Genomic DNA, 48333 nt, shown 5'->3' on the forward strand with positions numbered 1-48333 from the left:
AACACCGCTGTCGCCGACTTTGTCGGCGACAGCGGCACCCCACACTCCCGGCAATACCTTCGAACCACCCCACCAATGGCCATGGCAACCAGCATCCCGATGTCCTGGCCGCACGACCAGGGATGTCAAACACTCACTCAGTGTCGAGTACTTCTCCGGCAGGCGGTGCCGTGATGGTGACCGGCTTGTCGTACTCGCTGAACTCGAGCGTGACCGCTCCCTTCCCGGCTCCGACGGTTGCCTTCAGCAGATAGGGCTTGCCCTTTGCCGCCACGTACAGCAGGGCGGCCTTGGTTCCCGCGCCGCCCGTCCTCGTCAGCACCGCGACGGGCTGGCCGTTGACGCTGCTGTCGGCGCTTCTGGTGAGATCCGTGGTTTCCTCGATCTCTCTGAACGCCTGGTCGATGTCACATACCTGCTCGGTACCGTTCGCCATGCCCTTGGGCGTCTTCAGCCAGCGACCCTTGAGCACCTCGGCTGTCGCGTCGGCTTCGGCTGCCGGGGTGCCCTTCTCCTTTCCCATCTGCTTCCAGAAGGCCGCGTCGCCCTTGAGATAGGAGTCCTCACCCACCTTTCGGAGCGTGACATTGGCCCCGTCCCTGGCCATCGTGCCCTTGCAGGCCCGCGCCTTGTCGACCGTGACGTCGACACCAAGGGGGACGCCCTTGTCTGCAATGGTTCCCTTGTACCGCACGGACTTGGCGCTCTTGGAAAGGTCGATGGACTTGTCGGCGATCTGCATGGCAGTCAGGCCGACGAGCGAATTGGCCGGTTTCGACGGTAAGGCGGAAGCGGGGTTCTTCGCCTGACCGGTACTTTGGGACCCTCCCTCGTTCTCGGAACAGCCCGTCAGTGCCAGAGCCGCCGCGGCGCAGAACGTCGCCGTGGTGAGCGTCTTGTTGATCGCCATTTCATCCCCTCGAGAACCGAAAGCTTTCTTGTGCGCCCACGTCTGACCTCTGCAGCGGGGAAAGGGATGCACCCGGCCCGACGTGATCTACAGCACACATACGGGTGCAGGTCGAACGGTTGCCGAGGCAATGGACTGCTTGAGTCGTCGCCCTCCTCGCTGAAGCCCCCCGAAGCCGTGCTGCCCAGACCCTCAACGCGGGGCTGCGTCGGTGCGACGACGAGCATCTACAGCCGGCGGGGGCGCAGGCTCGCGGCCGCGTCATAAGGCGCCCGTCGGCGCGGCGCAGCCCCCGCAGGCGGGGCAAGCGGTGGCAGCGCGCGGACGACCGGCTGACCGTTCTTCTGGCGGCTTGGCTCCGGGCCGTCGTCCTGGTGGTGGCTGAGGTCGACTGGCCCCTGGTGGACCCTGATCGTCATCGCCGTGCTCGCCGCGATGGCCGACGGCGGCGGCTCCACCAGAAGCAGCAGAACGCGCGGTGGGCGGCCCGCTCGCGGGGCCTGCGATACGGGCTGTCCCGGCTGGACGCCCTGCACCATGCCGGTTCGAGGACGCGGTGCGCGAGCGGATGCGTCGTGGCGGCTGCCGGGACACGGTCCGCTCCGAGGGGAGGCGGGGACTTGGATGCCGACGTGAAGGCCACCGACCCCTACGGGCGACGCTGGGTCATCCAGTGCAGACACCGCCGCGACGGTCTCGCCGGCTCCGCTGTGGACACACCGGACCTCCAGGCCGTCAATGGCACCGCCCGCCAGGTCCACGGCGCCGACGTCACGGTCATCGTGACGAACGGCCGGGTCACCGCCCCGGCTGTAGCCCTCGCCGAGCTGCAACGGCTGCACGTCGTCGGCCGCCACACCCTCGCAGTCTGGGCGTCAGGCTCACGCCCCTTGTGGGAACTGCTCCGGCCCCCCGTGAACCGACCCTCGGCCAGCGGCAGAGGAACGGTCGGTGGCAGGCCGCGGCCGTCGGACCGGCGGCGATGTGGTTCGTGTCCCACAGCGTTGCCGAGACCCGCTTGTCGCACTGGGGAGACGGACGGAATCTGATCTCCTGGGTCAGAGGCAGTACGGATGGAGAGCGATCTTCTCGCGCTCGATGAAGAGCTCGACCCAAGTGCCGGCAACACCTTCGGGCAGCGGTTCAGAGAGATCCAGCAGAATCACACTGCCGTCGAAGTCCAGTACGGCGGCACCATCCTCTGTGGGGTTCAGCCGCCCTCGCAGGACAACGCAGTGCCCGCCAGGCCGGACCCCCGGTCCGGAATCGGCAGCGGGTTTCACATTCCGTCCCCAGACGATGCCCTCATCGACTGTCCACTCGACGTGGTATTCGCCCGGCTCCGCGGTCCGGTCACCGCACCAGCGGACCGCCGTCCGTCCGAATGGAGTCCGGATCTGAGCCAGCCAGGGACTCCATGGAAACTTCGCGACCTTCTCCAGCTCGATAAGCATCGTTCGATCATGCAACATCCCAGTTGCTGACGGAACCTGTGCTGCTCAGCCGCCATCCGGCACAGCTTCGCCGGAACATGTGCGCTTTACCGAAGGACTCATCCGAGGTGGACCCCGCGCTGAACAGGGCTCGCCCCACGTCGAGAACCTCACCGCGCGGCCGAACCCAATGTCCTGGCTGACCGGCTACCGCAGACTCACCCACCGCCACGGACACCACCCTCCACCCCCGCAGCTACCCGTCCTTTCTCGCGCCCGCCGCAACCCTCCGCTGCCGTATACGACTCGTTCGAATCATCACATAGGGCCGGCCTTGGGCCCACCGCGTTCGACGGGGGCGGGCGGTGCGATCCCGTACGGGCTGATCAGCTCGCCTTCCACTGCGGCCACTGATTCAGCGCGGTGCCGACCCGGTCCGTCAGGTCTGGTAAAGCATCGCCTGCCTGCGCGTAGGCGTCGAAGAGTTGCTCCAGCATCTTCGTGTTGCGCTGTACGTCGTCCGTCTGCGAGTCGAGCACGGACGTGCACTCGCGGGCCGCGTCCCGACTCTTGGCCAGCAGGGCAGACCACTTGCGGCCCAGTTCCGGGTCGGGTATGCCCAGATGGTCTCGTGCGGTGGCCGTGTCGCGGGCGAGGCCGGTGCAGATGGGCCGCAGGGCGTCTCCGTCGAAGGTGTCGTTCTCAGCGTCCGTCGACTGCTTCAACCACTTTTCGAGCGCGACGTAGTGAGCGGACAGGGCTACGACGTCTGCCTGGCCGCTCGTCTTGAACCAGGCCAGCAACTGGAAGCTGCGTACCCCTTCGGCGGTGTCCGTGGCCGGGGGGCGCTCGGGCATCGCCAGGGCGGCGCCGCCGTCCGTCACCGAACGCACCGCGACCACGGACGAAACGAGGGCCACACCCACCACGGTGCCCACGGTGATCCGGGTCGGCCAGACACGCCGTACGGTTTCGGCGGGTGCCGCAGGTATTGCCGAACGGGGGAGTCGGACCAGCAGCGCGGCGAACAGGGCGGCGCCGAACATGGCCGGCGCGGCCGTCTGAACCAGTAGTTCGGTCAACGGCCACGAGGCATCGGGCAGCCAGTGGCAGGTGTTGCCCATGACCCGTAGCGGGCCCAGGCAGCCGTCGGTGGGCTGGAGCACGAACTGACCGGCCAGTGCGACGATGTGGGCGATACCCGCGGCGGCAAGGGCCCGGGGCAGTCGGTGGGTGCGGGTGGTTACGGCGACGACAGCCGCCGTCGCGACCACCCCGGCCCACAGGGCGACGGTCCGCCACCACATGTAGACGGCTCCGAAGGCGCTGCCCCGCTCTTCGAGCGGAGGGCGCCAGGAATGGACGTACGTCATCACCGCCGCTACGGCGAGGACGCCGAGCAGGCCCCCGGCCAGCCCGGTGAGGACCGTGGACCGCAGCCCCGTAGCCAGCGGCCGCCTGAGCAGCAGCACGGCCGGGTACACCCACAGCACCACCGCGGCCGCAGCGATCAAAGGGGTCGAGCCCGCGACACTCGCGCTCACAAGCGCCGTGGCGATCCAAGGCAGCACCGTCGCGTAGTGCTCGTGCTGGTCCCAGGGGCCGGGAAAGGCCTCGCGGATGTGCTGCTCCAGGCCGCCCGCCTTGTACAGGTTCCCGGTCAGCCAGAACTGGCCTTCGCCCATCCACCAGCCGAGACCGGCCACCGCCACGACGCATCCAGCGGCGCCCGCGACGAGCATCGCCCCGCGGAGAGGGGGCGGCGTGCCAGGCGTGGCCCGCAGGTGCAGCCGGCTGCACTGGGCCAGCCAGCAGACGTAGACCACGGCGCCGAGGAAGGGGAAGAGCAGGGACTCCGCATGCGTCGGCCACCAGTTGGGGCCGATGCCTGCCCCGGACAGCAATTCGCCGCAGATCAGACCGATTCCGAGCGCAGAGCCCGCCCGCATGTACGAGGCGCCGGGGAAGCCCCGATGCGCGGCGTACAAGGCCGCGCGCCAGACCGAGACTGTCAGGAGGGCCGCCGCCAGGCCCCCGACGAGCCAGGCGGCCGCTTGGTCTCCCCACAGGTGGCTCAGCGCGTTCCCGGTGACCAGGGTGACCGCGCCGAGCAGGAACAACGGCATCTTCGTCAGGGCGAAAAGGCCCGCCGGATCCCTGAGCACGCGGCAGCGCTCCTCCCATGAGGGGTGACTGCGCCACAATGCCGTGATGCTTCGTGCCGGACGGTCCAGGGCCAGGGGTCCCTCGGCCCGCGTCCGCCAGACGCCGGGATCGGCACCCAGGGCCACGGCCCCCCGATCGGCGTACAACTCGCGGTGGCGCAGGGTGTCGGCGCGGGCCAGGACGACCAGCAGGAACAGGAACGCGGCGGCCGTGACCTCCCTGACCATGTACGGCCTGGCGGCGGGCCAGAAGACGGCGTCGGCGCCCATGAACCAGCCGAACTGCGCCGCGACGAGGCTCCCGCCGACCGCTAAGGTGAACGGGACGGTGGCCAGGACGAGGAACGCCCACCAGAGCGCCGTCACGGCGTAGGCGATGTCCACGTCGCGGTGGCGCAGATGGGTCAGTTCGTGCAGAACCACGGCGCGGAAGCGGGCCGGGTCGGATCGGCGGGCGTTCAGCAGGCCGTTGTTGAGACAGAGGGTGCGCCTGCCCGCCCGGCCGAACACCACCGCGCCGGCGTCGAGGGCGGTCAGGTCGACCACGAGGTCGGGCAGGGGGTGCACTCCGGCGGCCCCGGCCACCCGGGTGAGCTCGGCCCGGATCTCGCCGTGCGGATCGCGGCCTTGCAACGGCACCAGACCGCGCCGCAGCCGCTTCCACCGCGGCAGCAGGAAGTACACAGCCACAGCCGCCAGCAGGACGACGGCGCTGCCGCCCAGGCCGTACCACTCCGGCGTCACGGGGGCGCCCTTCGCGCACTCCTTGATGGCCTCGGCCTGGGCGTTGCTCCGCACCACGTTGTCGAAAAGGTTGCTGTTCGGGTCGTAGCCCGCTGCGAACTCACAGAGGAACCGGACGTCCCGTGCCGGGTAGGGCCGCAGGACGCCGCTCAGCATCTTGAGCGTGGCCACCGCCATCGCGACGACGAGGATGAGGAAGCGCAGGGTCGTCCCGGCGGGCAGCGTACCCGGCTCGGGGGCCGAAGGCACCGGGGCCTGACGGGGCACAGTCGCCTCCATGTCCCCGTTCACCCGACCGGTCCGCCCCCCTGACGACCACCACCGTCAGCCTGCCCTCCCGACGCGCCGGGCTCGGCGTTCTGCGGGTCCTGTGTGCCCGCCAACGCCAGCCGTGCGACCACGCTGTCCGCGAGGCCGTCGGCGTCGGCGAGGCCTCGCCGGACCGCCTCCTCACGCACTCGCCGCCGTACGGACGCCAACTGCTGCCGGTCGAGGCGGGGCACCTCGGGCGGGGCGGCTGTACGGCGGGCGGACGGGCGCAGCCTTCCGAGTGCGGTCATGGCCCGGTTCAGCATCCGTCCGGTCCCGTCCGCGACGGCGGCGCGGCACGCCTCGTCGACCACCAGCACTAGCAGGGGCGTGAGCATGGTCGCGATGTCGTCGAGGCCGAAGCCCAGCGGGTCGGCCCGTCCGCCGGAGGAAGCCTGCCGCATCCGCCGTATCACCAGGCCGTAGTCCAGGCCCGCGAGATCTTCGACCAAATGACGCTCCTGCGGCGCGTGTTGCCCCACGACGTCCCGCACCACATCCAGCACGGTCGCTCGCATACGCCCGCCCCCTCCCTGCCCGTCCGTTCCCGCACGGCCCCCGCAGTCCAGAGTGCAACAGAGTGAGCGATTCTGGATAGACGTCGCCCCGACCACCCACGCGCACTACCGGCCACGTCCGCGTCCTCCCCGTTCTCAGGGAACTCCCCGACCGGGTGCCCACCGTCCTGCTGGGGACCGGGGGCTCGGCGCTCTCTGCTTGGCTGAGGTGGTCGGAGCAGGTCACGCCCGTCGCAGTCGGACGTTCTCCGCACCGACGTCAGGAGCGAGCGATCGGTCGCAGGACTCCCGCCCCGGAGAAGGGCGTTTGTCGGCGGTTCTCGCTGGCCGGACGGAGGGTGAGGCCGACCTGATTGTGGATCACTATCTCCTGCGCGCGGCGGGAGGTGCCGATCCATGTCGATCGGGCAGCTCGCGACGCTGGCGACGTTCGGTTCACCGTGGGCTGTGCCGGCCGTAGGTCACCACGTCACGGACCATGGCGTCGGCCAGAGCGAACACCAGGCGGCGCGCGAGGGGGGCGTCGACGGCGGAGGGCAGGGCCGCTGGGGCGAGTCGGCGACGGGGAGAGGCTGCGTGCTCGGCCCTCGTGGGCCAGTACCACCATGACCACGTAGTACTGCACCTCGTGGGCCAGTACCACCCGGTCATGGGTACGCTCCTCGGAGTCGTGCGGCCGTTCATCCCGTCGCCGCTGTGGGTGATCGGGATGGCCGTCGGGTTCGCGTGGTCGGCGGCGGCTCATGCTCTTCTGGACCGGCGCCGGCCGCTACTGCATTGCACCATCAGACCGGCTCGTACCCACCCTCCGCCTGTCCAGCGATCAGGGGCGTGTGAGTGACCGCGAACCGCGATCCGTGTGAGTCCGGCCCCCTTTATCAGCGCAGGACAACCGGTCGCGTCGTTATCCGGCGCGGTCAAGGCGGATGGCTTCGTCGTACGACTCCCGGGCGTCAAGCAGTTCGTCCCAGTGTTTCTCCGTCCAAGCGCAGGCGATCGCTAGGGGTTGGAGCATGCTGCGGCCCAGCGGCGTCAGTCCGTACTCGACATGCGGGGTGGCCTCGGCATAGACGGTGCGCCTGACCAGACCATCTCGTTCGAGGGACCGCAGCGACTGGGTCAGGACCTTGGGTGTGACGCGGCTCAGCGGCACGCGCAACTCGGAGAATCGGCGCGGCCCGCGCTCGAGACAGCGAATGATGAGCGCTGCCCATTTGTCGCCGAATCGGATCGGATTGAGCGAGGACGGGCACAGTTCGTCGAACATGTCGGCGGGCAGCGGTTCCCTCATGGCCTCACCCTAGCCGGTATCCCCGTGGTAACCGGGGTCCTCGATAGCGTCCGGGAACTGGCCGGGGCACGGGCTCCGGATGTGGTGAGAGGCGGTTCGTCATGAACATCGTGGTCTTCGGCGCCGGCGGCCGGGCCGGTCGGCAGGCTGTTGCGGAGGCGCGCCGACGCGGGCACCAGGTCACCGCCGTGGTGCGCGACCCGGCGGGCCACGACGATCTGACCGACGCGCGGGTCGTGGCGGGCGACGTCACGGACACGGCGAGCGTCGAGCGTGTGGCCGCCGCGCATGACGCCGCCATCAGTGCCGCCGCGGACCTGTCCGTGCCACCACACGAGTTCTTCACCGCGTCCTCAAGGGCCCTGACCACCGGCCTGGCCAAGGCGGGCGTGCACCGCCTCGTGGTGGTCGGGCTCGCATCGATCCTTCCTGGTGCCTCCGGCGTGCCCCTGATGGACGAGCCCGGCTACCCGAACGAGTACCGCTCCTTCTATCTCGGCCACGCGGCGGGCCTCGGTGAGCTGCGGAAGGGGGACCTGGACTGGGCGTACGTGGCCCCGGCAGGCGACTTCGATCATGAGGGCACACGAAAGGGCCGGTACCGGATCGCTGAGCACGGCGACCCGGCCAGCCGGATCACATACGCGGACCTGGCCATCGCACTGATCGACGAGATCGAGATGCCCCGCCATCACCGGGCCGCCGTCAGCGTACTGGAGGCGTGACACCCGAGGTCCACGACGGCCCGGGCGTGAGGCACCCGGACCACCGCCACCTGGACGATCAGCCCGGCCCCCGCTCGGACCCAGGGGCCACCAGGCATACGACCGAACGGCCCCTCACCAAGATTTTGATCAGCCTTCCGGCCGAACCTGGTGGCGCAAACGTCTTGGACTTCTCCCGAGCGGCGGTGGACGGCTTCCGCATGCTGCCGTAGAGGGGAGCCGACACGGGCGAAGCCCAATGGACCGGAGCAGGAAGGCCGGCGAGCTTGGACTGATCACCGGCGCACGGGCATCCCTCCCGCCGTCCTCCTGACCGGTGGTCACCGTAACGACATCACCCAGCCCATCCCACTGCTCCACGCTGTGACGCCCGTGTGGGGCAAACGCGGCCGACGGTTTTCCAGGTCATCTCCAAGCGCTACGAGAAGGGCTCGATCATCCTGACCTCGAACAAGACCTGAAGCGGATGGGGCCAGGTCTTCGGCGGCGAGGTCCTCGCCACCGCCATCCTCGACCGACTCCTCCACCACTCCGAAGTGATCTGCATCAACGTCCCCAGATGCCGGCACCGGCTCAAGAACCGCTTCAAGGCAATCGAGCGGGACAGAGACGTGGCCTGACGCCCCGCGTCGCTTCCGGCGGCCGAGCACTGGATCAGTTGTTGATTACCCGCTGAGAGATTTCGGAGAACTTGCCGTTCTCGATCAGTCCGGCGATCACGCCGGTCATGTTGTCGATGCCGGGATCCCTGACGATCAGGCCGTCCGAAACCCAGAAGTACCGGCCCCCGAGAGACTCGTCGGTCCCTGCCCAGAGTTTCCACAGGCGCTCGACTTCCGCGACGGTGAACACCCGCACCTGGGACCCGACCCACCGGCGCCGCGCCCCGGAGACCTCCGCACGGTCGCGGTCCAACGATATCCATCCTTCAGAGTCACGAAGACTTCGATGTTGCAGACCTCGTCCAAGTTCTCGCCGTCCCTGGGCAGGAACGACGCCTGGGATTCCTCCATTCGGACCCGATACCAGGGCCCGTCCCACCCTCGCTCGATCGGTTCAGACGATGTGCTGTGGCTCATCGCGCGAGTGTCCCTGGTCGGGGCATCGATCGCAGCCCGGATCCTCTGCCGTGTTGCCGCTGCCCGCGGTCAGAGCTGGGGACTTTCGTCCGTACGCAACTGGGGAGAAAAGTCCGTACGCCGACATCGTCGGCCGCCGCTTCGTCAAGAACAACCGACTCATGCACGCGGGCTTCCTCTGGGCCTTCTCAGCCCTCCATGCCTCACCCGGCGCCAACACTCACTAGCGCTGCCGACGCGAGCACGGCGACTGGCACAACGCCGCCCAACACCACCTGCGCAACCGCTCCCTCGGACGCCTCCATCACTGCCTGCAGACCCAACAGCACTTCGACGAACAACGCGCCTTCGCGCCATTTTCCAGCCGCCTGCATGACTTGCGACCCCGCGCGGCTCCGTCAACACCACATCGCCAGACCCAAGCCGTCGGGCTCAATCGCAAGGAAGTACCGGCGACCGCAGACCGAGCCACTGATCGGCGTCCCAAGCCCGGAACCGCTCCACTTCCATGAATCCCAGCTTCGCCGCGAGGCGCATCGAGCCGGCGTTGGCGGTCTGGGTGGTGAGCACCACCGGCTCGCCGGGAAGGACGGCTTCGAGCCAGTCGAGTGCCGCCGTGCACGCTTCGGCGGCATACCCGTACCCCCAGGCCCGCGGCAGGAACAGGTAGCCGAGATCGACCTTCCCCACGGCCGCCGGGCGGCTGTGCTCCGTTGCTCTCCTGAGCAGGATCTGGCCGATCATCGACCCGTTGAGATCAACGACGAAACTCCCGGGCCGCCGCCCGGGCACCTCGGGAATTTCACACTCAAGCTCGTCACGCGGCCGGGGGCCGCCGAGATAGGTGTGCACCTCCGGCGAGGCGTGCAGCTCGACGAACGTCGCACGGTCCCGGGGCTCGGACTCACGCAACACAAGCCTTTCGGTCCTCATCGGTGCAGGCGGCCAGGCAACCGGCCCGAGATCCATCATGTCGGCCAGCCAAACAGCAGGCTCAGCAGCGATCAAGACTCGCGAACCTTCTTGACTTCTTATCCCCCTGAGATGTCTTGACACAGACTTGAGACTCTGTTGTCCAGTTCCGCTGGGTGGCTGTTGGAAACCGTGCCTGGGTAAGGGGAAACGTGGTGCGCCAAGGGGAGACACAGTCCGAGATGGCTAACCGGAGCTCCATGGTCAAGGGGCCGGTGCCGGTCGCAGGATGCGGAGCACTTGGAGTTGCTCACGGTTTCCGGAGGTCAGGCTTCTGCCGATTCCACCGGTGCCGCGCGTGCACTGGCACCGGACGGGCCAGGGCCCGCAGTCCTCGTTGGAGAACCAGACCCTGGTGACGGCGACTCCGGCCTGGCCGGTGTGGACGGGCCCCTGCTGCGCTTGCTGTTGGGGCAGCAGCTCACTGCCTCGGCCTGCCGGTCGATGGTCAAGTTCTCCAGCGTGCATCCGCCTTCTCCCGTGGCCTGCCAGGCCACGGTGCCCTGCGTCGGTGAGCACGTGAGGAACACGGAGGTGATGGCGGCCGGGGGGCCGGGCGCTGCCCCGGCTGGAGTCGGATTCATGGGATGCCCCCTCTATCGGGCGCCGTTGCTCGGTGTCGGCGGCCACGCTGACCGTGACGCCAGCAGCGACAGGAACGGCCGCACCGTGTTGTACCGGGTCGCCAGCGGCGCCCGCATCGCAGCCGCCGCCGAGTCTTCGTCCACCGGCACCAGCGAGACCACCAGCGCCGCCGCGTTCACCACCACCGCCCGGGGAGCGTCACGGCAAGCGAGAGGGTCCGCGGCACTTCTCTGCCTTCGCCCGCAGGCGTCGCATCTGGTGCGAAACGCCGGAGAAGCTGACGGTGTTCGGGTTCCACAATGGTGGCGAGCCGTTCGGTCGGCCACCGCTGGTCGAAGAGGAGTTGCCGGTCGACTCGCGGGAGGACACCGCTGTCCATCAGCAGGTGCAGGTGAGTAACGGTTCGCCAGGGGGTTTCTTGGTGCAGTGCGTCGTGGGCGAGCGGGATGCTGCCGGTGGCCAGGCCCTGGAGGAGACGGACGACGCTGGGGCAGCTTCAGTGATCGAAGACGTTGGCCAGCCGTCCTTCGATAGGAGCCTTGCCTCGGGAAACGGCACGCTCTGCGAGAACGCAAAGCTGTGCTGGCGTGAGTCCGGCCAGGTCACGGAAGTCACGGTTCATGTGCGCCTGGTCGTAGTAGCCACACAGAGCCGCCCGGTCAGCCAGCGACCGGGAGGCTTCGGGCGGCAAGGTAAGCGCCTGCTGAAAGCGCAGGATCCGGCTGACGGATTGCGGCGGTAGTCCGATCTGCTCGCGGAAGAGCACTTGCAGGCGTCGGATGCCACGGCCGGTGGCGGCAGCCAGATCTTTGGCGGATAGCTGCCCATGGCAGGCGCGCAGCCGACTCCATGCTTCGGTAACGACTGGCGAGGGCGGCGGAGCGTCCACCAGCCGCCGTGCCAGGGCGTTCTCGATCACCGCCCAGCGCTTTCCCCAATCGGGTACCGAAATCAGCTGCTCGGTGAGCCTGGCTGACCAGCCTGCGCCCAGCACCTCATCCGGGTGCGTGTGGCCGTTGGCCAGGTGATGCAAGGGCAACCCCAGGCACTGGTACGCGCCGAGCGGAGTGAACTCCACCTCGACCGCCTCCGCGACACCCCCGAAGCCGCCCCATATCGACGACGTCCGCAGACCGGCGAGCATCGCATGCCACGTCGTCCGCGCCGTCGGTGCGCTCCGGGCCTCATGGAACAACTGCAGGGGATCCCCCCAGCCCAGGATCAACGTCACGGTGGCCGAGGGAAGAGTGAGCCTGACCGGTCCGCGCCCTGCAGTGCGATGACCTCTGTACGTCACGACTTGAGCGCGTAATCGCTCGGAGGGGCGACGCTCCACATACTCGCCCCTGTTCCTCGACTCCATGGACGTTTCAACCTCCGTCCGCGACCCGTGCCGGTGCACGCGTCAGTCAACCCTCCTGCATGAGTGCGCCTTTATACAAGGCAACCACTCAGGCTCCACGGCAATCTGGACACACGCCGCGCGGCGTCCGTCATTTCAACGCGGCACCCGCGCCGTATGGACTACTCAACGGCAGCAGCAGCATCGCAAGCACAGTCCTGTCGCCGGCGAGGCGACGAGCCCGAACGAGACCAGGGAGAACTGTGAACATCCGACGCATCCTCACCGGCAGTGCCGTGATCGCCGTACTGGCGGCGCAGCCCATAGCCGCGAGCGCCGCCCCAGCCGTATCGGCGGACGCATCCGCGAACGTGGCGAACGAAGCGCCGAACTGGACACCGTCGAATATCGGCGTCGACGCCATGGCCTGCTACGACGACGATGTCGTGAATGGTCCTGGGGGCACCAGCGTGAAGAACGCCATCTGGCTCAGGAACGGGCCCGGCCAGGGCTGTGACAACGCGAGTAACTACACGCTCCAGCCGGGCACGCGACTCGGCGGCTGGTGCTACACGTACAACGAGTCGGGAAACAAGTGGTACTACGTCAGCGTCGGAGGCGAAGCCCCATACGGCTGGATCTACGCGGGCAACGTCACGTCAGACGCGAGTTCGATCAACACGCCTTGCCGTTGACGTGAGCCGAGCGGTTGCGTGACTTGATCAGCCCGCATGGACGCTACTTCCATATCCCCGCTGAGCGTCCCCGGTCGGGAACAGCCTCAGCAGACCTCGGAAAAGGGAGAAACTGTGCGCACCACAGCGAAACGAGCCTTCACCACACTCACCGCCAGCGCGGCCCTCGTCGTGATCGCTATCGCAGGAGCCTCGGCCGCCACGGCTTCGGGTACCACCGGTGCCTCGGCCGCCACCTCGGCATCCGCAGGGGTCCCGCGCTGGGAATCCCTGGGCGAATTCCCCCGAGCGCAGTGCATAGATCTGCGGGACTCCTATGCTGGTACGGCCAAGTGCGTCAAGAACGCCGGTGGCCTGTATGACCTCCTTGTCTGGGTGTGATCCGCTGCGAGATAGCCGCCCAAGGGTGACCACGCGGCGACCAACTGGTAGGTGAGTGTGAAACACTGACTGTACGAATGGGCCTGGCCCCCGCGATCCATCGCGGGGGCCGAGCTGCGATCTCTCGGTTTGGCCTCAGGGGGCGGTTCGTGGTTGATGTCCATTTCCGGTTGAGGCTGGGGGAGGGCTGTTGGTAGCGGCTCGGTCGACTACTGCTTCCTGGTGAAACTGTCGGCGTCGGTCTCGATGAGGGCATCGAGCTTGACCAGGTGTTTCAGCTTGGACCGGGTGCTCTCGATGTTCTTCAACAGCAGTTCTGGTTGCGGGCTTCACAGACGCCGCGGGCCCGGAGGGGACCGGCGGCCTCGTTGAAGACGGCGAGGAGGCGGCCCCGGTCTCGGCCGCCGATCAGATCGCGGTCAAGGGGTGTGTGATTGGGGTCCGCCGCCGCGAGATGTGTACCGGGCGCAGTGCAGTGGGGTGTATTCGGTGCACGCGATGCGGTGCGCCGGATACACCCGTTGATGGTGCATATGTGAGCGGGTGGTGTGCCGTTGATCAAACATGAGCCTGTACCCGCTGCCTGTCCCATCGCCCGCGTCTTCACCCGGGCCGGACTCGCCCGCCGCTTCTCCCCAGTGGCCCGGCCCATGCGCAGATCCGCGTGCGGGCCGGAGAAGGGCCGACCCGCCCAGCTGGCCGGAGGAACCCGAGGACACCGGGACCGGCCACGTCTCACCCGACCCCGCCCGCGAACCGCACGACACCGCCGACTAGACCGAGCAGCCCGGTCAACTGCCAGAACGCGTACAGGGCGGCCGCGGCGACGGACAGGTGCGCGACCTGGTCGGCGAGGCCAGGGCCTCCGATCGTTCGTCCCGCGGCGGCAGCCCCGTGGCGACGACGAGGACGTCGCGGATGTAGCGGGCGGGGAGGCATGGAAGTTCATGCGCTACGTGTCCGGCGTGATGAGCCTCCAATCGGGTGGGGAGGGTTTGGGGTGAGTTACGTATTGCAGGCGGCCATCGCGGGCGACGAGGTGCTGCGGATCGCGTCACGGGAGGTTCGCGAGCGTTTTCGGGACGATCAGACCGACGGAGGGGCCAGGGTGTCGTCGCTGACCGCGTGGAGAACTGATAATGCCGGGCGACATTGCGGGGGCAGGTCGTTCTCGCGGACGGTGCAGCACGGGCCGGTGGCGCAGAACTGGGAGATCTCGGCTGGGGGGAGATCTTGGGCCTGCTGCCGATAAGCGGCCTGCGGCAGCAGTGGGCCCGCCTTGAGGCATCACCCGAGTTTGTGGCGCACGCCGTAGCGGTGATGTTGCCAGTCGGCCCCGGTGAGCCGCTCCTGATGGCTGACCGGGGCCTGTCGTGGGCCGCCGACGATGGGCGCTTCAGCTACGGGAGCGCGAGAGCGGTCCGGTGCTTTGGCTGCTTACTGCGGTGGCCGCTGCCGCAAGGAGCAGGACGAGTGTGACCGTGGCGGCGGTGGTGGATCGTGCGGGGTGAAGTACCCAGGCCCAGGGTTCGGGATCGCCGGCCGGTGTCCATCCGGTGGCCGCCATGGCGAGGGGGATGACCGTGGTGACGACTGCGGAGTTGCGCGGCCCGAGGAGAAAGGCACCGATCACCGCGAGGGCGATATAGGCGACGATGTTTCGGCCCGTGACCAGGGTGATGTCGTTGTGCCATGCCAGATACGCGAGGACGGAGGCCACCGCGGCGCCTGCGGATGCGGCCAGGGCGAGGGCGACGTTCCACAGCCGCATCGGCCGTGAGGCGACATGCTCCATTCTCGTATCGGTGCGGCCGTAACCGTGGAGGAGGAACGCGGCGGGGAGCACGGGGATCAGGTGGGCGACCAGGAACGTGCCGGACGCCCCGGCGAGTACGGGGACGGGGAGTGCGGCCTCACCGGCCAGCAGTCCGAGCAGGGTGGTGGCGAGGATGACTGGGGCCAGTCCGGACCACGCCCGGCTCTTCAACCACCAGTTCACTTCGCTCCCGTCACCGGGATGAGCTGCGGGCGCATTGAGCACGAACGCATGGCTTCCGCGTTGCGCTTGTACCAGTCCAGTTGTACGGATTGCGGCAGCTGCCTCACCTTCTCGGCCATGCCGGCGGCCTCGGACCCGGCCATGGCTCTCGCCGTCTCGACAGCGGAACCCGAAGTGAGCAGCAGCCACGCGGCGAGCGGCGCCTCGGCTTCTCCTCCCGGATATCTGCCCTCCGCCACACACGCCGGCGGCGAAGGCAGTACGCCGGTCACGACACCGGCAGATACCTCATCAGGTCGCGCATCAGGTGCGATGCCGAGCTTGGCCTCCGACGCTTCGGGCCGGAGCGACATGGTGAACGTTTCATGCATCGGGACACCGGCGGCGGAGAGCCGGCCTGCGATGCCGGCTGCTTCGCTGCGGATCATCGCCTGGTTCCGCACCTCCGGCCACAGGCACACCCGGAACCGTCCACTGGCTTGGCAGCTCAGTTCCTCGTCGGGCCTGCCCTGGACCGGGCTCGCGCCCAGGTCGCGGGCGAAGTGGGCACCCATCACGGTGCCCGCGACGATCAGCGCGAGGCTCCCGGCGACAGCGGCCTTCGACGTACGGAAGACGATGACGAGGACGCAGGCCAACACCAGGCCCGTGGCGAACGCGGCCGCGCTCCACAGTGTGCGCGGATCGATGACCTGGTCGATGGAGCAGCATTCGGCCATCCCGCTGCCGACGAGGTTCCTGATCCACATGATGCTCCAGGACCTCGGATAGGCACTGACGAAGAACGCCCCCACGAGCACCAAAGGTACGGAGAACGCCGCCGGCCACCGCCGCCCCACCAGGTATCCGGCCAGGATGTTCGCGAGCAACAGCAGCAGTTCGACACCCAGCATGCGGAAGTCGGGCAGCCCCAGGCCGGCACCCGCGCCGCTGGCAGAGAGGAACAGGGCAGCCAGCATCGCGATCACACCAGCGACCAGCACAGGCAGGAGAATGTACCCGGTGATCACCAACGGCGAGCGCACGGCCGGCTGGGTGAAAACCCTGCCCCGCGTCAGGCGGGCGCCCTCCCAGGCGGCCAGACCGGCACATCCGGTCAACAGGAAGGGCAGGGAGTACGTGGAGTTACCGGTGACGGAGGGCCAGTAGCCGCGTGTCGTCCAGTGGGCGACATCGCTCATGCCGACCAGGATGAAGACGACCAGGACCGGCGTCAGGTAAGCCGCCGCCGATGATCTCAGCAGGGTGCGCAGCCGCATCGTTACGCCTCCCCGTGGACAAGGTGCGCGTACGCTGCCTCGGCCCGCTCGCGGGACCGGTCAGGGCCGGTGCCGGCCAGGGCGTAGAAGTCGTCGGGCGGTCCCTGGAACCGTACGGTCCCACGGTCCAGGACGATGACGTGGGAGTAGGAGTCGGCCAGGTCTTCGGTCTGGTGGGTGGAGACGATCACCTGGACATCGCCGTGCAGGGTTTCCAGCAGGTCCCGGAAGACCCGGCGCTGCGTGGGGTCGAGCCCGGCGGTCGGCTCATCCATCAGAATGACCTCGCTGCGGTGCGCGAGCGCACCAGCCAGCCCCATCCGCCGCTTCTGCCCCCCGGACAGCTGATGACTGCGCCGGCCGGCGAGCTCACTCATCCTCACCCGCGCCAGTGCCCCGGCGGACGCCTCCCAGGCGGCCGAGCGCGACATCCCCTTCAGCCATCCCGCATAGGCGACTTGCTCGCGGACGGTGAGCCCCGGGATGGCCACCACCTCCTGCGGCAACCAGGCCACAGCCCGTACATAAGCCGACCTGGCACGCCGACTTGCCGGCGCGCTGCCCCTCCAGGTGATGCTGCCCCTTTCAGGACGTAAATGGGTCGCCGCCAGAGCCATCAGCGTCGACTTGCCCGCCCCGTTGGGCCCGAGGAGGACAGTCGCGGCATCGTCGATGGCCAGGTCGAGGCCCGAGAACACGGGCGCCTTACGGTTGTAGCGGAAAGCTACCTTGCTGAAGTGCAGTGTCATGGAGGAGAACTCAATCCGCCTGGTATTTCGGACGCATTTCGGTCTGACAGTTGACGTGGCAGGGCGCCCAGGCAAGGTACACCTGGGCGCCCCTAGGCGGTGTCTGCCTACCACTTGATCCTTATGCTCTTGACTGTCATGACGCTGCCGCTGAGGAAGCCGTCAAGCTCGAAGTAGTAGTCACCCTGGGCTTCTTTTCCCCAGAGAGAGGTGCCGCAGTAGTTGGTTCGAGTTCCCCGGTCCACGTCCGGGGACAGGGGAACATCCCTCCACACCTTGAGAGTCGCGTAGCTGAAGCCCGCGTCGGTGTAGCAGTCCGCAAATGTGAGGGCGGTCGTGGTGTTGTCCCGATCATTGTCGTGCCACCGGCTGGACTCCGTACCCCGCGTCCAGCCGGAGAAATTAGTGTCCCGGTAGTTTTCGGCATGAGCCGGTAGGGCCCCGAGACCCAGCAGAACGGTTGCCCCGACCGCGATAGCTGTGGCCCGGCGAGCATTGCTCATGCTATGAGTGGCGGGCTTATGTGCAGTGCGCATGTTTCCCCTGTATCGAATCTCTCATTGCACGACAGGTCAGTGCGAAGCCCGCCCCCTGAGCCACATCTGATGAACCATTGATTCTACACAGCAAGATGATGCGCTAGTGCCAATTCAGCCAACACGCGCCGATGGCTGATAGCAGGCGAATGCGCAAGCGGCAGAATGGCAGGATCGGGCCCTCCTGGTCCTGAAATCCGATGGAAGATGAGTCAACCGAGCAGAGCCCCTGCCGGAGGCCACCGCATCACCTAACGCTGCGTCAGCGGCGACATGGCGGAATCCCTCCCCTGAGGCTCGTTGCCTCCGGATGCCCAGGCGACGACCTGGGCGGGCAGGTCCCCGGCCTGTTCGGTGAGGTAAAAGGTGATCTCGCATCCGCGGTCCTGGAGTTCCTCGGCGATCTCCCGGATTGTGCGGGCCAGAGGTGTGCGGCCCCCGGACGTGGTGTTCATGGTCATCGGATGGCCTCCTCCGTGGTCATGACACGTTATCGGACCATCTGCCGTGGGCGGCAGCAAGAATGAATTCGGGCCCGAAACCGATGAAGATGCCTTCGACGTCACCGGAAGGCAGAGCGTCGAAAGTCCGGGCGAGGACGTCGAGGATGGCAGATCCCCCCAAATTCCCGCATTCGCGCAAACTGTCCCAGGAATGGCGCAGGTCGCCGGTTCCGGGTCGAGCCCGAGTGCGACGGCAGCGTCGGAGAGGACACGCGGCCCGCCGGGGTGGACGACGGCGAACCGCACGAGCCTGCCGTCGAGCCATTTGGTGACTTCGGGAAGGCATGCGTTGAGGGCCCGCGATGCCGCGGCCGTGGAGTCGAAGGCAAGGCGGCCACGCTCGTCAATAACTCGACTGTGACTCAATTCAGTTGTCCGTTCTCAAGGCGATTGAAGGTGCCTGGGGGCCCGCCCCATCAGCAGATCCATCTGCTTCTGACTCAGGCCCGGGGCCCGTCGGCCAGGCCCGCGGTCACGCCTGGAAAATCCGACAGCGGATTCTGGATCGGTGGCCGCGCGCCGCTCCTGGAACAGGGCTTTGAGGGGCATGTTGTGGTCACCGGGGCGCCAGATGCATGGACTGAACCTTGGAGGTTGTGTCACGTACCAAGTTCCGCGAGCTTCCTGGAGCAGGTCAGGGCGGCGGCCATGGCCAGGCCCCGGCTCTACCAGTCGTTGCGGGCCACGTACGGGATCTTGAGACCATGAGCGGCCCATGGCAGGCTCATACCGCATGATCGACGAATTCGCCAAAGACAACCTGCACGGGAGACTGCGGCGGGACCGCAAGGCGCTGCTCTGGAAAATCGACGGCTTGTCCGAATATGACGCCCGCCGACCTTTGACGGCGACCGGGCCCAACCCCCTCGGCCTGGTCAAACACCTGGCCACCGTCGAGGCCAGGTATTTCGGCGAGGACTTCGACCGCCCTTCCCCGGAACCGCTGCCCCGGTGGCAGGACTCCAAGGGCAGCGATCTGTGGGCGACCGAGGACGAGACCCGCGATCAGATCATCGGGTTGTACCGGCGCACCTGGGAACACTCGGACGCGACGATCAACGAGCTTCCTCTCGACGCCCCCGGCCACGTGCCGTGGTGGCCGGAGCCTTGTCCCAACACGAACCTGTTCGCCGTCATGGTCCATGTCCTCGGCGAGTCCATCCGGCATGCCGGGCACGTCGATATCCTGCGCGAGGGCCTCGACGGCCGGACCGGGGTGCGCGCCGAACACGAGAATCAGATCGACGAGGAAGCCCGTGCAGCCTACTGCGCGAAGATCGAGCAGGCCGCCAGGTCGGCCGCACCAGTCAAGGCTTAGCGGTTGTCTCACGTGACGTGATGTTCGTGCGGCATGCGGCCGGTCGTAAGTGCTGATCCATCGAAGCGTCTGGTCACTGATGAACTCCACGTGCTGGCCGCCCGTTGCTGCCGTCGTCGTCCGCTGTTCGTGCGCAAGGTGGTGGGACCGCTCCGTGTGACGAGCGGGCCGTGTTCACGGCAGTGGTGTACGCACCGACCAGCGACTGTGCCCGGCGGCATCTGCCCCGCCGGCGTTCGGCACGTCGCCCGTGACCGTGCATTGCCGCTCACGGTACGGACCGAGGCCGGCCTGTGGCGTCGGCTGTACCGGGCAGTGCTGGACGAAACCGGGCCCGGGGCGGGGTGGACTGGACCTCGTTGATCGTCGAGCGGGCCTCCGTTCGCGCCGAAAGCGGGGATTGCCGACTGGGTCGACCCCGGCCGGTCGCGGCAAGAAGGGCAGCGAGCTGCAGGTGCTGTCCGATGCCCAGGACATCGCTCGCCGTCGCCGTGTCCGGCGCGAACGTGCACGACAACCTCGCCCTCAAACCGCTCATCCACCGGCATACCCGCCGTCCGGTCCCGCCCGGGGACCACGGCGGCGTCGACCCGTCAAACTCCACGGGACAAGGCGCACTTCCCCGCCGAACACCTGGCCTGGCTGCGCGAGCGCGGGCCCGTCGCGCGCATCGCGCGGCCCGGCACCGAGTCCGGCGAACGCCTCGGTCGGCGCCGCTGGAAGATCGAACGATCGATCGCACGGCTCTTCGGCTCCCCCCGCCTCACCGTCCGATACGAACGAAAGGGATCGCACTTCCTCGCCGTCCTCGGCCTGGCCGCCGCACTGACCTGCTACAAAAAGCTCGCGAAACGTGCCACGTGAGACACCCTCTTCACCCTGACCGGTCAAAGGCAGGCTGGGCGAGGCCCCCACTATTACCTGCAACACCGGTACCTGGAAAGCTCTGATCGCTATGCGTAGCGTGAGGCTCACTGAGTCACACGGCCCCCTCGTGCTGGCTTTCGGGAAAGCAGTGTCCTGGTATCCGTTCACCTCCGCCTGGGGGTGTCCGCGGATCGCCAGCCCTCTGCCGGACAGCAACTGTGGTGCCTGCCCCTTCTCTGTGGGCAGGCACCATCCGGCATCGGCAGACCAATACTTCATCCATTGGGCGTGCGGGTTCACTGCAGCACTAAAGAATCAACCGCCACTAGGTCAATGTGCCCTACTGCCCTCGATGGTGTGGAGGAGCTTTGGGGTTTTGAGCCCTGCCCGAGTGAGGACTCTCGTGCACGACGTGACCGGTTTGAGCGTAGCTCTCCGCTCGGGCTACGGCGTGACCGCACTGGATTGGTCGTCCTACGGTGAGTGGATATCACACACTGCCAGCCGGAAGGCGTACGTCCGGTCGGGCGTGCAACAGCTCAGTACCGGCTCGCTCAAGCTCCTCGTCGAAGACCTGCTACTTCTTGATCACTCAGTGCTGTCCGATGCGGAGATCGGCTCGCTGTGGCAGTCGATTGACCCCTACGTCAGTGAAAGCCCCGCGCCTGAGGGTCGCGACGATTCATGGCTCGCGTACTATTTGGACACCACTTTGCCTGTGATCGGCGCACGCGGAATCCCGGAGTCCGAGTGGGCGGCGATAATTGCGTGTGCGCAGGAACGGGACGACGAAACTCAAAGCGGCCGGCATCGGTCCGCAGTGACGGCGCACCGTATGCTCACGGGGGACGTATTGAACCTCATAGTGCGCCTGGATTGGTATGGACGCTCGGCGATCCATCCGCATGCTGTGAAGACGGCGTTGGTGAGGTGCACACAGGCAGTCTGCAGTGAGCTGGCTTTCCGTTTCGTTCTGCGTGCGTACCCAGCCTCCGGCGGTGTTGTCTCCCGCAAGCTGTTTCAGCGTATGCGTAGGCCAGCAGGTGCTTCGGGCACGGCCCCCAGCTGGTCGAAGCAGCCGGGTTGGCAGTGATATAGCTCAGCCCGCCGGCTCAGTGGCGGCGAGCCCGGGCATGGCTACCTTCGGTGCGGGCATACTGCGGCCCACCAAGAGGGCCAGGGATTGCACCGCCGATGCTGCATATCCGGCTGGTCGGTACCCATTCCACGGACAGGCCGAGGCCGGTGCGGGGCACGGCTCGCCTCATCGAGCGGTCCGTTCTTCCAGTCCTCCTTGCCGACCGCCCAGCCGAGCAGGGCGGTCAGGACCTTCTCCTGGGAGATGGTTCGCGTCTGACAGCGCTGGACCGCTACGCTGTCGCGAAATTCGAGGTGGTAGGTGTTGTCGTCACGAAGCAGCACCTGGACGTACCGGCCGCCCTCCATGTCCTCCTCCACGCGCTCCAGGACCAGATGCGCGTCGCAGCGTCGGAGTGAGCTGGCCAGCATCCTGCCTATCGCCGGCTTCGAGGGCTTCTTCACCACGCGCCCCGCCTCACCCGTTGCGATCAACATGGCGTCATCCTCCAACACGGCTCTGAGACACCCCCCGTGAGCACGTAGAGGACTTCGTCATCATGGACTGGTGACGACATGGATGCGCTGCCACTGGGACGAAGAAGACATCTGGTTCTACTTCGAGGTCGACACCGAAGGCTGGGTGACCCGGCAGATCGAGCTACAGGGGCCTGCGCTGACGCCGATCGCAGCAGCCTCTCCCGACGAATGGCAGCAAGCCCACGACGCAGGCCGCCTCGACGAGTACGACAACAGGTTCGGGATCACAGCAGAACTACCCGCCTCAGAGTGGGCAGGCCACGACCCCCAGGAGCTGACCTCCGAGGAATTCGAGGAGGTCTGGGCCTCCGCCCGTCGGCGGATCGCAGCCCGGCCGTCATGACTTCTGAACCGGGCGGAAGAGAAGCCACCCGTCCTGAGAGCTGTTCGCCGCGATCGCCTATGTCCTGGTCGGCGGGTACGCCTGGCGGGCGTCGCCACCGTGCTTGAGGATCTCGCAGTCGACGGCCCACCACCGGCTCCTGATCCGGTGAAGAGTTAGTGGGTTTCGTTTGAATCATCGGGCGGACCAGAGAGGATGCCGGCGAGGTGAAGTCCTGTCGGGTAGATGGTTGCGGTCTTTCCGTAGCCGGGTGGCGATGTCTCGCTTCTGCTTCAGGCGGTTGATGCGCCGTTCGACGGTGTTGCGCTGTTTGTAGGTCTCGTGGTCGAAGGCTGATGGCCCGGCCCGGCTGCCCTGTCGCGGCCGGTGGCTGCGCTGGTCCGCCGGGACGGGGATCACGGTGCGGATGCCGCGTCTGCGCAGGTGCTCGCGGATCACGCGGGACGAATACGCCTTGTCGGCCAGGACCACATCCAATCTGGTGCGCGGCCGGCCACGTCGTCGGGGAACGCGCAGGCGGGCCATGACGGCGGTGAAGGCAGGAGCATCACCGGCCTGTCCGGCGGTGAGTACGAACGCCAGAGGCCGGCAGCGGGCATCGGCAGCGAGGTGGATCTTGGTGGTCGGTCCGCCGCGCGACCGGCCGATGGCGTGGTCGGCCGGTCCGTCGGCCGGGGCCCCCTTGTGCGGGCCCCGGCCGCGTGCTGGTGAGCCCGCACGACCGTGGAGTCCACCGACACGGCCCAGGTCAGGTCCTCGCCGGCGCCGGCCTGGGCCACCAGCACGGTGAAAACCCGTCCCCAAGTGCCGTCGATCGCCCACATCCGCAGCCGGTTGCAGACGCCTCGCCAGCTGCCGTACTTCCCGGGCAGATGGACCCACTGTGTCCCGGTCTGGAACTCGAAGGCAACCGCGTCGATCACCTCCCGGTGATCCCTCCAGCGACCACCCCGCTTCGGCGACCGGTCCAGGAGCAAGGACTCGATCCACGCCCACCGCACATCTGCCAACGGCACACCCGGACCAACGACCGGCTGATCCAAACCAAACTGCCTAGGAGCACGGTATTGGGCCAGAGAGCGCGCGCTGTTGCGCGCCAGTGGGCCGTCCAGGTGATCACGTGGTTTCGCCGTGGTCGGCCCGCTGACGTCCCCGTTGCGGCCGCTCTGTCCATGCCCTGTGGCTGGAGTGAAGGAGTAAGGGCGGGCGGGGTGGGCGGTACGGCCGCAGCCGGGGAATGGGGCGCCGGAACCGATTGCGCGTCGGGCGGTGCCCGCCGCGGCTGGGCCGAGGATCTGCACCACTACCAGACCGCATGGACCGCCTCCTGGCCGCCTTCGCAACGGATTGCGAGTCAGAGTGACGATGGGGCCAGCCGTCCGCTTCGTTTTCGAGCCGGTCGGCGTGGTCTGAACCGGGGTGGTCGACGCCGGCCACCACAGGGTTGTCGTAGTCGAACTCCGCCTTGCCGAAGGATTCGCTGGTGATGGTTGGGAGTCGTTGTCGGCGATGATGCAACGTTCCGAGGCTGTTTCCGGGCCGCGCACCCTTCTTGGCTGAGTGCTGGGGGCTCACCGGTCCAGGGCGGTGATCTGCACGATGTACACGCGCTCGCGACGGACGACGATCTGGTAGGAGATCATGCCGCCGGGAAGCGTGAGGGTGGCACCTTTAGGGTCGAGACCTTGGTGGTCCCTCGCGTGGAGGTAGGCGACCTCACACATGCGTACCAGCTCGTTCGCCTTCTTCTCGACCTCCCGCAGGAAAGCGGCCGGTGCCGTCCTGGCTGCTTGTTTGGTGACCGGCCACCATCGGCTTCAGCTCTTCGCTGTCGTGGACGTTCGCGGTGGAGACGCCGACGACCAGGGGCAGTCCGTTCGCGTCCGACAGGATGTGCATTTTGGTGCCCGGCTTGCCCCGATCCACGGGGCTCGGGCCGGTATAATCACCCCTTTTCGCCCTAACGTGGGCGGAATCGAGGAGGACGCCGGAGACATCGATCAGGCCCGCCTTGTCGAGCCGGTGCAGGACGGCCTCGTGCAGACGGCCCCACACGCCGGCTCTGGACCAGATCAGAAACCGACGATGGGCAGTGGACTTGGATATCCCGAAACAGGGTGGCAGGGAACGCCAGGAGCAGCCGCTGACCAGCACGTAGATGATCGCCGCGAACAGCGGCTCATCAGGCGTGTCCTGCGTGCCGCCGCCCTGCGGCCGCACTTTCGACTGTGGGATCAGCAGCTTGGCGATCTCCCACAGCCCGTCCGGAACAATCCAACTCCACGTATCCCGCCCCGTACATGGCTCAACGAGCCCTCACCACATAGGACACCGTCTAAGCCCGGGCGCCAAGGACGTGTGACATTCGGCCCGAGCAGCGCGTGAGCCGATGCCGATGCCACGATCAGTCACGCGCGCTGTTGTGTTGAGCGTGGACCTCAGCACGCTTTGTCGGCTGGCTCCAGCATCAAGGCAGTCGCGCTGAAGCGCTTTCCAGGAAGGACGGCGCCCGTCCAGCGGGTATCGCTTTCGTGCGAACGCTGGTCCAGCGTGACCGATGCTCCGGTGCGGCTAACGCTTTCGGCGAGCCTCGCGCTTCTCGCGTCGAGGTTGCAGGGATGGGATTTCCAGGGCGTGAGGCTACTGCCGATCTAGTCGTCATGTCCTTGTCGCAAGCGTCGCGATGCGTCTGTTGTGCTCGGCGTTCGGGGTTTCTTTTCGCCATCTCCAGTTTTGCCGACGTGTGCGTGTGCGCGCACGGGGGGGAGAGAGAGCAGCGTCTCGAATGCTGAGAGTCGCACGCGACGGGAATCTCCCGCCTGACTGGGATGACTGGGCGTCCGCAGGGATTCTGCATCACTTCATCAGCGTTTGGCTCAGGGTTTTCGCAAGTCAGGCCGCCGGAACCATCGCCGGTGGCGGCCGGACGACCGGTACTGTCCTCCGGGGTGCCGATGGCGCTTGGACACTGTCGCCCGAGGGACACTTGGGAGCCAATACATCCGGCCTCCATTCAGGGCTGATGAGCCGGTTCCTGCCTGATGGCCAAAAACATGAAACGCGGGATCCATTTCCCTGCCCCTGGCCGATCGCCGGTTGCTGTGGATCGTATGATTGTGGGCGGGGAGCAGCCAATTCTCACGGTGTTCTAGGGAACCGGAGATAGGTGCGGGGGTGACGTGTGCCTTTGCCATGAGGAGTTGAGGCGCCGCGTCGCGGTTGGTGTTCTCTACGCGGGGCGAGTCGACTGCATTTGCCGACCAGGGGGACGGGGCGTGTGTGCTGACAGGCTGGACAGGTGGTTCTGGGGGGCGCAGGTTCTGCGTTCACGCGCGTGGCGGGGCGTGGCTGAGCGGGGTGGCGTGATGGAAGGCATCGTCTGTTCCGTACCGGGGGGACTTTCCTCGACTTTGGGGGCTGCTGCGTTGCAGTGGTCCGTCGGCGACGAGGGTCAGTGGCTTGAGGTGGAGCGTGGCTGGGAGGCGAGCTTGGCGTTGTTGATCGCGGAGCGCGATGCTTCCTCCTTGCAGCTGCTTATCGATGATGTGCTGTTGTTGCGCGGGTCGGTGCTGAGCGATGGGGAGCTTGATGTCCTGTGGCGTGTGATCAGTGCGGGCTCGTTGCATGTCCCGGAGGCCTGGGGCCGTGGGCAGGGTTGGTTGGATGCTGTGCTGACGGGCGCGGTGACGCTGGTCGCGGGGCCGGGTGCGGATGCAGGGACGTGGTCGGTGAGGCGGTGCGCGCAGGCCAGGGGTAGCGCACATGCCTCCGCCCACGGGAACAGGGCGATCAGACGCCATCGCTTGCTGACGGGTGAGGTATTAAACCTGGTCGGGGGTCTTGAGGACCCGCTCGATGAGGTGGTTCCGCTGGCTGTGGTGCGGTCGGTGCTCGTCCGGATGGCCCAGGCGGTCTGTAGTGAGCTGGCGTTCCGCTTTCTCCTCCGCTGTCATCTGCTGCTCAGCGCGCCGCTGTCTCGTGGCACGTACCAGCGGGCGCGCAGGGTCAGCCAGGGCTTCGGCCACTGTGTCGGCGTGGTGGAGTCCATGAGGCTGATCGTGGTCTGAAACGGTTTGCGGGGACCGCCCCTTCGGGCGGTCCCCCCGTGCGTTGCCATCCACGATGCTGGGCGGCGGCGCCGTATCTGCCCTTACTGCGCGGAGTGCCAGTTCTTGTCGCTCAGCAGGCGCCCGTACTCCTGCCAGTTCCCGTTGTCATAGAGCTGCGCCGTGGTGGCGCCCTCTGCGGTGGTGAGGTGGTCGGCGTGGAAGTCGCCGCTGATATCGGCGAGGTCCACCTGAGCACCGTCTGTGGTGGGGGCCGCAGAAGCGATGTCGGCGCCTTTCCAGCCCCCGTGACCGTCGCCGCCCTGGTTGAGGAAGACACGGACGGCACCGTTGCCGGTGAGCAGGATGTAGTCGGCGCGGCCGTCCGCGTCGACATCGCTAAGCCGTACCTGGTCGCGGTCCTTGGTCAGGCCGGATGCGACCTGCCCGCGGGTGGACCAGCCCCCACGGCCGTCACCGCCGCGGTTGAGGAAGACCCGGACGGCGCCGTTGTCGGCGATGACGGTGTAGTCGGTGCGGCCGTCACCGTCGAAGTCGGTGAACCGTACCTGCTCCGGCTTGTCCGTCACGCCGAGGGCCACCTGCCCGATACTGCGCCAGCCGCCGTGGTTGTCGCCGCCCTGGTTCAGGTAGACCGTCACCGCGCCGGAGGCGGAGAGGGTGATGTAGTCGGCCCTTCCGTCGCCGTCGAAGTCCGCAAGACGCGCCCGGGCACGGTCCTTCACGACACCGAGCGCGATCTGGCCGAGATCGTGCCAGCCCCCACGCCCTTCCCCGCCTCGGTTGGCCAAGGCCCGGACGGAGCCGTTGTCGCCGATGGCCGCGTAGTCGGCACGGCCGTCGCCGTCAAGGTCGGCCCAGCGCACCCGGTGGGTCCCCCCCGCCTCGAAGCCGGCCCGGCGGGCACCGAGAGACACGGCGAGACCGTCGGCAGCTGCGGCGTCGAGAGCCTGGTGGAACCGCTCCCCGATCAGCTGGTAGCCCTGGTCGTTCGGGTGCAGGTCATCGGCCATCTCCGCCGCCCCCAGAGGGGGTGCCTCAACGAAGACGGCCTTGCCACCCTGCTCACGCGTCGCAACCACTGCCGCCTTGACCCGCTGGTTGAACGCCGCCACCGGTTCGGCCAGGTGCGGGGTGGTGGCGATGAGGCCCTGGACGATGACGGTGACACCCGGCCGCAGGGTCTGCAACTGGCCGATGAGGACCGTCATACGGTCGGCGGCGTGTTCTTTGTCGCCGCTGCGCTCGAGGTCGTTGATCCCGAGGTGGAGCAGAATGACGTCGGGCTGGGCGGCGGTGACCCAGGTGTCGGCCTTGAGGCTGATGTCGTCGATGAAGGCGCCGTTGTGGCCTTCGTGGTCGGGGTCGGGGATGGTGCCGCTGGTGGTCGTGCCGACCAGGTCGATGCGGTAGCGGTCCTGCCCGGCCGCGGCCTGTATGAGCGGAAGCCGGTAGCCGGCTCCTGTGGTGCTCTTGTACCCGGCAGTGATCGAGTCGCCGAGCGGCATGACGCGCAGCACGGGCGGTGGGGTATCGGCGGGGGTGGGGGCGGCGGTCGCGTGGGGGGCGGCGGCTAAGACGCCGGCCAGCCCCAGCAGGGCTGCAAGGCCGAGGAGGCCATGCAGCCTTGGGAGTGCATTCATCGAGAACGTCGTGTGCTTTCTGATCAGGCGCCGTTGGCGATCTGTCCGTAGTTGACCCAGCCGGGCTGGGCCTTGTCGTCGCCGCCGTTGTTGAGGTAGGCGCTGACGGGGCCGTTGACGGTCAGGTAGTCGGCGCGGCCGTCAGCGCTGAGGTCGGTGAAGTGCACGAGGTTCTGGCTGGATGTCACACCGCCGGTGACCTTGGCCCGCTTGACCCAACCGTCCCCGGTGTCACCGCCGTGGTTGGTGTACACGGTGACCGACCCGTCGGCGTTGATGATGGTGTAGTCCACCCGCTGGTCGCCGTCGAAGTCGGCCCAGCGGATACGGCTGCGGTCGGCGGTCACACCGGCCGCGACCCTGCCCATATCGCTCCAGCCGCCGGCTGCGTTGGTGTTGCGGTACACCTCCACCGCGCCCGTGGTCTGGGTGACGATGTAGTCGGTCTTCAGGTCCCCGTCGAAATCGGCGAACCGCACCTGGTCAGGATTGGCGATCACGCCGGTCGCCACCTGGCCCAGAGTGCTCCAGCCGCCGCGGCCGTCACCGCCCTTGTTGAGATACACGCTCACCGCACCGGTGGCGGACAGGGTGATGTAGTCGGCCCGGCCGTCGCCGTCGAAGTCGGCGAACCGTACCCGCGTACGGTCACTTGCCACGCCTGCGGCCACCTGCCCGAGGTCCTGCCAGCCGCCGTGGCCGTCACCCCCCTTGTTCAGATGGACGCGGAGGGCGCCGCTGTCGGCCACAGTGAGGTAATCCGCTTTGCCGTCGCCGTCGAAGTCCGCGAACCGCACCCGCCCGCTGCCACCGGCCTCGTTCGCCGCCGAACGACGCGAACCGACCTGCTGCACCCAGCCGGTCAGATCGTCCACACGCACGCTGTACGCGCCGCTCCGCTCGGCTTCGCCGCTGTCCAGGCAGCCCTTCTGCCAGGCGCGACTGGTCACGGCGACCAGCGCGGCCTTGCCGTCCGCTTCCCGCAGCGCGGGCCCGCCGGAATCGCCCTTGCAGACGGTCGCCTGCGTGGGATCCTTCGGGACGATGTCGAATCCGGTCGCGGCCGTGGCACCGACGGTAGCCGCGGCAGCGTGAACACTGCTCGGCGCCCAGGCAGTCGCCGTGCGGCCGAAGCCCGCGACCGTCAGTGCTTCCCCCGCCAGCGGCGCTTGCGCGGCAACAGCGGCCGGGGCGAGGGTGAAGACCGGCTGCTCCAGGCGGGCCAGCACCAGGTCCCGGTCCTCACGCGGCACAAGCTCCACCACCTTCGCGGTGTGCACGCCCGCGCTCTGCAGATCGGCGCGCCCGACCGTGAACGTGGTCTTGCTCTTCGGCGCACCTGCGGCCACCGCGTTGCTCTGCGCCGGGTCGTCGGCGAAGCAGCTCTTGGCCGTGGCCACCCACCGCGCCTCGACGAGCGTGGCCGTGCACGAACGGGTACTGCCGATGTTCAGCTTGCCGATGAAGGCACGCGCGGGATCAGCGGCCTCACCTCCAGGCACCTGAGCCGAACTGCCGGTCACTGCAAGATCGAGAAGGACTGCAGGCTTGGGGTCGGACGCGTGGGCCTCTCCGAAAACCTGGGCGCTGTCCTTGACGACCTGGAGCGTCTGGGTCTTGCCGTCGATGGAGATCTCGGCACGAACGTCACGGCCGACCGTCTCAATGCGGTACGCCTCCGGGATTCTCACCGACAAAAAGCCAGTGTTACCGGCTTCAAAGCAGATTCTGTTGCCCTCGGACTTGACAGTTCTTGCCCACACCGCGATCTGGTGCTCCGCGTAGCACGAGGTGTGAACAATGTTGCCGTCGCCAGCGATGAGCTCGGCGCCGGTCGCTTCGGAGACCACACTCTTGTACGGATAGGCGCCGTCCTCGATCGCGTAGGGAGCGCCAGCGATCGCGGGGGCTTCTTCCGCCGCCGTTGCCACGGGCACAGGCGTGCTCACGGCGGCAGCGGTCAGTACGGTGGCCACGGGCAGCCATTTACGTATGCGCACAGGTTTCGCTTTCACGAATGAGCCTCCCCCTTGGTCACAGCAGGGGAGGCAGAGGTACCGGAATGACACCTCCGCCACGCTGCGGAAGGTCTTGGGTGCCTGGGGGCCGCCGAGCAGGATAGCCCCCTTACCTGAGGTGGCAGCGAGTCAAATAAGTCAAATATCAGGCCAGTTCGCGATCACATAAAGAATGCGTAACGTCGTCGGCGAACCGCACAACCATGCGCCCATTGCCAGTATCTGATTGCGCGTACAAGCAGCGCCGTACAGGGCCTGGCCCGAAGGCAATGCCTCCCTCCGGCTTGGGGATGCCGTGACAAAGGAGGGGAGCAAACCTTGACGCGTGTGTGCGGGGAGGCAATGGCGCCACCCCAGCCACCTACTTGCGAGGCCGGCCCTGCCGCACAGAGCGCTGCGCACGAAGACCAATGAGGGGACAACTCCGTGCTTCGCACACGAAGCCGGCAGGACCAGGCATGGCGAAGGAACGGCTCGGCAGCCCGTAGGGCCGGCCGCTGCCTGCTTCCGTTGACCTTGGTCGCCGGACTGGTATCCGCGGCGCCCGCCGCGGCCGACGATCCAGGCACGCAACCGCCACTGTCCGCCCGTGAACGCGTTCTTGAGCAGTGGAAGACCGGCGGGCCAGCCGTGAAGTCCGCCGCGGGTTCGGCCCTGACCGGCAACGACGAACAGGTCCGCCAGTATCTGGCCGACGGCCAGGCCATCGCTGAGGATCTCGACCGCCGGGAGGCCGCGCTCAAGCTGGTCGCCGACGCAGGCCCCGCGCTCAGGGAAGCCGCCCAGAAGGCCATGAACGGCACGGCGCAGGACCTTGCCGCCTTCATGAAGGACGGCTGGAAGGAGCCTCTCGCAGAGGACCAGCGAGTAGAAGCCGCCCGGATCAGCGGCTCAGGGGGCAGCGGCCTGCGCGGAGCGGGCGACGTGGCCATGCGCGGCTCGATCGACGACATCCGTGCTTTCCTCGCCGAAGGCCAGTATGTGAAGCGTGACGAAGACGCCCGCGTCCGCGTCGCCCAGATCGAGGGTGCTGGAGGCCCCGCCACCAAGCGTGCCGCGGCCGATGCCCTGAAGGGGTCCATCGAAGACGTCCGTGAGTTCCTCACCTTCGGCCAGCACATCGCTCGCGCCCAGGATCAGGAGCACGCCACCGTCGCCCAGTTGGCGCAGCAGACCAAAGACGCCGGCATCGCGGCGGAGAAGGCGAAGAAGAGCGCGCAGGAAGAGGCCAAGAAGGCCCAGACCGCCGCTGGTCTGGCCAAACAGGAAACCGCGAAGGCGGCCGAGGCAACCAAGGCCGCCCAGAACGATGCGACCGTGGCCGCCGACGCGGCTCGCCGAGCGGCTGAATCCAGCCGTCGCGCAGCCGACGCCGCCCTCTCCGCCATCTCCTCCGCACGCGCCGCCAACGCCGCCGCGCAGACCGCCGCGATCTCCGCGCACAACGCCTCCACCGCGGCCCTGTACGCCTCCCAGGCAGCGACTCAGGCATGGAGGGCAGCCGCCTCCGGCAGAGTCAATGAGAAGGCTGCTGCCGACGCCGTCAAGGCGGCCGAGCACGCCGAGCAGATCGCCGACTCCGCGGACGCGATGCTGCGCACGCTCAACGAGGCCAACACTGCCCTGAAGGACGCGCTCGAGGCGATCAACGACATGAACGAGGCCGCCGACAGCGCAGAGGCGGCCGGAAGCTGGGCCAATAAGGCGGGTGTGCACGCCTCCGACGCCCAAGCGGCAGCCGACTCAGCCCGTCGGCACGCCGCTGAGGCCAAGCGCGCCTCCAGCGCCGCCCAAGCCCACGCGAACGCAGCCGCCACCGCTGCCCGCCAGGCGCGAGATGCCGCACGCTCCTCCGCGGCGAATGCCCGCAAGGCGGCCGAAGCCGCCCGCAAGGCGGCCGACCACGCGGGTGATGCCCAACAGGCAGCCGACCGGGCCAAGACCAACGCCGACGAGGCGCTCAAGTCCGCTCAGACGGCGAGCAACGCAGTCACGCAGGCACAAGGCATAGAAGCCACTGCCCGTAAGCGTGAGGACGAGGAGCGCACCGCCCGCACCAAGACCCTCACCAATCAGGCCAGAGACGCCAAGGACGCTCACCACGCGGCTCATGCCGAAGTAACGCGTCTTCTCCAGGAAGCGGGCAAGCTGGACGCCGAATTCACCAAGCTCGCCGAACAGGCCGCACAGCCTGGCGCGGATCCGGCACAGCTCGCCGCCACCGGCCGCAAGATGGCCTTGACCGCCATGAAGGTCCGCGGCCCCTGGAGCCGCACCGCCGCCGAAACCGCCCTCATCGGCGACGACGCCGCCGTCATCGACTACGCCCGCACCGGCTGGAAGACGGCCGAGGAACAGGACGAGCGGGAGAAGGTCAACCGCCTCGCACAGGACTCGCCCATCGAGGAGGTACGCACCGCGGCGACCGAGGCCCTGAAGGGCGAGGTCACACAAGTCCACACCTTCCTCACCACCGGCCAGTACGCCGCAGCAGCGCCGGACAACCGCGTCCAGGTCGCCCGCATTTCCGGCGTTGGTGGGGCCGGTGTCAAGGAGGCCGCACGCAAGGCGCTCCATGACCCCGACCCGAAGGCCCTCGACGACTTCCTGACCACCACCCAGCACGAGGCCCGCCTCGCGGACTACCGTGTCCAAGCAGCCGCCCTCTCTCACTGCCCCGACCCCGCCCCGGAAGACCCCGAAAAGGAATGCACAAGGACTGAACTCAACCACGCAGCAGACGTAGCACTGGCCAGCCCCGACACACACCTGCGCACCTTCATCGAATCCGGCCAGTACCGCGCCAAACGCCGGGACGAACTGAACGCGGCCCATATCACTCAGGTCAAGGGCATCGTCGCGGCTGCTAGCGAAACCGCAGCACGCGCCCACCAGGATGCCTACGAAGCAGCCAGAACAGCAGCCATCGCTCAAGGCCACGCCGACGACGCCGACGGCCACGCAACCAAAGCGGCGACGTATGCCAAGCAGGCAGACGACTGGGCCCGGCAAGCCATCGCATCAGCCGATGATGCCCGCAAATCATCCGACGCCGCAGCGGCCTCAGCCACCCGAGCACGCGACGCCGAAGCCGCAGCGACTCGCAGCGCACGGCGCGCCGACAACTCGGCTGTCTCCGCTCAGGCCAGCGCCGACGCGGCTGCCGGCTACGCCCAGAGCGCGTACGAAGCCGCCCGTGCAGCCCGTCAGTCAGCCATCAACGCCGGCATGAGTGCCCACGAGGCCCAGGGCGCATACCACGCAGCAGTCAAGCGCTACATGTACGACCAGTACGTCAAGGAAACGCAGGAACGCCTCCGTGAGGAGGCGGCTCAGAACAAGCTGAAGATCGTCAAGGGCTATCTCGGCTTGATCGGCGTACCCGGCCTCGGGGAGGACCTCCCCATAGGTACACAGCTCGATATCGTGCATGTCGGCCTCGACATCGCCGGCATGTTCCCCGTTGCGGGAGAAGCCTTCGACGGAGCCAACTGTGTTCTGTACGCCGGCGAAGGCGTCTGGGACTTCTTCTCCCCCACGGGCCGCGAGGGCATGTGGATGGACGCGGGATTCGCCTGCCTGTCCATGGCACCGATCGCCGGCTGGGCCACCACTCCAGTCAAGTGGGAGAGGTACGCGCAGAAGTTCGGGCCTCAGGCCAAGGAGCTCTTCGAGAAGCTGAACAACTTGTACAGGAGGAAGCCGTCCTGCCCGACGAAGGACAGCTTCCCTGCTGGGACGCGTGTCCTGATGGGGGGTGGCACTAGCCAGCCCATCGAGCAGGTGAAGATCGGTGACTTCGTACAGGCGACCGATCCACTCACTGGCACCTCCGGCCCAAGGCGTGTGGAGAGGACGATCTACACACCGGACGACCGGGAATTCACCAGCCTTACTCTGGACCGGGCTGCCGGTGGCGGTGTGGTGACAGCCACTGACCACCACCCCTTCTGGTCGGTAAGGGCACAGAGGTGGACGTATGCGGCGGACCTGAAGGAGGGTGACCTCCTGCGCTCACCTTCCGGCCACAACGCCAGTGTTGCCCAGGTACGACGCTGGAAGACACTGCAGCCTGCGTTCAACCTGACCATCGACAGCCTGCACACGTACTATGTGCTGGCAGGCGAGACACCGTTACTCGTTCACAATGCAAACTGTGTTGATGCGATGCTCGATGATGCCTCTGAGGCGTACGTGCGGGATAGGCATATGCCCGGAGGGCGTCAGGTCGCTTCTGACAAGAGCGTCTTCAATGCAGACGTGGACCTGGACGACCTGGTGGATAAGGCAAATCGATGCAGGTGTCACGGTCCGAATGTGAACGGGAACTTTGAGCGCGACGTCAATGCGGGTACCGTGATCGGTCGTCTATCGGACGATGCTGGCGGGCTGCCCACGACGTGGTATCGAGTCGTCCAAGACAAGTACGGCGGCGTGATCACAATGCACCCTATTCCGAAGCCGGCAGTGCCTAGGTGATTGTTCGTTGGTCGACACGATCTTCGCGGGTCGACCCCACGAAACAGAGTGGGAGTTCTAATGGGCCTTGCGGTCTATATCGAAGATCAGAATCATCAGCGGGTGCATGCAGGCAGGGATGCTGGGACTCACCTCGAAGCGATCTTGCCGCACCTTGACGCTGATGCCCTTCTGGCGGGAGTTCATCTTCATGGTGACACAATGTTCAACTCCCCTCAGTTAATGCGAGTAATGAGTGAGCTCGACCTCTTGATTGAGCGAAATTTCGACGCAAAGAGTGATGCGGTGGAATTCAAGTCACTTCTAGACGGAGTGGTCAGGCGTAGAGGATACCTATGGATCTCCGGTGATTGACTTGACTCGATTCCTGCAAGCCATCCCGTTCGCCAGTGCCACACTCGCAAAGGGTGAGTGGTCAGGTGCGTGCAGGACCACTATTCCCCGTCGACAGGGACTTAAAGGTGATCAAATCCGAGGTGGTGTCTTCAAATGATCATTGCTGGTGAATCATGGTGTCGTGATACGCCGCCATGAACTGTCCGATGCCGAGCGGGAGTTCGTCCGGCCGTTGCTGCCCGTGTCGTTGCGGGGGCGGAAGCGGCTGGACGACCGCAGGGTCCTGAACGGGATCGTGTGGAAGTTCCGGACCGGTGTCGCTTGGCGGGACGTGCTCGAGCGTTATGGTCCGTGGGCCACGCTGCATACGCGCTTTTGCAGGTGGGTGGCGGACGGGACGTTCGACCGGATGCTGCGGGCCGCCCAGGGGAAAGCGGACGCGGCGGGCGACATCGAGTGGCTGGTGTCCGTCGACTCCACGGTGGTACGGGCCCATCAGCATGCGGCGGGGGCCCGCAGGGCGGCCGCGATGATCCGGTCCGCGTCCAAGGCCGCGTCCAGCCACGGCACCAACGCCACGTCGCCGCCGAGCGCCGGCAGTCGCCGCCGCAGCTCCAGCAGCGCCCCGGCCCGCATGTTTGCCAGCGGACGCCGCCCGGACTCCCAGCCCTGAAGCGTCTCGACGTCCACGCCCAGGGCCTCCGCCAGGGCGGCCTGCGTGGACGGGATCGATTCGCGGACCAGGCGCAGCACGAACCCACTCACCGCGCCTGCTGATGTTCGCCTGGGCCTGCCCATACCGGCCTGCTCCCCGGTCGCCCTGCGCACCGAAACCCGTACTCACGGTCAGTCCCACCGCATCCCGCCCGCCCCTACCGTCGGGATGCGGTCGACGTCCGACGAACGAGACCGCTCCGCCCGCGACCACACGACCCGGCGAGGCACCGATGAGCAGCACCCACCTGGTCCTCCACGACCCCGAAGGACGCCTCGACGCGGAACTCCCCCTCGACCGGGAGCTTCACAAGGCTCTGGTCAAAGCCGTCCTCGGATGGACCAGCAACCCCGCCCTGCCGCCTGCGGACCTGGAGCAGATCGCCCTGCTGCTCACTGGCACCGCCCGCACCGTCGCCGCCGACGTCCGCCGCGCCGCCGACCTGCTGCTCGAAGACCACGCCGCCAGCGCCCTGGCCGACGTCGTCCTCGAGGAAGCCGACCGCCGCCTGTCCGTCCCGCTGGAGGGCACCGCGCGCTGCGCGCAGGGCCGCGCCCGCCTCGTACGTGCTCTGTACGAGCGCCTGGACCGCCTCGCCGGCGTCGCACCCCAGGCCGTCAGGGTCCTCTGAGGCCGCCGCGCACCCGGGCGCGACCACCGATCCCCGGGTGCGCGGTGCCGTACAGCACCACGGCCGACCCGCCGGGCCGGCCGCGCACCACTCGATACCGAGAGGGGCACCACCGTGAGCACGCTCATCCAGCCCGAGGCCGTCGCGGCCCGGGCCTGAGAAATCCTGACCACCTGGCAGGCCGACGAGGAGTGGGACCGCCTCTGGGACAGCTGCGCGAAGTACTCCAGCGACTGGGACGACTTCTACGGCTACCCGATCATCCTCGACTACGACGCGCTCGCCGACGCGCCCGCGCTGTTCACCGAGACCACCCGCGTCATGGCCCTCAAGGCCGCGATGTACGAGCTGACCGGCGGCGACGAGAAGGCCGCCGAACTCGCCCAACCCGTTCCGGTCGACGTCATGTCCCACGCGCTCACCGCCCAGTTCACCGTCATGTCCCGGATCCAGGAACGCACTGGCATCCGCTTCGTCCACGCCACGGACATGGAAGACGGGTTCGCCGGCGGCACCTGGAACCCCGGCGACTTCACCCACCAGGCGTACCGCGCCGCCTTCGGTCCGGTGAACGACCGGTTCTGGCTCGACGCCGACGAGACCGAACGGCGCCGGAAGGTCCTCGACGAGGTATACGCGCAGATCGGCGTCACCGAGCGAGGAAGGAAGGCAGCCATCCTCTCCGCCGCCGCGGCGTAGCCTCCGGCTGAACGGCCGGGGCCTCCTTCGGCGGAGGGGCGATCCGGTCCGGCTCCAGCCCGACCTTGTGCGGGTGTACGCATGCAGGGGTCCGGTCGGCGGTGTAGCGGTAGCCGTCGGCCGGATCGAACGGGCACTCCCACGACGGGCGGTCGTAGACGACGAACGCCTCGCGCGGCAGCCGCTTCGACGGGCAGATCCCGCACGCGGGGTGGTCCTCGCCCTGGGCGAACGGCTCATTCATGACGGCACGGTAGCGGAGTCGGGACACCAGCCACGGCCAGAACCACACGAACGAGAACGGCGCTCACCCCACGGCGGTGCGGGGTGAGCACCGTTGCATGTACCGCCAGGCAGGGGCGTTGGCACCAAGAGGGGCAGTCACTGGCTGCTGCTCGGATCCGGAGGGAACACGTAGACGTACGGATACGGGTAGCCCGGCTCGTTGAACTCCGTGCGGACCCGGTGCCCGAAGTTGGTCAGAATGCTGACGACGGCCGACGTCAGGGTGGCGGCCGCGCCGAAGACCACTTCCTTCTCTCGCTTCTCGGACTTCAAGAGAACCAGCTCGTCCGGCACGTGCCAGGGAGTGACACCCCGGCGGAGGCAGGCCCCACCAGGCTGAGCGTGATCCCGCCGTTCACATGGGAGTCGTCGTCCGAGTCGTCGATGACGTGGACGACGACGCCGACCTTGGTGAGGTCGGCCATCACCTTCGCAGCCAGTTCGGCGAGCGGGTGACCGTCATAGGAGTGCAGTTCAGGCGGCAGTAAGACCATCACGGCAACGTAGTGGGCCAACCCATCAGCCGGTGGCTTCCCGGGAAAGACGACGCCTCCTTCCCCGCGAGACAGCCGAGGGGGGAAGAGGTCGATGTGGTCGGCTGGCTGGGGTGCCCGCGGTGGGCGAGCCTGGGGGCGTGGGCAGTGCGCCGGTCTTCGTGCACCGGCCGTCGCGGTCTGGCGGTCGCCGGGTCACCGTGCATCGTCACGGCCGGGACGAGATCCTGGGCCTGGCGCACTCCGACCACGACCTGGTCGTTTTCCTGGAAGCGGCGGGAGTGATCGACCCGGAGAGGGTGCTGGACGATCCGCGCTGGGTGGAGTGGCGCGGGGGCCGGCCCCATCAGTGGAGCGTTGCTTGACGCAGCTTCGCAGCGCTGTGTGGGGTGGTGAGGGCCCTGGCCGGCAGGCAGGGCCCTCGAGCGCGCTGCCGTGGGGCGGATCATGCACGCGTCGCCCAGCACAACGACCCGGGCGGCGGCAGGGCACCAGCTGCGCCGGAGGGGTGCATGTACCGGTATGGCGGGTGAGCGGGTGCGGTGGCCGGCCGTGGTGGACCGGGCCCGGCAGATCGTGGAGAGCTACGAGGGCGACGTCGCGCTGCGCCAGGTCATGTATCGGCTCGTCTCCGCAGGGGTCCTGCCGCACACGCCGTCGATGTACCGGCGACTGTCCTCCCGGCTCGCCCAGGCCCGCCGCGAGGTCCACGTCCCGTCGGCCTGGCCGGACGCGGGCGCCTTCCTGGGCGAGGCCGTCGACTGGTTCGCCCTGGACCGCACCCGCGGCCAGAAACACGCGCTGTACGTCGCGACGGACGCTCACCGGCTGGCTTGCCGAGTACGGCATCCCGGTCCTGGTATGGTCCGTGGCTTCGACTCCCAGTCGTACGTCGACATCGTCCGCGAGCGCACCGCCCGTGATCCGCGCGCAGCTCACCTGTTGTACGTGGGGGATTTCGACTGCTCGGGCGAGGACATCGAACGCGACTGGGTGCAGCGCACCGGATGCTGGAGCCGGGTCGAACGGATGCTGCTCACCCGCGGCCAGGTCCTCGAGTACGAGCTGCCTGCCACCGAGGGCAAGAGCGGCGATTCCCGCTGGCCCGGTTTCGCCCGCCGCTACGACCTCGACCCCGCCCGCCCGGTGCGGTGGGAGGTCGAAGCCCTGAAGCCGGACGAACTGCAGCGCCTGCTCCTCGCCGCCGTCGACCCGTACATCGACCGTCCCGTGCTCGCGCGGCAGATCGCCCGCGAGGAAGCTGCCCGCCTCGAGGCTGCCGCTCCGCCGGAGCCGCAGGACGGCCCCGAGCCGGACCAGGGCCGCGGATGGTTCCGCCGGCGGACCTGACCGCGTGCCCGCTGTGCGGGCGGCAGCCGCCAGGCCGCACAGCGGGACCGGCCATGACTAATTCCGGTCGCACCCCTGCCAAATGGCCAGAACCGGTGCCATGCTGGCGGCGCGTACCACTTCGCCACCCCCGGCGGAGGAGGCGCACCCGGCCGCGCCCTGCAATCCCCCGGCAGAGCGCGGCCGCGCCGCCCTCCCGGTCCTCCCCGCGGGAGGCCAGGCGCGCGGCCGGATGGGTCTGGCGCTGATGCTCCTATTGATCGTCAAGCCTTGAGGCTTGGGTGAGCCGTATTGTGGCCGGGTGCGGTACTTGGCGGAGTCGTTCATTCTTGGGGCCTTGCGGCGGGGCCGGTCGGTCGAGCAGTTCCTTGGGCCGTGTGGCTCGGCAGAGCGCCCTGGTGTGCGCTATGTCGAGGTTCGTGCGACGAAGGGGCCGTTTGAGGTCTATCTCCACGCGGTCGAGGACGCCGGCAGCGAGAGCTTCTTGGACCTGGGCGAGTTCCCGCCGTTCGATCCAGACGACGAGGCCGGCGAGTTCGGTCGGCTTTTGGGCATGGCTGGGGACCCGCTGGCCGCGGTGGACGTTGCCGAGCAGCACGCTGGAGCCGAGCGGGACCGGTGGGTCAACGAAGGCGTCGTCCAGGACGAGTACGGCGACTTCGTTCGTGCCGGTCGGCCGGTGGGTGTCTCCGCCGACGGCCGGCGATGGCCGAACGTGCCGGACGCTGTATGACCTCGCGTGTGATCAAGCGGCGTTGAGCCAGTTCCGGTAGGCGCTGGCGAGCTCGTCGTCGCGGCGAAGGCCGCGTTCGAGGCTGGAGATGGCGGTCAGCCAGAGCCCGGAGTGGCGGGCGGCAGCGGTGAGCGTGATGTTCTTGGACTGCCGCAGGGGCCGCAGGTCCCCGATGGCGGGGACGGTGACCGTGGTGGTCAGGCAGCGGAACATCGCCCGGACGATGGCCCGCTTCAGAAGCCGGATGATCTCCTTCTTCGTCCGGCGGCGGCGGTCTGGGGGCTGCCGCCCTCTCGCGCTCTCCCGCACCATCCCTCCGTGGTCGAGAGGTGGACCTACGCCGTCGTCGTGCGAGGGCGGAAATGAACGGCGGTGGCGGAGCTTCAGACGGGGGTGGTCGTCGCTTCTTTGTGGGCTGGGGTGTGGTGGCGGGCGGGGGTGGTGGTGTGGTGGTGCGGGTTGTTTCGGGGTGTTGCGGGTGTGGGTGGCTGGGGGTGGGTGCGGGGTCGCTGGTGGGGGTGATGTCGACGAGCTCGATGAGCACGGTGCGCGCCAGTGCCTCTACACCCCCGCGGGCGACCATGACGACGGCGACCGGTCCTGGGGGTACTTGCCGTCTCAGCCGGTGGCCGAGCAGGAGATCACCGAGTGACGGCAATCCGTTCGGGTGACGGGGACTTGACGGCACGGCCCGCACGGGACGGCCGGCCGACCCCGCGCCCGGTGGTCGGCGTGCCGGGGGCGTACGTCGTCGATGACGACCAGCTCGTAGGAGGCGGGCGAGCGCCTCGGCCGGCGGCCGGCCCCGATCTTTACGCGGACACCACGCGACGCGGCTGTGGGCCGACCGTGCCCCCGCGCAGCGCCGGACCGGAGCTCGTACGGCGGCTCCGATCCGGGCAACCCGCTGCCGGGCAGACCGGGACCTGGGCCTGCGCATCGCGACTGACGCGCTGAACAACCCCGGCCGAATGGCCAGTGGGCGCCCACGGCCGGGCGTGGGCGGCGGCGGTGCCGTTCGCGGGCACATTTCGAAAGCCTTCGAAAGGCTGTCGGGCCGGCGGGCCGCCCCGCGAGACTCCTCGGTACCGGGCAGGCCGCGACCGGTTCGCGGCCGGAAGGCATCGGGCCCTGGTGACCCACGTATGTCAGGAGCACATCAGTGACGAGGAGAGCGTTCTCCCGACGGCCGGGCCGGATCGGCCGGCACCGGCTGACGACCACGGCGCTGGCGGGGACGGCCCTCCTCCTCGCCGTCACCGGCTGCGTAAGCGCCGGAGCACCGGCAGGCGAGGGCGGAGCCCCGGCACCAGCAGGGACCGTCGCCGCCACCACCACCCCTGAGCGGAGCCTGCTGCACGACGCGGAACAGGAGCTCCAGCGCCGGTGCATGACGGGGGCCGGGTTTCGGTACTGGGCCAAGCCCGAGAACCCACTGCCCGAGGCACGCGACTTCCCGTACGTCGTCGACGACGCACAGTGGGCCGGGCGGTACGGCTACGGCAGCGTCCTCGAACCGCGGGTCGAGGTGCTCCGCCGCCAGGACCCGAACCGGGTGCACTTCGGCGGCCTGTCCCCGGAACGCCGCCACGCCGCCGTGACCGCCCTCAACGGCACCACCGACGGGCAGGGGCTGCGCGCCGAACTGCCCGGCGGCGCGGTCGTGGGACACAGCGGCAACGGCTGCCGGGTGACGGCCTGGCGCGCCCTGTACGGAGACGTCGCCGGCTGGTACGCGGCGAACACCCTCGTCGGCAACCTGGGCGGCATCAGGCGGCAGCGGGTCGCCGCCGAACCCGAGTTCGCCGCAGCCGTACGGGCCTGGTCGGCGTGCATGCGCGAGCACGGCTCCCCGTACCGGACCCCGCGCGAGGCCAGGGACGCCTTCCTCGGCGGGAAGGGCGCCCCCGACAGGGCCCGTGAGGTGCGCGTGGCCGTCCGGGAGGCGCGGTGCGCACACGACAGCGGCCTGGCGGCCGTCGCCCAGCGCCTCGACCACCACCACGACCGGGAACTCCGTCGTGAGCACCGCACCGCCGTGGAGCGGGTGGAGCGGCTCCGGGCCGCCGCCCTGCCGCGGGCGCGTGCCGTACTGGGCCGCTGACCGGCGGTCCGCCACCCCAAGGCCCCCGTGCGCACCAGCACGGGTCGCTCCCCCCTGCACCGACAGCCGACATCACACGAGGAGAGTCCATGTCCAAGAACCGCATCACCCACCTCATGGCCACCGCGCTGGCCGCGGCCACGATCGGCCTGTTCCCGGCAGCGGCGCACGCCGAGACCGCGCCGACGGCCGGTACCGCGGTGGCGGCCGGCACCACCACCGCGGCGGCCGACGGCTACCTGTACGCGTGGGAGCACTCGTGGAAGGGCGGGCGACAGGCCACGTGGTCCGGCGACAGCGACAGCTGGGCCGACCGGAACATGCGCAACCAGGCGTCGTCGGTGCATAACAACGGCTTCGCCGGCGCCTACGAAGACGTGCGGCTCTTCTGGCACACCGACCAGAGCGGGGCCTGGTACTGCCTGGGCAACGGCAGCTACCTGATGGACATGCGCTACGACCGCTTCCCGGACAACGGAAACGGCGACGGTGACGGCGAGCCGCTGAACGACAACATCTCGTCGCACGACTGGGTCAACGCCTGCTGATCACCCCACCGCACACCGGGCCCGACTGCTCACCGGCCCGGCCCCGTGCCCCCGCCGCCCGCGCGGCGGGGGTTTCGGTCGTTCTCCCCCACCATCCGGCCAACGCCCTTGCGGTAAGGCGCCGTTCCCCTAGGCTCCCAGCCGACCGGGGACGACCGGTCACCCAGGGGACCCATCGGGGGATGGCCATGCCCAAGGAACCGACCGTGCCCGTCGGCCCCACGGAAGACCTGCGACTGTCGGTCAGCAGGCTCCCGGGCACGACGCTCTTCTCCGTCATCGCCGACACCTTCGGCCACGCCTCCCACGGGATGCCACCGGAGTGGCGGCGCGTCATCCGCGACACGGCACCTCCTGCGGCCGCGGCGACCCTGCGGGCACTGCTCACCTCCAGCCATCCCTGGGCACCCGACTCGCTCGCCCTGACGTCGGGCGTCGGCACCGGGGGCGGAACGGGCACCGCGACCTCGATCACCGACGAGTTGGACCGCATCGAGCCGGACACCCTGCTCGGTGAGGTGGAGCACCGGTTCGGCAGCGCCGTCCCCGCGCCGTGGCAGCACGTGGCCGAACGGCCGGGGAAGTTCCTCGACACCTACCGGACCCTCACGCGCGCCGTCTGGGACGCCTTCGCCCCGCTGTGGCACCAGGCGGACGCACTGCTGGGCCGCGAAGTGGAACGCGTCGGGGTCGCCTCCGTCACCGGCGCGCTCGACACGGTCATCAACGACCTCGGCGCCCCCGTCCGTTACGCCGACGGCCGGCTCCACCTGCCGCACCCGTGCCCGCAGCACGCCACCGGACCGGGGCGGCGCCGGTTCGTCCTCGTCCCGCTGGTGTCCGGGTTCGGCGCCTGCACGTACAGCGCGGAGGACCCGGACCTGCTCTGGGTCGGCTACCCGCTCCCGGGGCTGGGCCGGCTCGCGCACCGGTCCACCGAACCGCACCCCCCGCCCGCGCAGGACCGCCTCGACCTCGTACTGGGACCGGTCCGCGCCGCCCTCCTGCGCCACGCGCGCCGGCGACCGTCCGTGTCGGAAGCCGCGAGTCTCGCCCACATCACCGTCAGCACTGCCACCTACCACTGTGACCGACTCGCCCGCTCGGGCCTGCTACGGCGCCTGCGCCACGGCCGGGAGATCCGCCTGTGCCTCACGGACGACGGTGCGGCTCTGCTCGACCTGCTGGCATGAGCGTCATCGGCGGGTCGCGCGGTCCAGATCGAGGAGCACCGAGTGGTAGGGACGGCCGTGGCGTGGTGCATGCCGAGCTCGCACATGCGGTTCGCCGAGAGGTACGCGTCGAACGTCCGGGCCGTCACTCCGCCGCCTCCCGGGCCGTCGCCGATTCCGTCAAACTCCAAGTGCAGCATCCCGCGGTCACCCGCGAAGGCGCAGCATCCGGCGTCGTCCGGGACGACCACCTCCTCGGCGCACGCCGCCGCGATCAGGGGCAGCCGGCCTGGTCGTTGAGGTGCCGCATCGCGCACGTGGGGTGGACGACCGCGGAGGCCGCCCTGCGCCGTACCGTCAGGTGGGCGGGAGTTCGTCGGCGGCCCAGACGACCGAATCCAGCACGGTCAGCTCCGCGTGCAGCTCGCGGTTGCGGCCGCTCAGGTACGGCACCACCTCGCGGGCCAGGCCCAGCGCGCACGAGGAGGCGTCCACGACCAGCGGCAGCCGGCCGTCCGCGGTCCAGCCCCAGGCCGCCTCGACGACCCGGTTCGCCATCACACAGGCGCCCTCCTCGTACCCCTTGGAGTGCCAGATCGTGGCGCAGCACATGCCCGCTACATCGGAGGGGATCCACACCGGTCTTCCCGCCCGCTCCGACAGCGCGACCACCGCTTCGGGCAGGGACGGCCCCTCGTACCCATTCGGTTCACCGAAGACCCGGTGCACAGGCCGGGTAGTACACGGCGACCGCCCCCGGCCGCTCCGTCGCGGGCAGTTCGGCGACAGCGTCGGGGATCTCCGGCAGCCACTCGGGCCCCCAGATCGCGCCGCACCGTCGTGCGCAGCAGCCCCGTGACCGAGGCGGGCAGCCGGTCGTCGAGCCGGCGCCCGGTGGCCACCGCGCGCCGCGCCGAAGCCTCCACTGCCGCGAACCGCCGCGCGGCCAGCGCCGCCATTCGCTCCTCCCGGGCCGAGTGGTGGGCGTGCCGCAGCCGCTTCATCAACGCACCCGTGTCGATGCTCACCGGGCAGGCGAGCGCGCAGGTCGAGTCGCCCGCGCACGTGTCGACCGCAGCATAGCCGTATGTCGCGAGAAGGATGTCCTCGACGGGCGAACCGGGGCTCTGGCGCATCATCTCGCGGCGCAGGACGATCCGCATGAGGCGTCGTCGTCAGGTCCTGCTGGGACAGGTAGGGTCACAGAAACCGCACTCGATGCACGCGTCGGTGATCGGCTCCACCCGGGGCACCGTTGCCAGGCCGCGCAGATGGCCCCTCGGGTCACGGTCGAGGACGATCCGAGGAGCGAGGTCCCCCTCGGGGTCGAACGCCTACTCCAGCTCCAGGAAGGGCGCGATGTTCCGGCCGGTCGCGTGCTCGGCCTTGAGGGAGCCGTCGAACCGCTCGACGGCCAGCTTGCAGAAGTCGTCCATGAAGGCGGCGTACCGGTCGACGTCGGCCGGGTCGGTCGGGTCGAAGGCGAGCAGGAAGTGCAGGTTGCCGTGGGCCGCGTGCCCGGCGACGGTGGCGTCGAAGCCGTGCTCCGCCTGGAGCGCGAGCGCGGTGGCGACGAGCGCCTTGCGCGCCTTCCAGTAGCCGCCGACCGTGCCCGCCTCCCGGGTGAACTCATTGGTCACCGACGCCATCGGCGCCACCAGCTCGATGTCCCGCAGGACCTCCGGCCGCCCGTTCGTACGCCGCCAGCGCCGCCGTGTCGGGGGCCCGGAACTCCACCAGCAGGGCCGTGGTCGGGCCGGGCAGCCGCGCCCAGTCGGCGGGCACCCCGTCCACCCGGACCGAGGCCCGCAGCGTGTTGCCGTCCATCAGCTCGACGGCGACCGCCCCCGCCTCGGTGAAGCGCGGCACGGCGGCCGGCAGCGAAGGGAAGAACAGCAGCGCCGCCGCCACCTCGCGGTCCAGCGGCAGGGTGTCGAACACGACCTCCGAGATGAAGCCGAATGTGCCCTGCGAGCCGACCATCAGCCCGCGCAGGATCTCGATGGGCGTCGCACTATCCAGGTAGGCGTCCAGCCGGTAGCCGTTGGTGTTCTTCAGCTCGTACTTGGTGCGGACACGGGCCGTCAGTCCCGGGTCGCTCTCGATCTCCGCCTTGATGGCGAGCAACTCCGCGCACAGCCCGGGCTCGGCGCGCGCCAGTGCGTCGTCGGCGTCCGGGCCGCATCCAGCGCCTGCTGCACGAGTCAATCGTGACGACGAGGACTTCGTCGTCCAGACGGCCACCACCCGCCCGACCGTGCTGGGCAAGCCCTTCACCCGCTGGTCGATCCGAAAGCTCGCCGATCACCTACGGCACAACCGTGCCCGCCCCGTCCTCATCGGCCGGGAGGCACTACGGTGCTTACTCGCCCGCCGTGGGATCTCCTTCCAGCGCACGAAGACCTGGAAGGAGTCCCCGGACACGGACTTCGACGTCAAGCTGGCCCGGATCGAGTACGCGATCAACGAGCGGCCGGACCGCACCTTCGCGTTCGACGAGTTCGGACCCTTGGGAATCCGCCCCACCGCCGGCTCCTGCTGGGCAGAGCAGACCCGGCCCGACCGCCTGCCGGCCACCTACCGGCGCACCCACGGAATCACCTACTTCCACGGCTGCTACTCCGTCGGCGACGACCAGATGTGGGGCACGAACCGGCGCCGCAAAGGCATCGACCACACCTGGGGCGCCCTGAGAACGATCCGGGCGGCCCGCCCGGACGGCGCCCCGATCTACGTGATCCTCGACAATCTCTCCGCCCACCTCAACTGGAGAATCCGCAGGTGGGCGTGCCGGAACAAGGTCGAGCTGTGCTTCACCCCGACCTACGCGTCCTGGGCCAACCCCATCGAGGCGCACTTCGGACCGCTACGGCAGTTCACCCTGGCCAACTCGCACCATCCCAACCACACCGTCCAGACGCGGGCACTGCATGCTTACCTGCGCTGGCGCAACCAGAACGCCCGCCACCCTGATGTTCTCGCAGCCCAACGACGCGAACGTGCCCGCATCCGCAGCGAGAAGGGAATCCGCTGGGGCGGGCGCCAGCTGAAAGTTGCGTGACCGTTCTGACGGCACCGGCAACACTGACGCCATGACCGTTGATCGTGAGGCTCTTCAGGCCAGCTGGAACCAGACCCGTGGGCACCTGGAAGCCGCGCGGGCCCATCTCGCGGGCCTGCCCGACATCGATCTCTCAGCAACGCTGGAGTTCCTTGCGCACGACGAGCTGGAACTCGCCTTCGACTGCCTGGCCGAACTCGGTGACGACCTCGACCTGCCACTCAGTTTCTGGAAGTACCTCGACCGAGCCGCTCGTGAGATGCGGCTCTACAGCGATGCACTGCACAAACCCCACCTCACGGCCGCCGACCTCTGCCACCGACACATTGCCGCTGCCTCCGAGCAGGAGTGACCCACCAACCCGGCGAACCTTCCCGGTCACAGCACTAGTGTCGGACAACTGGGCTGTAGTCGAGGTACGAGAGGCTTGAGGTGCTTGTCCGTCTCGGGCTGCCGGCCTCTAGGCTTTTCAGGCCGCGTTCCCGGCCGTCAACGCTCCCACGGTGAAGTTGACCCGGGTGAAAACCGTGGGCACTTGGCCACCACCCGCCCCATGAGTTCCGTTCGGGGAACATCGAGACCGCGGTCGACACCGGCAAGGTCGACGTCGACGGCGAGCTGGCCAAACTGCTGCAAGGCGAGTAGGCGATGCCTCGCGCTTCCGAGCGCAGATCACCCGCCGCCCAGCGACACGCCGACACCGTCCGGTTCGTGCTCTTCGAGGCCCGCCCGGCCGGTCTGACCTTCATCCAGCTGGTCAGATCCAGCGAACTGTCGCCTCACCAGACCCGCTCCGGCCTGGCCTGCTTGCGGGACACCATCACCGAACGCGGCTGGCCGCCCCTGATCTGGACCAGGAAGGACGGCTACAAGTTCTGCGCCGACCCCGCCGAACTCCAGGCATACGAGGTCGCGGTCATCCGCGGCAAGCTCACCGAGATCCGCCGCTTCATCACCGCAACCGTCGCCCCGCACGCCGCCCTCCAGCCCAAGGGCAGGTGGATCAAACACCTGAACACCCAGCTCAACTCAGTCGAGTCCACGCTCGACGTCATCGCCGACTTCACCGATGCCTGACCGGCGGGGCCGGCCGCTTCGCGGCCGGCCCCGCTCCGTCCTTAAGGGAGGAAACGTTGTCGCGGCGACGCTGCTATCCCTCCGACACCTGGGACGACGAATGGGCCCTGATCGAGCGCCTGCTGCCGACACCGGCCTGCGAGACGAAGGCGGGCGGCCGTCCGGAGAGGCATCCCCGCCGGGAGATCGTGGACGCGATCCGATACGTGGTCGACACCGGTTGCAAGTGGCGGGCTCTGCCGAAGGACTTCCCGCCCTGGCGCACGTGTTACGGGTTCATGGCCCGCTGGGCTGCCGCCGGCGTCGTCGGCCAGCTCCGTGACCAGCTCCGCAAACGCGTCCGCCGGGAGATGGGCCGGGCGCCCGGCGCGGTCGCCACCGTGATCGACTCCCAGTCGGTGAAGGCCGCCGACACCGTCGGCAAGGACTCCCGCGGCTACGACGCCGGCAAGAAAATCAACGGCCGCAAGCGGCACCTGGTCGTGGACACCAAGGGTTTGCCGCTGTTCGTCATGGTCACCCCGGCCGACATGACCGACCGCAACGCGGCCAAGGAAGTGCTGTTCCGGCTTCGGCTGATG

Annotated in this window: 41 protein-coding genes and 8 pseudogenes; 23 read left to right on the plus strand and 26 right to left on the minus strand. The window is 68.4% G+C overall.

Features of this window, described 5'->3' with window-relative positions:
- Positions 1-133 precede the first annotated feature (133 nt).
- A complete protein-coding gene (locus PUR26_RS01475; protein WP_329868391.1) occupies positions 134-910 on the minus strand; it encodes a hypothetical protein in 777 nt (258 codons plus the stop codon).
- A gap of 575 nt (positions 911-1485) precedes the next feature.
- Between PUR26_RS01475 and PUR26_RS34545 the strand changes: the two genes are divergently transcribed.
- On the plus strand, positions 1486-1959 hold the full coding sequence (locus PUR26_RS34545; RefSeq protein WP_443076931.1) for a restriction endonuclease: 474 nt from the start codon (positions 1486-1488) through the stop codon (positions 1957-1959).
- A gap of 9 nt (positions 1960-1968) precedes the next feature.
- Here the strand turns inward: PUR26_RS34545 and PUR26_RS01485 are convergent, their stop codons facing one another.
- From PUR26_RS01485 to PUR26_RS01500, 4 genes are all read right to left on the minus strand, one after another.
- Positions 1969-2364 (minus strand): hypothetical protein, encoded by a 396-nt coding sequence (locus PUR26_RS01485; RefSeq protein ID WP_329868392.1) that lies wholly within the window; start codon positions 2362-2364, stop codon positions 1969-1971.
- Between the two features lie 365 nt (positions 2365-2729).
- On the minus strand, positions 2730-5519 hold the full coding sequence (locus PUR26_RS01490) for a M48 family metalloprotease (protein ID WP_329868393.1): 2790 nt from the start codon (positions 5517-5519) through the stop codon (positions 2730-2732).
- Positions 5520-5539: 20 nt separating this feature from the next.
- Positions 5540-6079, minus strand: a complete 540-nt coding sequence (locus tag PUR26_RS01495; protein ID WP_329868394.1) for a hypothetical protein — start codon at positions 6077-6079, stop codon at positions 5540-5542.
- A 904-nt stretch (positions 6080-6983) separates the two neighbouring features.
- The gene (locus tag PUR26_RS01500; RefSeq protein ID WP_329868395.1) at positions 6984-7370 is read right to left on the minus strand and encodes a winged helix-turn-helix transcriptional regulator; all 387 of its coding nucleotides are present in this window, start codon (positions 7368-7370) and stop codon (positions 6984-6986) included.
- Positions 7371-7471: 101 nt separating this feature from the next.
- Here PUR26_RS01500 and PUR26_RS01505 point away from each other — a divergent pair, with 101 nt between their 5' ends.
- Together PUR26_RS01505 and PUR26_RS01515 are read left to right on the plus strand one after the other, a co-directional pair.
- On the plus strand, positions 7472-8095 hold the full coding sequence (locus PUR26_RS01505) for an NAD(P)-dependent oxidoreductase (protein ID WP_329868397.1): 624 nt from the start codon (positions 7472-7474) through the stop codon (positions 8093-8095).
- A gap of 395 nt (positions 8096-8490) precedes the next feature.
- A pseudogene (locus PUR26_RS01515) lies at positions 8491-8715 on the plus strand (ATP-binding protein); the annotation flags it as partial.
- Positions 8716-8749: 34 nt separating this feature from the next.
- Here PUR26_RS01515 and PUR26_RS01520 read toward each other — a convergent pair.
- Positions 8750-9174, minus strand: a pseudogene (locus tag PUR26_RS01520) (hypothetical protein).
- 112 nt (positions 9175-9286) lie between these two features.
- On the opposite strand from PUR26_RS01520, the pseudogene PUR26_RS01525 reads away from it, so the two are divergent.
- A pseudogene (locus PUR26_RS01525) lies at positions 9287-9530 on the plus strand (IS110 family transposase); the annotation flags it as partial.
- Between the two features lie 76 nt (positions 9531-9606).
- On the opposite strand, the gene PUR26_RS01530 reads toward PUR26_RS01525, so the two are convergent.
- Entirely contained in the window at positions 9607-10146 is a 540-nt protein-coding gene (locus tag PUR26_RS01530; RefSeq protein WP_329868456.1) for a GNAT family N-acetyltransferase, read from the minus strand.
- A 1081-nt stretch (positions 10147-11227) separates the two neighbouring features.
- The gene (locus tag PUR26_RS01535) at positions 11228-11962 is read right to left on the minus strand and encodes a helix-turn-helix domain-containing protein (RefSeq protein WP_329868399.1); all 735 of its coding nucleotides are present in this window, start codon (positions 11960-11962) and stop codon (positions 11228-11230) included.
- Positions 11963-12336: 374 nt separating this feature from the next.
- Here PUR26_RS01535 and PUR26_RS01540 point away from each other — a divergent pair, with 374 nt between their 5' ends.
- Positions 12337-12768: a hypothetical protein gene (locus PUR26_RS01540; protein WP_329868400.1), complete on the plus strand. Its 432-nt coding sequence runs from the start codon at positions 12337-12339 to the stop codon at positions 12766-12768.
- Positions 12769-14545: 1777 nt separating this feature from the next.
- On the opposite strand, the gene PUR26_RS01545 is transcribed toward PUR26_RS01540, so the two are convergent.
- From PUR26_RS01545 to PUR26_RS01565, 5 genes are all read right to left on the minus strand, one after another.
- Positions 14546-15148, minus strand: a complete 603-nt coding sequence (locus PUR26_RS01545) for a hypothetical protein (protein ID WP_329868401.1) — start codon at positions 15146-15148, stop codon at positions 14546-14548.
- Positions 15145-16407 carry a DUF7224 domain-containing protein gene (locus tag PUR26_RS01550; protein ID WP_329868402.1) on the minus strand — a complete coding sequence of 421 codons (1263 nt, stop codon included), beginning with the start codon at positions 16405-16407 and terminating at the stop codon, positions 15145-15147. The genes PUR26_RS01545 and PUR26_RS01550 overlap by 4 nt, the downstream gene beginning before the upstream one ends.
- Positions 16408-16409: 2 nt before the next feature.
- Positions 16410-17156 (minus strand): ATP-binding cassette domain-containing protein, encoded by a 747-nt coding sequence (locus PUR26_RS01555; protein ID WP_329868405.1) that lies wholly within the window; start codon positions 17154-17156, stop codon positions 16410-16412.
- A 107-nt stretch (positions 17157-17263) separates the two neighbouring features.
- Entirely contained in the window at positions 17264-17659 is a 396-nt protein-coding gene (locus PUR26_RS01560) for a hypothetical protein (protein WP_329868407.1), read from the minus strand.
- Positions 17660-17943: 284 nt separating this feature from the next.
- On the minus strand, positions 17944-18153 hold the full coding sequence (locus PUR26_RS01565) for a hypothetical protein (protein WP_329868408.1): 210 nt from the start codon (positions 18151-18153) through the stop codon (positions 17944-17946).
- Between the two features lie 775 nt (positions 18154-18928).
- Between PUR26_RS01565 and PUR26_RS01570 the strand changes: the two genes are divergently transcribed.
- A complete protein-coding gene (locus PUR26_RS01570; protein WP_329868410.1) occupies positions 18929-19513 on the plus strand; it encodes a DinB family protein in 585 nt (194 codons plus the stop codon).
- A 1270-nt stretch (positions 19514-20783) separates the two neighbouring features.
- Complete coding sequence (locus PUR26_RS01575) at positions 20784-21473, plus strand: hypothetical protein (RefSeq protein ID WP_329868411.1); 690 nt, start codon at positions 20784-20786, stop codon at positions 21471-21473.
- A gap of 44 nt (positions 21474-21517) precedes the next feature.
- Here PUR26_RS01575 and PUR26_RS01580 read toward each other — a convergent pair whose 3' ends face one another.
- The gene (locus PUR26_RS01580; protein WP_329868413.1) at positions 21518-21955 is read right to left on the minus strand and encodes a hypothetical protein; all 438 of its coding nucleotides are present in this window, start codon (positions 21953-21955) and stop codon (positions 21518-21520) included.
- Between the two features lie 82 nt (positions 21956-22037).
- On the opposite strand from PUR26_RS01580, the gene PUR26_RS01585 reads away from it, so the two are divergent.
- Positions 22038-22340 (plus strand): hypothetical protein, encoded by a 303-nt coding sequence (locus PUR26_RS01585; RefSeq protein ID WP_329868458.1) that lies wholly within the window; start codon positions 22038-22040, stop codon positions 22338-22340.
- A gap of 155 nt (positions 22341-22495) precedes the next feature.
- Here the strand turns inward: PUR26_RS01585 and PUR26_RS01595 are convergent.
- From PUR26_RS01595 to PUR26_RS01605, 3 genes and pseudogenes are all read right to left on the minus strand, one after another.
- A pseudogene (locus tag PUR26_RS01595) lies at positions 22496-23356 on the minus strand (IS5 family transposase).
- Between the two features lie 555 nt (positions 23357-23911).
- Positions 23912-24064, minus strand: a complete 153-nt coding sequence (locus PUR26_RS01600; protein WP_329868415.1) for a hypothetical protein — start codon at positions 24062-24064, stop codon at positions 23912-23914.
- Positions 24065-24104: 40 nt separating this feature from the next.
- Positions 24105-24614, minus strand: a pseudogene (locus PUR26_RS01605) (IS5 family transposase); the annotation flags it as partial.
- A 1091-nt stretch (positions 24615-25705) separates the two neighbouring features.
- Here PUR26_RS01605 and PUR26_RS01610 point away from each other — a divergent pair.
- The gene (locus PUR26_RS01610) at positions 25706-26407 is read left to right on the plus strand and encodes a hypothetical protein (protein ID WP_329868417.1); all 702 of its coding nucleotides are present in this window, start codon (positions 25706-25708) and stop codon (positions 26405-26407) included.
- Positions 26408-26490: 83 nt separating this feature from the next.
- On the opposite strand, the gene PUR26_RS01615 is transcribed toward PUR26_RS01610, so the two are convergent.
- The gene (locus PUR26_RS01615; RefSeq protein WP_329868419.1) at positions 26491-28050 is read right to left on the minus strand and encodes an FG-GAP-like repeat-containing protein; all 1560 of its coding nucleotides are present in this window, start codon (positions 28048-28050) and stop codon (positions 26491-26493) included.
- Between the two features lie 23 nt (positions 28051-28073).
- Entirely contained in the window at positions 28074-30026 is a 1953-nt protein-coding gene (locus tag PUR26_RS01620) for an FG-GAP-like repeat-containing protein (RefSeq protein WP_329868421.1), read from the minus strand.
- A 552-nt stretch (positions 30027-30578) separates the two neighbouring features.
- Here PUR26_RS01620 and PUR26_RS01625 point away from each other — a divergent pair.
- The gene (locus PUR26_RS01625; protein WP_329868423.1) at positions 30579-34547 is read left to right on the plus strand and encodes a polymorphic toxin-type HINT domain-containing protein; all 3969 of its coding nucleotides are present in this window, start codon (positions 30579-30581) and stop codon (positions 34545-34547) included.
- Positions 34548-34604: 57 nt separating this feature from the next.
- Here the strand turns inward: PUR26_RS01625 and PUR26_RS01630 are convergent, their stop codons facing one another.
- A complete protein-coding gene (locus PUR26_RS01630; RefSeq protein WP_329868426.1) occupies positions 34605-34739 on the minus strand; it encodes a hypothetical protein in 135 nt (44 codons plus the stop codon).
- Between the two features lie 325 nt (positions 34740-35064).
- Between PUR26_RS01630 and PUR26_RS34550 the strand changes: the two are divergent.
- Positions 35065-35283, plus strand: a pseudogene (locus PUR26_RS34550) (transposase); the annotation flags it as partial.
- Between the two features lie 95 nt (positions 35284-35378).
- On the opposite strand, the gene PUR26_RS01640 reads toward PUR26_RS34550, so the two are convergent.
- Positions 35379-35648, minus strand: coding sequence for a helix-turn-helix domain-containing protein (locus PUR26_RS01640; protein ID WP_443076932.1), 270 nt, complete (start codon positions 35646-35648; stop codon positions 35379-35381).
- A gap of 182 nt (positions 35649-35830) precedes the next feature.
- Here PUR26_RS01640 and PUR26_RS01645 point away from each other — a divergent pair, with 182 nt between their 5' ends.
- Complete coding sequence (locus tag PUR26_RS01645) at positions 35831-36229, plus strand: restriction endonuclease (RefSeq protein WP_329868428.1); 399 nt, start codon at positions 35831-35833, stop codon at positions 36227-36229.
- Positions 36230-36550: 321 nt separating this feature from the next.
- A complete protein-coding gene (locus PUR26_RS01650) occupies positions 36551-36928 on the plus strand; it encodes a hypothetical protein (protein WP_329868430.1) in 378 nt (125 codons plus the stop codon).
- Here PUR26_RS01650 and PUR26_RS01655 read toward each other — a convergent pair.
- The 3 genes from PUR26_RS01655 to PUR26_RS01665 all read right to left on the minus strand — a co-directional run bounded on the left by PUR26_RS01655 (position 36879) and on the right by PUR26_RS01665 (position 37707).
- Positions 36879-37172 carry a hypothetical protein gene (locus PUR26_RS01655; RefSeq protein ID WP_329868431.1) on the minus strand — a complete coding sequence of 98 codons (294 nt, stop codon included), beginning with the start codon at positions 37170-37172 and terminating at the stop codon, positions 36879-36881. The genes PUR26_RS01650 and PUR26_RS01655 overlap by 50 nt on opposite strands.
- 137 nt (positions 37173-37309) lie before the next feature.
- The gene (locus PUR26_RS01660; RefSeq protein ID WP_329868433.1) at positions 37310-37486 is read right to left on the minus strand and encodes a hypothetical protein; all 177 of its coding nucleotides are present in this window, start codon (positions 37484-37486) and stop codon (positions 37310-37312) included.
- Entirely contained in the window at positions 37483-37707 is a 225-nt protein-coding gene (locus PUR26_RS01665) for a hypothetical protein (protein ID WP_329868435.1), read from the minus strand. Before PUR26_RS01665 ends, PUR26_RS01660 begins: the two co-directional genes overlap by 4 nt.
- A gap of 140 nt (positions 37708-37847) precedes the next feature.
- On the opposite strand from PUR26_RS01665, the gene PUR26_RS01670 reads away from it, so the two are divergent.
- From PUR26_RS01670 to PUR26_RS01680, 3 genes are all read left to right on the plus strand, one after another.
- Positions 37848-38072, plus strand: a complete 225-nt coding sequence (locus tag PUR26_RS01670; protein WP_329868437.1) for a hypothetical protein — start codon at positions 37848-37850, stop codon at positions 38070-38072.
- 157 nt (positions 38073-38229) lie between these two features.
- Positions 38230-39057 (plus strand): hypothetical protein, encoded by an 828-nt coding sequence (locus PUR26_RS01675; protein WP_329868439.1) that lies wholly within the window; start codon positions 38230-38232, stop codon positions 39055-39057.
- 400 nt (positions 39058-39457) lie between these two features.
- Entirely contained in the window at positions 39458-39790 is a 333-nt protein-coding gene (locus PUR26_RS01680; RefSeq protein WP_329868441.1) for a hypothetical protein, read from the plus strand.
- A 12-nt stretch (positions 39791-39802) separates the two neighbouring features.
- Here PUR26_RS01680 and PUR26_RS01685 read toward each other — a convergent pair whose 3' ends face one another.
- A complete protein-coding gene (locus PUR26_RS01685) occupies positions 39803-40003 on the minus strand; it encodes an XRE family transcriptional regulator (protein WP_329868442.1) in 201 nt (66 codons plus the stop codon).
- 949 nt (positions 40004-40952) lie between these two features.
- Between PUR26_RS01685 and PUR26_RS01690 the strand changes: the two genes are divergently transcribed.
- From PUR26_RS01690 to PUR26_RS01700, 3 genes are all read left to right on the plus strand, one after another.
- On the plus strand, positions 40953-41894 hold the full coding sequence (locus PUR26_RS01690) for a hypothetical protein (protein ID WP_329868444.1): 942 nt from the start codon (positions 40953-40955) through the stop codon (positions 41892-41894).
- Between the two features lie 89 nt (positions 41895-41983).
- Positions 41984-42442, plus strand: a complete 459-nt coding sequence (locus tag PUR26_RS01695) for a hypothetical protein (protein ID WP_329868446.1) — start codon at positions 41984-41986, stop codon at positions 42440-42442.
- A 188-nt stretch (positions 42443-42630) separates the two neighbouring features.
- Positions 42631-43635: a hypothetical protein gene (locus PUR26_RS01700; RefSeq protein WP_329868448.1), complete on the plus strand. Its 1005-nt coding sequence runs from the start codon at positions 42631-42633 to the stop codon at positions 43633-43635.
- A gap of 3 nt (positions 43636-43638) precedes the next feature.
- Here the strand turns inward: PUR26_RS01700 and PUR26_RS01705 are convergent.
- Positions 43639-45792, minus strand: a pseudogene (locus PUR26_RS01705) (FAD-binding and (Fe-S)-binding domain-containing protein); the annotation flags it as partial.
- A 25-nt stretch (positions 45793-45817) separates the two neighbouring features.
- Between PUR26_RS01705 and PUR26_RS01710 the strand changes: the two are divergent.
- The 4 genes and pseudogenes from PUR26_RS01710 to PUR26_RS01725 form a co-directional block, all read left to right on the plus strand.
- A pseudogene (locus PUR26_RS01710) lies at positions 45818-46675 on the plus strand (IS630 family transposase); the annotation flags it as partial.
- 31 nt (positions 46676-46706) lie between these two features.
- Positions 46707-47027: a MafI family immunity protein gene (locus tag PUR26_RS01715; RefSeq protein WP_329868450.1), complete on the plus strand. Its 321-nt coding sequence runs from the start codon at positions 46707-46709 to the stop codon at positions 47025-47027.
- Between the two features lie 296 nt (positions 47028-47323).
- Positions 47324-47752: a RacP protein gene (locus PUR26_RS01720; protein WP_329868452.1), complete on the plus strand. Its 429-nt coding sequence runs from the start codon at positions 47324-47326 to the stop codon at positions 47750-47752.
- A 56-nt stretch (positions 47753-47808) separates the two neighbouring features.
- The coding region (locus PUR26_RS01725) for an IS5 family transposase (protein WP_329868454.1) at positions 47809-48333 on the plus strand (525 nt) is incomplete at its 3' end.

Origin of the sequence: Streptomyces sp. SP18CS02, assembly GCF_036322365.1 — a bacterium.
Classification (GTDB): Bacteria; Actinomycetota; Actinomycetes; order Streptomycetales; family Streptomycetaceae; genus Streptomyces.

Coding starts and splice junctions, on each gene's coding strand:
- PUR26_RS01475 (WP_329868391.1), bottom strand. CDS start 910: ATGGCGATCAACAAGACGCTCACCACGGCGACGTTCTGCGCCGCGGCG.
- PUR26_RS01485 (WP_329868392.1), bottom strand. CDS start 2,364: ATGCTTATCGAGCTGGAGAAGGTCGCGAAGTTTCCATGGAGTCCCTGG.
- PUR26_RS01495 (WP_329868394.1), bottom strand. CDS start 6,079: ATGCGAGCGACCGTGCTGGATGTGGTGCGGGACGTCGTGGGGCAACAC.
- PUR26_RS01500 (WP_329868395.1), bottom strand. CDS start 7,370: ATGAGGGAACCGCTGCCCGCCGACATGTTCGACGAACTGTGCCCGTCC.
- PUR26_RS01505 (WP_329868397.1), top strand. CDS start 7,472: ATGAACATCGTGGTCTTCGGCGCCGGCGGCCGGGCCGGTCGGCAGGCT.
- PUR26_RS01530 (WP_329868456.1), bottom strand. CDS start 10,146: ATGATGGATCTCGGGCCGGTTGCCTGGCCGCCTGCACCGATGAGGACC.
- PUR26_RS01550 (WP_329868402.1), bottom strand. CDS start 16,407: ATGCGGCTGCGCACCCTGCTGAGATCATCGGCGGCGGCTTACCTGACG.
- PUR26_RS01555 (WP_329868405.1), bottom strand. CDS start 17,156: ATGACACTGCACTTCAGCAAGGTAGCTTTCCGCTACAACCGTAAGGCG.
- PUR26_RS01560 (WP_329868407.1), bottom strand. CDS start 17,659: ATGAGCAATGCTCGCCGGGCCACAGCTATCGCGGTCGGGGCAACCGTT.
- PUR26_RS01565 (WP_329868408.1), bottom strand. CDS start 18,153: ATGACCATGAACACCACGTCCGGGGGCCGCACACCTCTGGCCCGCACA.
- PUR26_RS01570 (WP_329868410.1), top strand. CDS start 18,929: ATGATCGACGAATTCGCCAAAGACAACCTGCACGGGAGACTGCGGCGG.
- PUR26_RS01580 (WP_329868413.1), bottom strand. CDS start 21,955: ATGTTGATCGCAACGGGTGAGGCGGGGCGCGTGGTGAAGAAGCCCTCG.
- PUR26_RS01585 (WP_329868458.1), top strand. CDS start 22,038: ATGCGCTGCCACTGGGACGAAGAAGACATCTGGTTCTACTTCGAGGTC.
- PUR26_RS01600 (WP_329868415.1), bottom strand. CDS start 24,064: ATGTGTGAGGTCGCCTACCTCCACGCGAGGGACCACCAAGGTCTCGAC.
- PUR26_RS01610 (WP_329868417.1), top strand. CDS start 25,706: ATGGAAGGCATCGTCTGTTCCGTACCGGGGGGACTTTCCTCGACTTTG.
- PUR26_RS01615 (WP_329868419.1), bottom strand. CDS start 28,050: ATGAATGCACTCCCAAGGCTGCATGGCCTCCTCGGCCTTGCAGCCCTG.
- PUR26_RS01630 (WP_329868426.1), bottom strand. CDS start 34,739: ATGAAGATGAACTCCCGCCAGAAGGGCATCAGCGTCAAGGTGCGGCAA.
- PUR26_RS01645 (WP_329868428.1), top strand. CDS start 35,831: ATGAGCAGCACCCACCTGGTCCTCCACGACCCCGAAGGACGCCTCGAC.
- PUR26_RS01650 (WP_329868430.1), top strand. CDS start 36,551: ATGGCCCTCAAGGCCGCGATGTACGAGCTGACCGGCGGCGACGAGAAG.
- PUR26_RS01655 (WP_329868431.1), bottom strand. CDS start 37,172: ATGAATGAGCCGTTCGCCCAGGGCGAGGACCACCCCGCGTGCGGGATC.
- PUR26_RS01665 (WP_329868435.1), bottom strand. CDS start 37,707: ATGGTCTTACTGCCGCCTGAACTGCACTCCTATGACGGTCACCCGCTC.
- PUR26_RS01675 (WP_329868439.1), top strand. CDS start 38,230: ATGGCGGGTGAGCGGGTGCGGTGGCCGGCCGTGGTGGACCGGGCCCGG.
- PUR26_RS01685 (WP_329868442.1), bottom strand. CDS start 40,003: ATGTTCCGCTGCCTGACCACCACGGTCACCGTCCCCGCCATCGGGGAC.
- PUR26_RS01695 (WP_329868446.1), top strand. CDS start 41,984: ATGTCCAAGAACCGCATCACCCACCTCATGGCCACCGCGCTGGCCGCG.
- PUR26_RS01700 (WP_329868448.1), top strand. CDS start 42,631: ATGCCCAAGGAACCGACCGTGCCCGTCGGCCCCACGGAAGACCTGCGA.
- PUR26_RS01715 (WP_329868450.1), top strand. CDS start 46,707: ATGACCGTTGATCGTGAGGCTCTTCAGGCCAGCTGGAACCAGACCCGT.
- PUR26_RS01720 (WP_329868452.1), top strand. CDS start 47,324: ATGCCTCGCGCTTCCGAGCGCAGATCACCCGCCGCCCAGCGACACGCC.